This window comes from Streptomyces sp. NPDC007983 (assembly GCF_042958345.1).
Lineage (GTDB): Bacteria > Actinomycetota > Actinomycetes > Streptomycetales > Streptomycetaceae > Streptomyces.
The window spans coordinates 287,289-339,091 of record NZ_JBIBJI010000008.1 but is presented as its reverse complement, the minus strand read 5'-3'; the positions used below and the strand labels follow the sequence as shown (position 1 = coordinate 339,091).

The window sequence follows — 51,803 nt, the reverse complement described above, 5'->3', positions numbered from 1 at the left end:
GGGGGGCCCGGGCGCCCCGGGCGCCGCCACAGGCCCCCCGCGCCCCCCCCCCCGGGGGGGGGGCGGGGGGGGCCGGGGGGGGGGGGGGGGGGGGGGCCCCCCCCCCCCCCCCACCGCTGTCAGCCCCGGGCCGCCGCGCGGCGGCCTGCGCGGGTGATCAGCACCGCGCCGATGACCATCAGCAGGCCCACGCCCGCCGCGCCGAGACCGATCGTCACCAGATCCGTCTCCAGGGGCGGATGCTGGGTCTTCGGCGTACCGTCCGGGGTGGCCAGGTGCTCCTTGCCCGTGTACTTCACCGGGACCGTCCCGTCAGCGGGCGGCTTCGCGGCGGCCTGGACGGCGGCCGCCGCGTCGATCGGCCCGTACCCGACCAGCGCGTCGCGCCCGCCGGCCGGATGGTGTGCCGTCTTCGTGAGCAGGGTGCGCACCTGGGCCGGGGTCAGCTTGTCGTTGTGCGACAGCATCAGGGCCACCACGCCCGAGGTGAGCGCCGCCGCGGGCGAGGTGCCGTTGACCGGCTCGTAGCCGCCCGTGTTCTTCGCGCTCATGATGGCCACGCCGGGCGCGGCCACCGAGTTGTACGTCCGTACCGTGGAGAACTCGGCGCGGCTGCCGTTCTGCTGGGTGGCGGCCACGGCGATCACGCCCGGATAGCCCGCCGGGTACGAAGCGTCGTTGAACATGTCGCCCTCGTTGCCCGCCGAGGCGATGACCGGAACGCCCTTCTGGGCCGCCCGGGCCAGGGCGTCGACCTCGTCCTCGTCGTAGGAGTCGCCGAACATCTCGCCGCCGAGCGACATGGAGATCACATCGGCGCCGTGGTCGACCGCGTAGTCGATGCCCTGGGCGACCGGGCTGATCCCCTGCCGGATTTCCCCGCCGTGGTCCTCCTTGTCGTCGATCACCCGGACCGACAGGATGCTCGCCTTCGGGGCCACCTTGAGGACGTCCGAGGCCATCGCGGTGCCGTGGCCGCCCCAGCGCGGATCGCCGGGCCGCAGACCGTCCTTGAGGAAGTCGGGGCCGGTGGTCACCTTGCCGTGGAGCGCCACATGGTTGGTCATGACGCCGCTGTCCAGGACCGCGACCTTGACACCCTCGCCCTGCGCGGTGCGCTGCGCCGACGCCAGGCCGAGCGCCTTCGCCTCCCAGCTGGTGGGGGTGGGGCCCGCGGCGGCCGCGGGCGGTGCGGCCGCCACGCCCAGCACCGAGCCGAGGACGACCGCGGTCATGGCCGTGCCGAGGCGCGCGCCGGTGTGTCGCCGGACGCTCATGAGGTCCCCTCCGTCAGCAGATCCATGAGGTGCAGGTTCAGGGCGTCGACGAGCCCGTCGGCGGCGCCCCGCCACGGCGCGCGGTCCTGCTTGGCGTCGAGGCTGTACCTGCCCCACTCGCCCGGCAGCTCCCCCGCCTTACGGCCGTCGACCGCGCCCGCGGAGGCCACGAGCGCGTACGGGAGGTACAGGTCGGTGACCGGTCGCCCGGCCGAGCCGTTGGCCCGCGCGTCGCTCCAGCGGGCCGCGATGGTGCCGGGGACTCCGTACGCCTTCACGCCGGGCCCCGGGTTGTCCTTGTCCTTCTCGGCGTCGAAGAACGTGCTCATCTCCGTCTTCACGGAGTCGCTCTTCGGCAGGACGACCAGCGCGGCGGTCGCGACGGTGTTGCCCGTCGGGTCCACGTAGGTGGCGCGCAGCACCGCCTTGCAGCCCAGCTTCTCCGCCTCGGTCGCGGTGGCTCCGCTCAGCCCGTCCGCGCAGCCGGTCTTCTCGGATATCCCGATGCGGTGCCACTGCGCGCGCTTGCGGTCGGTGCCCTCGGACTGGCTGCCCTTGCGGGGCGCGAGGGTGTCCGGGAAGAGCTTGTCCGCGGGTTCGTTGCGCCACATCGACGCGCCGTACTCGGTGCGGTTGGCGATGTTCTGGCTGTGGTTCGAGAAGGCGTGCGCGGTCAGCGCGCCACCGCCCAGCATCGCGAGCCCGCCGACGATGCCGAGGAAGGCGCTGAGGCAGGTGCGCCCCGTGGTCTTCTTCGGCCGTGCGGGCGGGGGCGGTTGCGGTGCGGGCACGGCGCCGTACGGTGCGCCCGGCATGCCCTGCCCGGCGTACGGCGTCCCCTGCCCGCCGTACGGTGCGCCCTGCCCGCCGTACGGTGCGCCGTGGGGCGCCTGTCCGCCGTACGCCGGTGTCCCCGGGCTGCCCTGCTGGCGGCCGGGCGGCGGGGGTGGCGGCATGGGTGGTGGGGGTGGCATGGGCGGTGGGCCCTGCTGGGGTGTGTGTCCGTAGGGCCCGGTGTTGCCAGGGCCTTCAGGTGGTCTCGGGTACGACATGGGCACCCCTCCTCGGTGTCGGCGGCCGGTGAGCGGGCGCAGACAGCAGAGGAGAGGATCTCCAACGGCACACGCCCCCGCACGTGCAGAGGTGAACCCTACCGATCATGGCCGGAAACAGATCAACCGGCCCCGGTTCTCAGGTCCGCCGGTAGACGGTGATGGAGTGGCCGACCTCGTCGACCGGCCGGCTGTGCTCGATCAGCGCCGCCAGCCGCCCCCGCGCCCCGGCGGCCGAGGAGTCCGAGACCACGAGCAGCCCGTGCACCCGGCCCGGGGACACCCTGCGCGGGTCGCGGGCGTGGATGCCGTACGCGGACGGCACACCGCTGCCCTTGTAGACCAGCCACACCCGCTCGTCCCGGTAGCGCCCCCGGAGCCGGTCGGCCAGCCGCCCCAGGTCCTGCCCCCAGTCGACGTTCGAGTCGTGCAGATACACATGGGTCCTGGCCGGACCGCCGAACGCCTCATTGGCGTACGGCAGGTAGTACGGAGACGTCCGCAGCGAGCTGACCGCCACGCACACCACCAGCGCCGCCGTCACGCCGAACGCCCCTCGCCGGCGCAGCGTGACCACCCCGGCCGCGGCGACCGCCAGGAACATGGGCAGGAAGAGCGCGTACCGCACGCCGAGGTCGCGGGCTCCGTTCATGGCCACGGCCAGCAGCACGGCCGCGGGCACCAGGACGTACGGGGCGGCGGGCCGCAGCCGGGGCGCCACCACCATCGCGACGGCACCGGCGGTCCACAGCGCGAGCATCCCCAGCGGCGTCTTCACCACCAGCGCGAGGGGCAGGTAGTACCAGAGCGAGCCGTGATACTGGCGGCCGAACAGGAAGCCGCTCCACAGCTGGTTCTCGAAGCCGAACTGGACGCGCATCCCGTCGCGGAACGGCTCGGGGACCGGCAGCAGGTCGACGGCGAGCCCGCGCAGCCCGTGGACGGCGGGCACATCGCCGGGCGTGGTCCAGCGCAACCTCGGGTCCACGGCGAGATACGCGGCCCACACCACGGCGAGCGCGACCAGGGCCATGCCCACCGCGCCCGCCACACCCAGCGCCAGGACCCACGCCGTGGCGCGCCATCCGGTGCCGGGTGTGCCGCGGCGGGCGTACGCGTACGACAGCACCGCCAGGAACATCAGCACCGGGACCGCGGGCAGCGCGCTCATCTTGGTGGCCACGGCCGCGCCGAGCGCCGCCCCGGCGAGTGGCAGATGGCGTAAGGGGCGGCGGCGCGCCCGCCACAGCAGCCACACCGAGGTCAGCAGGAAGCCGCACATCGGTACGTCGAGCGTGGCGAGCGAACCGTGCGCGATGACATCGGGCGAGAACGTGTACAGGGCGAGCGCCACCACTCCGCCCACGGGACCGGTCAGATCCCTTGCGAACGCGAAGACGACCAGCCCGAACAGCAGCGTCAGCACGATCACCGGCAGCCGCGCCCACAGCATCACCTGCCAGGGGTCGTTGCCCGACTCGTACAGCAGACGCCGCCCCAGCGCCCCCTGGTCCCCGGTGAACCCGGGAGCCAGGCGGGCGTGGGCGAACAGCAGCCCGGTGCCGATGACCAGCTTGCCCAGGGGCGGGTGTTCGGGGTTGAACCGCAGGCTGTGTTCCTGCAGGTAGGTCTTCGCCACCCCGACGTACACCGGTTCGTCGATGGTCGGCGTCTGCTCCACGGCCGCGGTCACCATCGCCACGGCCATCTGCGCGAGCAGCACGGCCACGACGACCACGACGGCCGCGGCCATGCGGCGCCGCCGCCACGGCTCCCGGGTCCGCGGCTCCGCGGCCCGCGCCACCGGCCGCACGGCCACGGCCGCCCGGGTCACCCTGTCGAGGACACCTGCCACGTGCATGGCACCCGACCATAATGGTGCGCATCCGCGAACGGGCCCAGGAACGCGAACTCGGCGCGAACCGCAAAAAGCGTGCGGGGCGAAGGGGGCGGCGGGCGGCCGCTAGCGAGCGGCGCCGAAGTCCTGCGTCCAGTAGTCGCCGGGCTGGGCGAGGCCGACGCCGATCTCTTTGAAGTCGCAGTTCAGGATGTTGGCCTTGTGGCCGGAGCTGTTCATCCAGCCCTCCATCACGCTCTTGGCCGAGCTGTAGCCGTAGGCGACGTTCTCACCGTAGGTGCTCCACGAGTAGCCCGCGCGCTCGATCCGGTCGCCCGGCGACGACCCGTCGGAGCCGGTGTGCGACATGTCGCTGTGCTCGGCCATGTCCTCGCTGTGCGCCTGGGCGGCCTTGGTGAGCTTCGCGTTCACCTTCAGCGGCGAGCACCCCACCTTGGCGCGCTCGCTGTTGACCAGGTCCACGACCTGGTCCTGGGCGCTGGACGCCGCGGACGACGGGGAGGCGGCGGCCTTGGTGGTGGCGGTGGTGGCCGGGGCCTTGGACTTCACCGCCGCCGGGGCGGTGGCGGACAGGGTGGTGGCGGGGGCGGAGGTCGCGCGGGCTCTCGGCGTGGCGGAGGCCGACCGCGACGCCCGCTCCGTCTCCTTCGCCCGCTTCGGCGACGCCGATTTCTCCGCGTGGTGGCTCTTCTTCTCGTGCCACCGCTTCCCCTGCTCCTGCGCCGCGGACGCGGTGGTCTCCACACCACTGGCCTTGGTGTCCTTGTCGTCCGGCCCGTTCAGACACGCCATCGCGACGGACGGCACACCCACGGCGGCCACCGCGACGGCGGCGACGGCTATCTTCCGGTGGTGCGTCTTGGTGGTCCGGTGCTTGCTCATGCGTGTCCCTCACTCGGTAGTCACGGCACGCCCTCCCCCGTGTACGGCCGACTCTGTGCGCAGCGATGCCAGGACTGCCGAGGCGCGGTGTGGGCCGTCATTCTCAGGGCCGCGCCAAAACCACTGCAACAAACGTTCGCTACTACCGAGAGTCGTAGCGCGGTCGGCGCTTGCGAAGGAACACCCGGGTGTGCTGCGCCGCTCCGGTGAAGGAGATGTGACGGTGTCCTGCCGCCGGAATCCCTGGTGGACTTGTGGGCGGGCAGGACACCGGACCCGCGGCGAACCCGGATACGACATGTCGGCAAGAGCCGAAAAGTCTCCGATTTCGCCGAGCGGGTATCTACTATTGCGCCCCGTTCGTTCCGGGGGCCGGTGTGACTGTTGTCATGAGATGTGCCGCGGTCAGTCGGATGTGATCCGGGCGGCCACGCAGGGGTCCTCGTTGCGGTAGCCGAGGCGGGTGTAGAGCCGTTCGGCGGGGGCGTTGTCGGCGAGCTGCCACAGTGTGCAGAAACCGTGACGGCGCACCGCGTACCGGGTCAGCCACGCCGTCAGCGCCGCGCCCAGCCCCTGGCCGCGCTGGGCGGTGTCCGTGGCGACCGACGCCATCAGCGGTGCCCCGCTGTCCCGCAGGCTGCTCATGGCACCGCAGGCCACCAGCCGGCCCGACTCGTCGCGGATTCCGCACCACAGGCTCACGTCCGCCGAGCCGGGACCGGTCGAGTAGGCGGGGCTGTGTTCGCCGAGGAAGGCGAGCAGTTCGTCGTGGTGGCTCTCGTCGAGGACGACCACGCGGTCCTCGCCACGCTGCACGGGCGGTTCCTCCAGCGTCCAGCGGAACACCCACTCGACGATGTCGTCCACCGGCAGATGGCGGCCGACCAGGGACTCGGTGCCGCGCGGCCCGGTGAACTCCCGCACCTGCTCCGGGCGGCGCTGCGCCGCGCGCAGGACGAGCCCGGCGGCCGGTTCCGGTCCGCCGACGGTCCACACATGCCCGCGGACGTCGTCGAGCCACGCCGCGGCGCCATCGCCCGACCAGCTGAAACGGCCGGCCGGCCGCTGCCGGGCCGCACCGAAACGCAGGAGCGCGGCACCGGGTCGCAACTCCAGGCCCTGGTCGAACAGGTCCGTGGTCCGGGGAGTAAGAGTCGTTGCCAGCATCTCTGCTCTCAGGAAGGACGTAGTGGAGGGGACGACGACAGCCCGGACACGCGCGGGCGCGACCGGAGACTGTCCTGCTGAGGTATGGGGAGCCCATCGGCGGCTGCGCGCGCGGGCGCGCCCGGCCGAGCGGGGCGGTCCACTGTCGCATACGGCCCCCGGCCCGGAGCAAATCGGCGGTGCCGCCCACCAGGGGTTCGTCCGACCGCCGCGGAAGTGTCGCCCGGCGTTCAGCACGCCGCCGCCGTACGTCCCCCTGCCCGGGGCGGGGCCAACTGCCCGCCGGTTACGGGCGATCCGCGCCGCATCCCGGACGGTGGCCACCGGCGCGGCCGGACTCGGCGCGCCCGCCGAGGCCGCTTTCGCCTACTCCTGCCCCTTACGGGGCGGTGGCGACGCGAGGCCCGCGGCGCACGCGACACGGGACCGGCCGGGGGCGCGGCAGGCGGCGTGGCGCGCACCGCCGTGTCTCCGCGCCGCCGCGCCGGGCCCGGCGCACCGCACCGCGGCCCGGCTCACCGCTCCGGCGACGCGACGGCCGCGTCCTGCGCCTCGGACAGCCCGGCCAGCCCTTCCGGCAGTGTCCCGGTGTGCACCACGCCCAGCCGCTGGGTCGCCCGGGTCAGCGCCACGTACAGGTCGCTCGTCCCGAACTTTGCCGGTTCGGCCACGATCACCGTGTCGAACTCCAGCCCCTTGGCCTGCCGCGGGGTGAGCAGCACCACCGGGCTGGTCAGGTCCGGGGACCGGCCCGCGGACGCGTCCGGCAGCGCGGCCGCGAGGACGTCGTGGTGGGCCGGCTGGGCGATCACCGCCAGGCGCCCCTCCGTCCCCGACTCCCGCGCCACGGCGTCGGCCACCGCGCCCGGCAGGTCGGCGGTGTGCCGCGCCCACGGGCGTACGCCGGTGGCGCGGACCGAACGCGGCGGTTCGAAGCCGGGGTCCGCGGTACGGGCCACCTCCGCCGCGACCGCCATGATCTCGGCCGGGGTGCGGTAGTTGACGCCGAGCCGGGTGTGTTCCCAGCGGTCCTCGACGTACGGGGCGAGGATCGAGGACCAGGAGCCGCAGCCGCCCGGCTCCGCGGTCTGCGCGGGGTCGCCGACCAGCGTCATGGAACGGGTCGGGGAGCGGCGCATCAGCAGCCGCCACGCCATCGGGGACAGCTCCTGGGCCTCGTCGACGATGATGTGGCCGAAGGCCCAGGTGCGGTCGGCGGCGGCGCGTTCGGCGGCGCTGCGGTGGTCGGCCTCCTCGTTGCGGTCCGCCAGGCGTTCGGCGTCGATGAGGTTGTGGGCGGCCAGCACCTCCGAGTCGTCGTCCTCGCGGTCCTCGAACTCCTGGGTACGCGAGCCGTAGGAGAGGTCGAGCACGCCCTGCGCGTACTCGATGCGCTCCAGCCGGGCGCCCTCGGCGGCGGCGCGGGCCGCCGAGTCGTCCTCGCCGAGCAGTTCTGCGGCCTCGTCCAGCAGCGGCACGTCCGCCGGGGTCCACTCACCGCCGGTACGGCGGATCGCGGCGGCGTCGGCGTCGGAGACGTGGACGGGATCGCTGAGGAAGTCCTCGACGAGCTGCTCGGGGCGGAGTTCGGGCCACAGCTCGTCGATGGCGGCGTGCACCTCGGGGCTGGCCGCGATCGCCTTGCCGAGCTGGGCGATGTCGTCCGGGCCGAGGAGGTTGGGACCGCCGTACGGGTCCGCGCCGATCCGCTCGGTCAGCTGCGCGGTCAGCGCGTCGATGACCCGGAACGCGAAGTGCGGGCGGGCCAGGTTGTGCGGCAGCCGGGTCTCCCGCGCCCGGGCCCGCGCCGCGGACACGATGTCCGCGTCCAGGACCAGGTCACCGTCGTCGTGGTCGATCACGATCTCCGGGTCGGGCAGCGCCTGCCGGTCCTGTACGAAACGGGCCAGGGCGTCCGCCATCGTGGCGCGGCCCTTGGCCTCGGCGGCCTCCGGGGTGTCGGTGCCGGTGGCCGTGACCCCGGGGAACAGCTCGCCGAGCGTGGCGAGCAGCACACCGGTCTCGCCGAGCGCGGGCAGCACCTCGCCGATGTAGCCGAGGAACGCCGGGTTGGGCCCCAGGACCAGCACCGCGCGGCGGGCCAGCAGTTCACGCTGCGCGTACAGCAGATAGGCGGCGCGGTGCAGCGCGACCACGGTCTTCCCGGTGCCGGGGCCGCCCTCCACGACGAGGACACCGTGGTGCGGGGCGCGGATGATCCGGTCCTGCTCGGCCTGGATGGTCTGCACGATGTCGTGCATCCGGCCGGTACGGGCCGAGTCGAGCGCGGCGAGCAGCACGGCGTCCGCGTCGCTGTTCTCGTGCCCGGTCCGCACGGTGTCGGACAGGTCCAGGATCTCGTCGTGCAGGGCGGTGACCTGCCCGCGCTCGGTGGTGATGTGCCGCCGGCGGCGCAGCCCCATCGGGGTGTGCCCGGTCGCCAGGTAGAACGGGCGCGCCACATCGGCCCGCCAGTCGATGACCAGCGGGGTGCGTTCCGCGTCGTCGCGCCGGATGCCGATGCGCCCGATGTGGTGGTCGCGGCCGTCACGGAACGCCAGCCGCCCGAAGCACAGCCCCCTCTCCCCCGCGTCGAACGCGGCGAGCAGCCCGGACCGCTCGGCCACCAGCACATCGCGCTCCAGCCGCGCCTGGAAGTTCCGCCCCTCCATCGACAGGGCGTCACTCACCGCCTCCCCGGCCCCGGCCCGCAGTTCGGCGAGACGCGCATGGAGCAGGTCGATGAATTCCTGCTCCTGACGCAATTCCGCGTTTGACAATTCAACTCCCGCTGGATATGATGACTTCATCGAGTTTCTATGTGCCTGGATTTCGTGCAGGCACACAAATCCCCAATATACGCAGCGGAACTCCCCGGACTCAAGGCAGCCGGGGGTTTTTCTTTTTCTCCCCTGCTTTCGGGGTTCAGCCGGATCAGGACGACGCCGTACGCGACGATCAGGCCGACGAGGGCGAGCGCCAGAGAAGTCGCGTTCAGGGCGAACAGGGCGTCGTGCAGCGCCCGGAGTCCGGCGGTCGCGCCACTGTTGTCCACCGCCGTGGACGTGAGCGCCAGGCGCAGGGTGATGACACCGGCGAAAACGGCGTTCTGCAGAACCAGATCGGCCAGGCCGTTCAGCGACCACGCCTCGCCCCGACGCCCGACCCCATGCCGACGCTGTGCCCCTTGGCCCCGAAGAACGCGACGACCCAGCCGACGGTGTACGCGGCGTACGGAAACAAGACGGGCCTGGTGCGGGCGGTGGCGGACGCGGCCGATCTCTCCGCCGACGCCTCCCGCATGCTCGCCGAGCTGAGGCGCCGGGGACGGGCCCCGCCCGGCAGCTCGCCGCGATGGCCGGCTACGACCGGCGGCTGTTCGAGCGCGCGGGCGACGTGATCACGCTGATGCGGGAAGCGGCGTGCACCGAGCCCGAGTTGGCCACGGCGTACCGTGACGGCCGGAGCCGTGGCGACGAGACCCGGGTCCGGGTGTTCTCGTCCTGGCCGCCCGGCACGCTGCGCGGTGGCCTGGACATCGCGGGCGCGGTCGTCGTCACGTCGTGCGTGAAGCGGGTGGTGGTGCCGTCGGGCGCCATGATGGCGGTCCGGTTGCCGCTCTCGTCGAAGGTCTGCCGCCAGGTGGTGCACGGCGGGGGTCTACGGCTGGCCGGAGGCCTCGAGGACGTCGCGGAGTTGGGAGCGGGCCGTGACGCCGAGTTTGGGGAAGCTGCGGTAGAGGTGGGAGCCCACGGTCCGGGGGGAGAGGAAGAGGCGTTCGCCGATCTCGCGGTTGCTCAGGCCCTTCGCGGCGAGGCGGATGATGTGCTGCTGCTGGGGCGTGAGGGATGTGAGGGCGTCCGGGGCGGTGGGGGCCGCATCGACGCCGGCGGCGCGGAGTTCGGCTTGGGCGCGGTCGGTCCAGGGGTGGGCGCCGAGGCGGCGGAACGTCTCCAGGGCGGTGTGGAGGAGGGGGCGGGCGTCGGTGATGCGGTGGGCGCGGCGCAGCCATTCGGCGTGGTCCAGGAGGATCTGGGCGCGTTCGAAGGGCCATTGGCGGCCCGCCGGGTCGGCCAGGGCCGAGCTGAAGCGCGATTCCGCCCGGGACGGGTCGAGCAGGGCGTGGGCGCGGTGGATCAGCGCGCGCATCCGGGGTGAGGGGTCGTCGGCGAGCCGCTTCTCGGTGCGTTCCACGATGGCGGCGGCCTCCGCGTGGTGGCCGGTGCGTACGGCCGCGGCGGCGAGTTCGGCGATTCCGGAGTGGGAGCACGCGTAGTGGACGGGGTCGCCGTCGGCGGTGAACAGCAGGCGGAACTGTTCGTACGCGGTCGTCTGGTCGCCCTCCGCGACGGCGGCCATGCCCAGCGCCCAGCGGGCGCGGACGGCGACCGCGCGGCTGCGGTGCGGGTCGATCAGGGACAGGGCGGCCGACGCGGCCGTACGAGCCTCGGCGGTCCGCCCGGTCAGGGCCAGCGGGGCGGCTTCGAGGGACCGTACGGCGGCCTCGAGGTGGGGCAGCCCGGCGACGGAGGGGGCCGTGTTCGTGGCGGCGAGCCGGGCCTGTGCCCAGAGCCCGTGGTCCAGATACGCCCACCCCGCCGTGCAGCCGAGACCGGTGGGCAGGGCGCCGCGCAGCCGCCAGCGGTCGAGGGCGTCGTCGAAGATCCGTACCGCGAGGGCCGTCTCGTCGAGCAGCCACGCCATCGCGCCCAGCGAGTTGAGCAGCGCCGGGTCGCCGTCCGCCCGCTCCACCAGCGCGGGGAGCGCCGCGACCCGTTCGGAGCGGCGCTCGGTGGGGTCGGTCACGGTGAGCGTCCACGGATCGCCCTGTGCCCGCGCCCGTATGGAGAGCCGGTGGTCCTCGTCGCCGGAGTAGAAACCGGCCACGGACGCCAGGACGATGGCCGTCCGGCGCAGCCGGGGGTCCTCCGCCGCCCGCGTCAGCAACGTGAGCGCGGTGTCGTGCTCGGCGCTCAGCGTGAGCACCTGCCCCACCCGCAGCGACGCCTCGGCCACCAGCGCCGGGTCGTCGGTGAGGGCCCGGGCCCGGGCGGCGAGTTCGCGCACCCAGTGGGGCTGACCGGTGGCGACGGCCTCGCGGGCGGCCGCCACCAGGCGGCGGGCACGGCTCAGCGGTGCGGGGCTCAGCTCGGCGGCGCGTTCCAGCGCGGTGACGGCGGCGGTGTATCCGCCGCGTTCCCGGGCCCGGCCCGCGGACTCCTCCAGTGCGGCGGCGATCTCCTCGTCCGGGCCCTCCGCGGCGGCGGCCAGATGCCAGGCGCGGCGGTCGGGTTCCCCGGTGAGCGACGCGGCCAGGTCGCGGTGCGCCCGGCGCCGGGGGGCCAGCGGTACGGAGTGGTAGATCGCGGACCGGATCAGCGGATGCCGGAAGCGGGCCCGCGCGCTGTCGCCGCCGCCGGTGATACGGAGCAGTCCGGCGGCCTCGGCCGGGGCCAGCGCCTCGATCCGGCCCGCCACGGCTCGTTCGTCCGCGGCCACCAGGAGCAGGGCGTGGCGGGTGTCGGCCGGCAGGGCGTCGAGGTCGGCGGCGTAGAGCCGCATCAGGCGGTCGGTGGGCGGCAGGAGGTCTTCGGCGGTGGGGTCCGGGGCCTGCGGGTCGTACCCCCGCGCCAGTTCCACCAGGGCCAGCGGATTTCCGGCGGCCTGGTCGAGGATGCGGATCCGGCGGCTTCCGGTGGGCGGATACGGCTGCCGGTCCAGCAACCGCGCAGCGGCGGAGGCGTCCAGCGGGCCCAGCCTGAGCGTGGGAAACCCGGAGAACGCCGCCGGGACCGCCGCGCCCGCCGTGTCCCTGGCCCCCGCTAGTACGGCGAGGGGTTCGTCGTCGATGCGCCGAGCGGCGAACGCCAGCGCCTCCAGCGAGCCGGTGTCGATCAACGGCAGATCGTCGACCAGCACGAGCAGGGGCGAGCGCTGGGCCAGATCCGACAACAGAGCGAGCAGCGCGACCCCGAGCAGCAGGCGGTCGGGAGGGCTGGTGCCCCCGCGATCGGAGCCCGGGAGGGGGCCGGTGGCACGGGGGTCGGTGGCGCCGGGGCCCGTGGCGCCGGGGCCCGTGGCGCCGGGGCCCGTGGCGCCGGGGCCGGTCGCTGCAGGGTCGGCTCCCCCGCTGCCGGTGGCCCCGCGCTCGTCGGCTCCGGGCCCCACGCCCGCGCCCCCACCGCCGGTGGACCCGCCGCTCGGGGCCTCGGCCCCGATGGCGCCGAGCAGGGCCGCGCGCTGGTGGGCGGGTAGGCGGGCCGTGTCCTCGAGGATCGGGCGGAGCAGCTGGTGCAGGCCCGCGAACGGCAGGTTCGCCTCGCTCTCGCTGCCCGTCATCCGCAGCACCAGCCCCCGCCCCCGGTGCTGGTCGGCCGCCAGGGCGAGCAGGGTGCTCTTGCCCGCGCCCGGTTCTCCCGTCACGATCAGCACGCCGCTCGTCACACCGAGCACGGCCGCGCGCTCGCTCTCCCTCCCGACCATGGTCATCACCCGACTGTATCCGCCGGGTGCAGTCATGTGACGGATACCGCCCGCCCCGGGCGGGGAGCAGGCTGGACGCATGGACACCATGACACTTGGCGACATCGAGATCACCCGCGTGGTCGAACTGTCCCCGAGGGGCCTCCCCCGCGACATCATCTTTCCCGACGTACCCATGAAGCACTGGCGGGCGCACGAGAGCTGGCTGGCACCGGAGTTTCTGGATCTGGCCGCCGACGAGGTGCGCACGATGATCCAGACCTGGGTGCTGCGCAGCGAGGGCCGGACCATCCTCATCGACACCGGCATCGGCAATGGCCGCGAGCGGCCGCACATGCCGTTGTTCCACCAGCTGAACACCAACTTCCTCGGCGAGCTGGCCGCGGCGGGGGTGCGGCCGGAGGATGTCGACACGGTGATCTGCACACATGTGCACGGGGACCACGTCGGCTGGAACACCACGCTGGTGGACGGCGAGTGGCGGCCGACCTTTCCCAACGCGCGGTACGTGATCTCACGGGCCGACTTCGACTACTGGAACCCGGAGAACGGCCACAAGACCCGCTCGGGTTCGCGCATGGCGAACGTGTTCGAGGACAGCGTGGCCCCGGTCCACCAGGCGGGGCAGACCGTGCTGTGGGAGGGCGAGCACTACGACATCGACGCCCAGCTGCGCCTCGAACCCGCCCCCGGCCACACGCCCGGCTCCGCCGTCGTACGGCTGCGGTCGGGCACGGACCGGGCGCTGTTCGCGGGCGACCTGCTGCACAGCCCGCTGCAGTTCGTCGAGCCCGACGACTGCCCGTGCTTCGACGAGGACGAGGACCGGGCCCGGATCGCCCGGCGCCGCCTGCTGGAGTCGGCAGCGGACGAGGGCGCCCTGCTGTTCCCCGCGCACTTCCCCGGCGCGGGCGCGGCCGAAGTACGGCGCGACGGCGACCGTTTCGCGGTGAAGGAGTGGGCGGCATGGCGGTGAAGGTCTTCCGTAACATCCCGTACGCCGCCGCCCCGACCGGCGCGGCGCGGTTCGCGGCGCCGACGCCGGTGGACGGCGTACGCGGGCTCGACGGCCCCGGGCCGACCGCCCCGGCCCCGGTACGGCGGTTCCCGCTGGACCTGGGCCCGATCATGGGTCCGGGCTGGGTGCGCGGCGACGACTACCTGACGGTCAATGTCTGGGCTCCCGAGGAGCGGAAAAACGGCAACGCGCCCGTGATGGTCTTCGTGCACGGCGGCGGCTTCCTGACCGGCACCGGTCAGGCGCCGGTGTTCGACGGAACCTCCTTCGCCCGCGACGGCGTCGTCCTGGTCACGCTCAACTACCGGCTCGGCGCCCCCGGCTGGCTCGATCTGCCGGACGCGCCGCGCAACCGCGGCCTGCTGGATGTGATCGCCGCCCTGCGGTGGGTGCGCGAGCACATCGCTGAGTTCGGCGGCGACCCGGACCGGGTCACGGTGTTCGGGCAGTCGGCGGGCGGGATGATCGTCAGCGCGCTGCTGGTGACGCCCGAGGCGTCGGGACTGTTCCGGCGCGCCATCAGCCAGAGCGGCGGACTGCACACGGTGGGCGGCGCTCAGGCGGCGGAGACGACCCGGGCGCTGGCCGACCGGCTGGGCGTGCCGGCGACGGTGGCGGGGTTCGCGGAGGTCCCCGACGAACGGCTGGTGTCCGCGGTGGGCGAACTGCCCGACCTCGGGGCACGGATCACCCCGTTCGGGGTGGTGCTCGACGACGTACCCGAGGTGTCCCCGGTGGATCTGATGGTGGGCACGACCACCCAGGAGTCGCTGCTCTACCAGCGGCCACACCTCAGTGCGGCCATCGACGCGATGTTCCACGACGGGAGCGAACGGCTGGCGTCGCTGCACGGCAAGGCGTTCCGTTACGAGTTCGACTGGCGGGACGGCCCGTTCGGCGCCTGCCACACCGCGGAACTCCCGTTCGTGTTCGACAACACCGGCCTGCCCGCCCTCCGTACGCCGGAGGGGCTGCTCGGGCCGGACGTCCCGCCGTCGCTCGCCGCGGAGATGCACGGCGCGTGGGTACGCTTCGCCACGACCGGGGATCCGGGCTGGTCGGGAACGCACCGTTTCGGCTAGCGGCCGCGGTGGCTCAGTAGCCGCGGCGGACGTTGTCAACGGCTGCCGCGTCGCGCCGCCGGTCCCGCCGCTGCCGTTCGGCCGCCAGCTCCGCGAGCGCGTCGTCGAGGGCGGCGAGCACGCGCGCCACCGCGTCGTCGGACACCTCCGGGGCCTCCCCGATCCCGTCGCCGCCCTGATCGCGGATGCCGATGGCCTCCGTCAGGGCGGCCAGGACGGGCTCGTCCGACCGGTGGCGGTACGCCGCATGGCGGCGGGCGTCGGTGTCGACCAGGACCAGTTCGCGGGTCCAGAACACCTTCCAGTGGCGGTTGCGCTGCCGGACGAGCTGCCCGTCCGCCTCCAGCGCGGACAGATAGACCGCCGACAGATCGCGGCCCCTGCGCCACAGCCAGTCGCCGATGGACTCGTACGGCGCTTCCCGGACGAGCGCCGCGGCGGCCTGACGCAACAGCGGGTCGTCGGGCGCGCCCGCAGGCCCCGGCAGGATGTGCTCGCCGGAGCCGTCCAGCCCGGCTTCCTGCGCGGCCAGGAGGTCGATCAGCTCGGCTCCGGCGAGCGCGAGCGACAGATCGCCCCGCTCGACCAGGCGGCTGGGCTCCGCGTCCATGGTGACGATCAACAGGTCCCGCGCTGTGGTCATGAAAGGGCTCCCTGTCAGGATGACCGTTACGACCAGTGTCCTCCGGCGTTCGTACGGATGCATCCTTCCAGGTCGGGACTTGGCTTTCCGTATCCGAGTGATCGAGATCGTGGTCATGGACATGGAACAGGGGTCGGAGCGGGAGTACGTCGTCACGACCGGCCCCGGGGCGGTGGCCCGCGTGCGGGCCTCGTTGGGGTGCCGGTAAGAACGCTGTCACCATCCGCAAACGGCGGTGATCAGTCCTCTGACCTGGTGGGTTGGGGCAGTTCCGGCATGCTCGTCGCCTCAGCGAGTGCGAGGCGACCACCCTTGAGTTCGGGCACGTAGTTGTAGATGGTGTTGCGGGAGACGCCGAGGAGCTTTGCGATCGAGGTGACGGTGTTCTCCGGGCGGGCGAGCAGGTCGCGGGCGTGACGTACCTGTTCCTCCGTCATCGCCGGCGGGCGGCCGAGTCGGGCGCCGCGGGCGCGGGCGGCGTCCAGGCCCTCGTTGGTGCCCTGCACGATGAGTTCGCGGATGAACTCCGCCAGCGCCGCGAACACGTGGAAGACCAGGCGCCCGCCGGGCGTGGTCGTGTCGAGCGCCTCATGCAGCGAGGTGAACCCGATGCCGCGCTTGCGCAGGCCGGACACGATCGCGATGAGGTCCTGGATGGAGCGGCCGAGCCGGTCCAGCGACGGGACGACGAAGGTGTCGCCCTCGCGCAGGTAGTCGAGGGCCTTCCACAGTTCCTCGCGTTCGGCGTTCTTGCCGGACTTCTTGTCGGAGAAGATCCGGATGCACCTTGCTTCGGTGAGTGCGTGGATCTGCCGGTCGAGCAACTGTCCCTTGGTGGACACGCGTGCGTATCCCACGAGGCTGCCGGTCCGTACGGCCGGAACGGGGGCGAGGAGATCGGCGGCGTCGTCATCTTGGGGTGGCTGCACCTGCCAGATCGTACAGAAAAGGGTGCTCGTCAAGTTCTTGAGCACATCGACTTTCTGACACCGTTTTATGGGCATGATCCGGCGTCGATCCGGTCGCGCGCCGCCACTTACCGATCTTGCTCATCAATCGGTCGATAGATGAGCGCCACGCGAACGAGCCGTGTGTTCGCGAACATGCGCGACTCCTGTTGGTCACCCGTGCGCTCGTGCGACCTTCGGGTTGTCGGTCCCAGCGCTACTGATCGGCATGCCGCTGATGGTGGTCAGAGCCAGCGGCGCTCGGGGAGGACGACACGGTGTGTGGCTAAGGCGTTGCCGCCGGAGTCCGGGCCGTGGTCCCGCTGCGCTGAATCCGCGGGAGAGCTCCTGCCGGCAGCACGGCGCCTCCCAACAGCCAGGGCAGCGGGCCTGAGAACCTGATTTCGATCCCTGACTATGGGCTTCGAGAACGGGTACTCGTCACGGTACGGGGTCAGTGGCCCTGATCCGGACGGCCGTTGACCGCGCAGGTTGATGTTTTGCGGAATTGTTTGGGTGAGGAACCGACCACGCGGCGGAATGCGGTGCTGAACGCGCTTTCGGATTTGTAGCCAATCGTGAACGCGAGTTCGGAGATCGTTCGCGTGCCGCGGCTCAGGGCATCGCGGGCGAGGCTCATTCTCCACTGGATCAGATAGTCCAGCGGGGTGGTTCCAACCCGGCTCTTGAAGGATGAGGCGAACGCGGAACGTGACATGTGGCTGATACCGGCAAGCTCTTTGAGCGTCCAGGGGTGTGCCGCGTCGGTGTGCATGGCGCGAAGTGCGGCACCGATACCGTCGTCGTTGAGCGCTCCCAGCCAGCCGGTGGGCTGATCGGCCTGTTCGGCGTGGGCGCGCAGCATGTGGACGAATAGGACCTGTGCGAGGTGGTTCAGGACGAGAGAGCTGCCGGCGGCGGCGGCGGTCCTGGTCTCGGAGACCAGGAGCTCGCTGAGGTGTGCCAGGAGCTTGCCGCGGGGATCTGCGGCACGGACAAGCACGAGCAGCGGTAAGACTTGGGTCAGGGCTGGGGTGTTCGTGTCCTCGAACGAGAAGTGCCCGCCGCAGAGGTATGTGTCTTCCTCGGCCTCCGGGCCGATGCGTACGACACCGTCCTTGGCGCTTCCCCACACCGGCTTCGCGGGGCGCCATGGTGCAGTGAGTGTGCTGCCCAGGATGTAGGGCGGGGGGTTGCCCAGCAGGTAGAAGTCGCCCTCTTCCAGTAGTACGGGCTTGTGCCCGTCAAGGGTCAGCCAGCACGTGCCGCGCGCGACGACACCAAGCTTGACATGCGAGGACTGATCGAAGCGCAGGGCCCACGGTCCTGCCGCATGGAGACCGGGGTCGATCACGGTGCGAGGGTGCAGAAGACCGATGGCGTCGGCGATCGGATCGCTGGAGCCGAGCACGCCCTCCTCCTTTCTGGACGATACGTAAAGAAATAAGGACTACACATGATGCACCGTACCGGGGTGTTCCTGAAGTATGGCTATCGAAGCAGGTCAACACAGAGGGCTATGGAGGCATTCGCATGGGACAGCTTGATGGCAGGACGGCTGTGGTCACCGGCGGCAGCACCGGAATCGGTCTAGCCACCGCCGCACGTCTGGCAGACGAGGGCGCGCACGTGTTCATCACAGGCCGGCGCAAGACCGAGTTGGACGCCGCCATCGAGACCATCGGAACATCCAGGGCCACCGCGGTGGTCGGCGACATCTCCGAGGCAGCCGACCTGGACCGGCTCTACGACGCGGTCCGCGCCCGGGGACAGGGACTGGACGTGCTCGTCGCGAACGCGGCGGTCGGTGCGTTCGTCACGCTGGAGCAGACCACCGAAGACCACTTCGACCAGACCTTCGGAGTCAACGTCCGGGGCACTCTGTTCACCGTGCAGAAGGCGCTCCCGCTGCTCAATGACGGCGCCTCGGTCATCCTGACCTCCTCCACAGCCGCCGACAACGGCATGGAGGCGTTCGGTGCGTACGCGGCGTCCAAGGCCGCCGTCCGGTCGTTCGCGCGGACATGGTCCAACGAACTCAAAGGCCGGGGCGTCAGGGTCAACGCGGTGTCGCCGGGCGGGGTCGAAACTCCCGGACTCGCCAATATTTTCGGCGGCGAGGAGACACTGTCCGCCGTCAAGGAGAATGTCGCCGCGACCGTGGCCAAGGGCCGCATAGGGCGTCCTGAGGAGGTCGCCGCCGCCGTGGCGTTCCTGGCTTCCGGACAGAGCAGCTACATCGTCGGCGCGAACATCTACGTCGACGGCGGGCAGAACCAGATCTGAGAACTTGATTTCGATCCTGAGTCGTTGACCGCCCCGGCATTTCTTGCTGATCGGCGAGAAACGCCAAGCCTCTGAGCTGCTCCTTCTTCGTTCTTCACGCTCTTGACGCGCGGTGGCGGGGCTGGGAGGCAGGAAGGGTGGGGCGGGCGGGGTGGTGCCAGGGATCTGCCCGAGCTGGGTGACCTGTGAGGAACGGTGGTCGCCGATGGCTCCGAGATGATGCGCTGGTGCCGGATTGGTCGGTCGTCCACGCGTCTGATCCGCAGTTCGACGGGAAGCGGTGGCTGACCGCATGTTCGCGCGAGCACCTGGCTGACCTGGTCGAACAGTGCAAACGGCGCCCGTTCGTGGACGCCGAGCTGGTGGCCCGTGTCACCGGCACCGCGTCGGTGGCGGGTACGCGTCCGCACCTTCCTCGGCCGGCTCCTCATCGCCCGCTGTACGAGGGCTGGGCACCGTGACCGCGGTGAGGTTGAGGCGGGCGCCCATGTCGAGGTCTACCTCACCGTAGGGCCGGACGTGGGACCAGAACAGCGGGGTCAGGCCGCGCCGGTCGGCGGGCGTGAGAAGCCCGGCCCACTCCGGTTCGCCGAGGATGTCCTGGAGCATCAGGGTGTTCACGTAGACCAGGGCCGATTGCAGAATCCGCAGGCACAGAACGAACATCTCCTGCTCGTCGCGCCGGTTGGAGGCGATCTCCCCGCCCTTGCCGTACGCGATCACGCTGTTGGCGCCGTTGGAGGACTCCATCACGTTCAGGCCCTCCTCGACCTCCCGCTGAAGGTCCCGCAGCCGCAGGTAGCGGGCCACGAAGATGGTCTTCTGGGCGCGGCCGACCTCCAGCATTGCCGCGTAGGTGGGGTGGGAGGCGTTGCGGGTGAAGCGGCGAAGGATCGCCTCGGTGGACGCGGTACGGGTCCGGATCGCGGTCGCGTACTTGATCATCTGGTCGTACTGCTGGGCGATGAGTTCCCAGCGGATCGGGCGGGTCAGCGCCGGGGTCAGCTGCGGGTAGGCGTCCGGCTCGCCGGCCACCGGCCGGTACAGCTTCACCTTGTTGATCCGCTTGATACGCGGCAGCAGGTCGAAGTTCAGCAGCCTCGTGATGCCGAACCCGATTTCCGACTGGCCATGCGAGTCCGTGTAGTTCGCCTCGACGTCCATGGTGGTGCCGTGCCGCATGGCGCCCTCGATCATCGCGGCGACCTCGGAGGCGGTGCAGTTGATCAGCTGGGAGTGGATGGCTAGCGACTTCTTCTCCACGTGCCAGTAGATGAGCACCCCGCGGCCGCCGTAGCGCGAGTGCCACTCGGTGAACAGGTTCTGGTCGTAGGCGCGCACGTGCGTGGAGTCGGAGGCAACCGCGGTCGAGCCTTGGCCCCACAGCTCGGCGCTGCGGACGGCGAAGGTGGCGTTCGCGATCTGGACGGCGATGGCGCGGGCGGCCTCCGCCGACAGATACCGGCGCCGCACGTACCGCAGTTCGTCCTCAGTGTGGCCGTGGCCACCGGATGCCACGGCCTTGATCCCGGGGTTCGTGCCGTACGCGTAGATGACCAGCAGCAGCCGTTCGGCCAACACCTCCGGCGAGAGGCTGCCGCCACCGGAGACGGAGGTTACCGCTTCCAGGCATCCGGTCCGCAGCACCGCTTCCTTCAGCATGTCGACGAGCGGCACGATGCCCCAACGCCTCTGTACCTCGGCCTTGACCCTGCGCAGGTTGCGCGGCTCGGGCTGGGCCTCGGCCGCCGTCAGCCGGATCGCCCCGGACTTCCGCTCGGCGATGTCCAGCCAGGACAGCTTCGGCATCCCGTCGTTGAGCAGGGTCAGCTCGGCCGTCATCTGCTCGCGCAGCTCGTCGACGAACACCGCGGCGTCCAGCGGCTTGCGCAGCTCCCGGTAGTTCTCCGCCCGCCTCGCCTCGAAGTCCTGCGGCAGGTCCTCGTCCGGGTTGCGCCACTTGTCGGCGCCCACCACCCAGATCTCCTTGCACTTGAGCTGATCGCGCAGGGCCTGGAAGGCGACGACCTCGTAGACCATGCGCACCACCCGGCGCCGGCCCCGCTTGTCGGTGCGGTGGACGACCTCCGCCCAGTCCCCGCCCATCGCCTTGTGGACCGGCACCGTCTCGCCCAGCGGGTAGTACGTCGTGTTCCCCGCGTTCGCGTACCGCGCCACCAGCGCCAGAGCCTCGATCACTGGCCGGTGAGCATGGTTGGAGGAACGGAACTCCAGCACGTCCAGCAGCCTGATCAGCCCGCGCCGGTAGTGGTTGGTGTACGACGCCTTCAATGTGGTCTGAACCGTGCGCCGGTAGACCGGCCCGCGGGTCTTGAACTCGTGCACCAGCTCCCGCAGCGTCGCCTCGCCCCCGGACACCGCCGGGAACACGACCTGGCGGACCGTCCCCTCCGGGGCGCCGAGCGACGCCTCGGCGAGCTTGAAGAGGATGTTCTCCTTGCCCGACACCTTCTTGAACGCGTTGATGAGCTGCTCGGTGACCTTCTTCTCCGCCCGCGCCCCGATCCGGTGCACCGTGGAGATCAGCAGCTCAACCAGCGTGTCGGTGATCTCCCGCTCCCGCTCGTGCAGCAGCGCGGCCAGCAAGGTCACCCGCAGCGCCACCGGATGCGTCCGCAGATGGGAAGGCGACTCCACCGCGGCCCGCGCCCGCCAGCCAGCCACGACCTTGGGCGCGACGTCGATGAACAGATCCCGTGGCAGACCGATCGCCCGCACCGCCAGGAGCTTGTCGATCTCGGTGAGCATCGTCTCCAGGCTCACATTGCCCGGCGCTTCCTTGACCTTCGCCAGCACCGGCAGAGCGTCCTCGCCCTCCGTACCGCCACCCGCGGGTCCGGCGTCGTCCTGGTCGGCGCCGGCCACCAGCGCCACAATCCGCTCGATGCTCTCCACGGTCAGCCGCGAGGAGATCAGGGCCGTCAGAGACTCCTCGGCCGCCCGCAGAGCGGCCCCCACGATCCGGTCGCACCGGCCCGACGTGGGCGGCTCGATGCTCTCCGTGCGACAGCGCACCAGCAGTTCCACCCGGACCTGCTCGGGCCTGCGCTCCTTGTGCGCGACGTGCTCAGCCAGATACGCCGTCAGCTTCTCCGCGTCCGCGACGCTGCACTCACGGAAACCGAGGTGCTCCCGGATCTGCGCACGGTGGTACTCGACCGTACGGCCCGTCCAGTCATAGGACTCCAGCTCCAAGGCCAGAACCTGCACCTGCCGGGCGATGAATTCCACGGCCTCACCGGGCAGCTCTGTCCGGTTCCGGGGAAACCGGCCGTGCTGCGTATAGAACTTCAGCAGCACGGCGAAGCCCAGTCGCGTCGCACCACGCTTGCCGGACACGAGCGCCTGCTCGTCCTTCAACAGCGTCCAGTGCTCGACGAGTTCATCCAGGTCCAACGGTGTACGGGCCACGATCGAAATCGTCCCCGCAGAGCTTCACTCACCGCAGCCGTACAGGCCCGGACTCACCCACACGGGTGACACCCCCGGAAGATCACTGCCGTTTGCGGCTGGTGACAGCGTTCTTACCGGCACCCCTCGTTGCTGCGCAGCCTGCCGGTGCAGGCGTGGGCCGGGGTGGGTGCCTCCGTGTTCGTCGTCGCCTCCCTGGCCACGGTCCATCTCGTCTTCCTCGGCCACGGCCTCTCCTTCACCTGGCCCCCGCTGTCCCTGTGGCTGGTGCCGCTCTGGCTGTACGCATACGCGGTGGTCCCGGAAGGGCGTATCGCGGGTCCACCTCGCCGTCTTCGCCCGCCGCCAGTCCGTCTGCGAGATCGACCAGGCGCTCGGCCCCTTCTCGGGCGGACGCGTACGGGCCGGCTGACGACGGAGGGTCACACCATCCGGTTCTCCCCCGTCTTTGCGGGGTGCGCGCTCCATGGTGAACGGGGTGCGGTGAGCGGGAGCCTGCTCACCATGCGTTCACGTACCCTGCGCACCACCGTCATCGGCGCGCTCGCCACCGCGGTCGCCTTCGCCGGGCAACTCGCCATCCCCCCGGCCGCCTCCGCCGACACCGATACCGACCCCCTGCGCCCGTTCACCACCCAGCGTCCGCACTGGACGACATGTCATCACCCGGAGCTGGACCGGGCCGGGGCCCGCTGCGCCACCATCCGGGTGCCGCTGGACTACCGGAAACCGGGCGGGCGCACCCTGACCCTCGGCTTCTCCCGTATCAAGGCCACCGACACGGCGCACCGCATCGGTCTGATGATGCACAACTCCGGTGGCCCCGGCGGCATTTCGCTCGACATGCCACTGCTCGACGCGCCCGCCATGGGCAAGGAGCTGGCCGCGCGGTACGACCTGATCGGCATGGATCCGCGCGGAGTCGGCCGCAGCAGCCCGCTGCGCTGCGGTACCTCCGGGCACTGGCTGCGCTCCGCCGGGTACGACGCGGCGGGGTTCCGGGCCCAGGCGCGGTACGAGGCGGACCTGGTGCGCAGCTGCCAGCGCGCGTACGGCAAGGGCCTGTCGTATCTGCGCCACTTCACGACCCGGAACAGCGCCCGCGACATGGATGTGCTGCGCGCCGTGCTGGGTGAGCCGCGGACGTCGTACTTCGGCGTCTCGTACGGCACCTACCTGGGCGCGGTGTACGCGAAGATGTTCCCGGGCCGCACCGACCGGCTGCTGCTGGACAGCGCGCTGGACCCGGCGCGCTACCACGTACGGGCGTTCCGCGACGCGGCCGCACCCAACGAGGAGCTGCTGGACACCTGGGCGGTGTGGACGTCCCGCCGGAGCGGCACCTACGGCCTGGGCGACACGCCCGCGGAGGTGCGGGCGACGGTGGAACGCATCGCCCGGCAGGCCGCCCGCACACCCCTGCGGGTGGGCCGCTACACGGCCGACGGCCAGCAGGTGCCGCTGGTGCTGACCGCGCTGCTGGTCGACGACCGACGGTTCGCCGACGCCGCGAAGAACGTCCGGCTGCTGCACGACGCGGCCGCCGGGCGTGCCGTGGAGCCCACCGAGACGCTGGCGTCGGCGCTCGGCACACCTGATGAAGTGTCGGACGTACAGAACTCGCTCCAACTGGCCCTGTTGTGCGGGGACGCGGCGGCGCCGCGCGACCTGTCCTGGTACCGGCGCAACGTCGAGCGCAGCCGGGTCGAAGCACCGCTGTACGGGCCGATGTTCAACGGGGTGAACCCGTGCGCGTTCTGGCCGAACGCACCGGTGGAGCCGACGGTACGGAGCGGAAACGCCGCGCCCGGTCTGATCGTCCAGTCCACCGGCGATCCGCGCACCAGCTACGCCAACGGACAGGGGCTGCACCGGCGGATGCCGCACTCCCGTCTGATCACCCTGGAGGCCCGGGTGCACGGGGTGTACGGCATGTATCCGAACCGCTGTGTGTACGGGCAGGTCAACGACTATCTGCGGACCGGGAAACTGCCCGCGCGGGACACGGTCTGCCGCAAGGATCGTGCGTGAGCCGGTCTCGGAGCGCCCCCGCCAACGGCCGCCTGCTGGTGGACACTTACCCGGACCCGCGGGTAACCGGCCGCGCCGGGCGGCCTACGATCCTCGCAGGGACGCACCGCGATCGCCACGGATCGCGCCCGGAGACGGAGGAGTACGCCACGTGACCGCGCAAGGGGTAGCACCCCAGACCGGGAGTGGGCCGGAGCCCCCCAACACCCCGCTCAACCAGGGACGACCGCACAGCGCCCGGATGTACGACTACTTCCTGGGCGGCAAGGACAACTACGTCGCCGACCGACAGGCCGCCGCCAAGGTGCTCACCCTCTGGCCGGGCGTCATGGTCGCGGCGCGCACCAACCGCGCGTTCATGCAGCGCGCGGTCCGGTACCTCGCCGCCGAGCAGGGCATCCGCCAGTTCCTCGACATCGGCACCGGCATTCCCACCCGGCCCAATCTGCACGAGGTCGCCCAGTCGGTTGCCCCGGAATGCCGGGTGGTGTACGCCGACAACGACCCGATCGTGCTGGCCCATGCGCAGACGCTGCTCACCAGCCGTCCCGAGGGGCGCACGGCGTACGTCGACGCGAATGTCGCCGACCCCGACGCGATCCTCTCCTCCTCGGGCGTCACGGATGTGCTGGATCTGTCCCGGCCCGTGGCACTGAGCCTGTGCGCGCTGCTGCACTTCGTGCCGGACGCGTGGGAGCCGCACGGGATCGTGCGGAAGCTGGTCGACGCGCTCGCGCCCGGTTCGTATCTCGTCCTCAGCCACATCACCCCGGACTTCGATCCCGAGGCCACCCAGCGCACCGTGCAGATCTACCACAACGGGGGCATCGAGGGGAAAATCCGCACCAGGGACGAGGTGGAGCGGTTCTTCACCGGTCTGGAGCTGGTCGAGCCCGGCCTCGTGGTGCCGCATCGCTGGCGCACCGAGCTGGCCACCGGGGACCCGGGGGTGGAGACCGGCGATGTGACCGACGAAGAGGTGTCCTTCTGGGCGGGTGTCGCCCGTAAGCCGTAGCGCGCCTTCGGCGGCCGGTTCCGCGTTCCTGGCTCGTTGCCCGTCTCTCGAGGGGATTTACGCCAAGTCACTGTGCGTGCCTTTCCGGTTCGCTACTGTGACGGCATGAGCGCCAGGAACGTGGACCCCGCCGACGAGTGGCCGCTGCCTCCGCCCTGGATGTGGGGATGCGGCAAGTGCACCGAGCTGTACCGGGCGATGAAGCAGGCTCCCAAGCTGGTGGACGCCGCGCTGGAGGAGCTGGGGCCGGGGGTGGACTGCGATCCCCACGACTCCATCGTGTCGACCCAGATCCGGCTGGCCCGGCACATCGCCACCCGCCATGTCTCGGAGCTGCCCGAGGCCGACGAGGAGTGCGAGCGGTGCGTCTCGGACGCGTCCGGCAGCCTTCCGGCCGTGCTCGCCCTGGAGCACCGCGCCCGCCATCTGTTCGCCCCGCCCAGCATCGTCGACATGCTCTAGTCGCCCCCTCCGCGCAGCCCGCCCTGCGGCTTCCCTGAGCTGTGACATTCTGGTGGGTGGGTGCCCTGCCATTCCTGGGCGGCGCGGTCCGGCCTCGCCGGATATGGCACCCCTGCCCTCGCCGCCCGTGTTCCGGGGACCTCCACCTGCCCGTACCCGCGGCACGGAGGGGAGGCAGACGGGAACATGCCCCATAACGCCGGTCCGATGTCCCCGGCGCCGGAACCCACCGGGAGGGAGCGGGTCCTGGCGTTCGCCGGGGTGTCGCTGGCGGCCGTCTATGTGCTGGGCGAGGGGAGCGACGGCCTGCGGCTGGTCGAGACCGCGAAGGCGGCCGGGGCCACCGCGGCCCCGCATGCGCTGCCCGAGCACTACGCGCTGTCCGACCGCTCGCCCGCCGCCGACGCCCTGTGCACCGGCCGTCCCCTGTGGCTGGACTCCGCGGCGCTCACCGCGTACCAGCGGGACGGGTCGGCGGCGCGGTGGCCCGGTGCGTCGCTGGGCGCGCTGCCGCTGGGGACCGAGGGCAGCCGGCTGGGCTGTCTGCTCATCGTGGGCAGCGCCGCGGACGGCTTCGAGGCGGAGCAGCGGGGCCTGCTGCTGCGGTACGCCGACGCGATCACCACCCGGCTCCGGGGAGCCGGCGCGGCCCGTCCCGCGGCCCCCACCGGGGCGACCACGCTGCTGGGCCCCGCGCTGCGGAGCCTGCGCGTCGGGTCGTTCGTCCTGCTGCCCGGCACCGGGCTGATCGAGGCGGACGCGACCCTGCTGGACCTGGTCGGTATCCCCCCGGACGACTTCGACGGCACGGTGGACACGCTGCTCGCGCGCACCGTGCCGGAGGACCTGCCCGCGCTGCTGTCGATCGTCGAGCCGACCGCGCAGGCGGCCGGGGACCGCGAGCTGGAGTTCCGGATCCGCCGTTCGACCGGCGAGGTGCGCTGGCTCCGGCTGAGCTGCCAGGTGGGGACCGACGCGGCGGGCCGCCCGGAGCGCGTCGTGGGCGTGGTCACCAGCGCCGCCGCGCTGCGCTCGCGCGCCGACGACGTGTCCAGGGTGCAGTGGCTGACGACCGCGCTCGACAACGCGATGACGGTCCGGGACGTGAGCCGGGTGGTGATCGCCGCGCTGGGCGAGCCGCTGGGAGCGGACCGGGTGGCGCTCGCGGAGCTGCAGGCGGACCGGCTGGTGGTGGTGGGGCTCGATCCGCCGCAGGCCGACGCGTGGCCGGAGCTGTGGCGTGCGGAGTGGCATTCCGAGTGGCCCGACGCGTCCCTGCACGCCCTGCCGAGCCTGCGGGCCGCGCTGCGGGAGGGCCGTCCGCGGCTGTGGCCGGCGGGTGCGGCGCTGGAGCCGGGGCTCGCGGGCATCGGCCCGGGCGGGCTGGCCGTGCTGCCGCTCCCGGCTCATGGACAGGTGGCGGGGGTGTGCCTGATCGGCTGGGACGCCCCGCATCCGTTCGGCCCGGAGGAGCGGTCGCTGCTCACCGCGACCGCGGGGCTGGTCGGCCAGACCCTGATGCGGGCGCACACCTACGACGCCGAGCAGGAGCTGGCCACGATGCTCCAGCGCTCGCTGCTGCCGCGCAGCCTGCCGAAGCTGCCCGGTGGGGTGGCCGTCGCCCGCTATCTGCCCGCGACGCGGGGACTCCAGGTGGGTGGCGACTGGTACGACGTCATCGCGCTCTCCGAGAGCCGGGTGGCGCTGGTCATCGGCGATGTGCAGGGACACAGCGCCGCCGCCGCAACGATCATGGGCCAGATGCGGACGGCGGTCCGCGCGTACGCCGTGGAGGGGCATCCACCGGATGTGGTGATGTCCCACGCCAACCGGCTGCTGGTGGGCATGGAGACGGATCTGTTCGCCACCTGCGGCTATGTCGAGCTGGACATGGAGGAGGGCAACGCCTGGTTCGTCCGGGCCGGGCACCTGGCGCCGCTGGTGCGCCGCCCGGACGGCACCACCGAGGAGGTGGCGGTCGAGGGCGGGCTGCCGCTGGGGGTGATCGCGGACGCGGAGTTCCCCATGACGGCGGAGCCGCTGGCCCCGGGCACGGTCCTCGCGCTGCTCACCGACGGTCTGGTCGAGTCCTCGACGCTGCATCTGGACGAGGGGATGCGCCGGATGCGCGGCGCGCTGGCCGCCGCGCCCACCGATCTCGGCCGGATGGCGGACGCGCTGCTCGCCGTGGCCGACCGGCGGGACGACGACGTGGCGCTGCTGCTCCTGCGGTACGACGGCATGCGGGTCCGGCCCATCCGGGCCGGCTGGCTGGTGTGGCGGCTGCCCGACGCGGTGATGCACGCCCGCCGCTTCACCGCGCGCACGCTGCGCTCGTGGGGCCTGGCGGACCAGGCCGATGTGACGCTGCTGGTCGTCTCCGAACTGGTCACGAACGCGCTGATGCACACGCACGGCACGGTCCGTCTCGACCTCACGTACGCCGTGGACCGGCTGCGCGTCGCGGTGACCGACTCGTCCCCGCGGGCGCCCGCCAAGCCGGTGGTCACGGACTGGGAGGCGACCGGTGGCCGGGGTCTGCTGCTGGTCGAGGCGATGTCGGCGTCCTGGGGTTCGGTGCCGGTCGGCGGCGGCAAGCAGGTGTGGAGCGAGATCGTCGTACCCCGCCGCGAGCCCGATGAGGCCGAATCCGGGGACGCCGAGCCCGGTGAAGCAGAGCCCGGTGAGACCGAAGCCGGGGACGCCGGGCCCGGGCCCCGCGTCCGGCAAGGGGGTGCGTGACATGAGGATGCCCCGTACGCGAAGCGCCGTCGCCGCCGTGGCCGCGGGGCTGCTGGCCGCGTCCCTGGCGAGCTGCGGAGGAAACGGCGGGGCGCACGGGAGCGGCTTCACCGTCGGCCTGCTGCTGCCGAGCCAGCAGGTCACCCGGTACGAGAAGGCCGACCGGCCGCTGATCGAGAAGCGGGTGAAGGAGCTGTGCCCCGGCTGCACCGTGGACCACGCCAACGCCGGGGACGACGTGGCGAGCCAGCAGCGGCAGATGAACTCCATGATCACCAGAGGGGTGGGGGCGCTGATCCTCGACGCCGTCGACGCCAAGGCGCTGCGCTCCTCGGTCCAGGCCGCCCACAAGGCGGGCATCCCGGTCATCGCCTACGACCGGCTCGCCGAGGGCCCGATCTCGGGCTATGCCTCGTTCAACGGCGGACAGGTCGGCAGGCTCCAGGCCGCGGCGCTCCTGGACGCCCTGCGGGCCAAGGGGGACGGCCGCCAGATCGTCATGATGAACGGCGATCCGAGCAGCCCCAACGCGGTCTGGTTCAAGCAGGGCTCGCTGTCCGTCCTCCGGGACAAGGTGAGGATCGGCAAGTCGTACGACGTCATCGAGTACCGCCCGGACAACGCGTACGACGACATGCAAGCCGCCATCACCGCGCTCGGCCCGCACCGGATCGGCGGCGTCCTGGCGGTCAACGACAGCGTCGCCTCCGGTGCCATCTCGGCCCTCAAGGCCGCCCGGGTCAGGCCGGTGCCGCCGGTCACCGGCCAGGACGCCGACCTCGACGCCGTGCAGCGCATCGTCAGCGGCGACCAGTACATGACCGTCTACAAGCCCTTCAAGGCCGAGGCGCACGCCGCCGCCGCCATGGCCGTCGCCCTGGGGCGGGGCCAGAGCCTGCGCTCCGTCGCCCGGACGACCGTCGACAACGCCACCACTCGGAACATCCCGGCCTCCCTGCTCACCCCGGTCGCCGTAAGGGCCGCCGACATCAGGAAGACCCTGGTCAAGGACGGTGTGTACACGATCGGACAGATCTGCACGCCCAAGCTACGGCCCGCCTGCGACAAGGTCGGGCTCACCCGCTGACGGAGGTGATTCCCCGTGCCGGTTCCGCCCCTGCTGGCGCTGCGCGGCGTCTCCAAGCGCTTCGGCGGCGTCCAGGCGCTGGTCGACGTCGACCTGCAGATCCGGGCCGGTGAGGTCGTCGCCCTGGTGGGCGACAACGGCGCCGGCAAGTCCACCCTGGTCAAGGTGATCGCCGGGGCCGGCCCCGCCGACCAGGGCGTCATCGAGTGGGAGGGCCGCACCGTCCAGATCAAGCGGCCGCATGACGCGCAGGCGCTGGGCATCGCGGCCGTCTACCAGGACCTCGCGATGTGCGAGAGCCTCGACGTCGTCGGCAATCTCTTCCTCGGCCGCGAGGTCCACCGCGCCGGGATCCTCGACGAGGTGGAGATGGAGCGGCGCGCCCGTGAGCTGATGCGCACGCTGTCCATCCGCATCCCGGATGTGCGGGCGCCCGTCGCCATCCTGTCCGGCGGCCAGCGGCAGGCCGTGGCGATCTCCCGCTCGCTGCTGGGCGAGCCCAAGGTCCTCCTGCTCGACGAGCCCACCGCCGCGCTGGGCGTGGAGCAGACCAGCCAGCTGCTGGACCTCATCGAGGAGCTGCGCGACCGGGGTCTCGGTGTGCTTCTCATCAGCCACAACATGGGGGACATCAAGGCGGTCGCGGACCGGGTCGCGGTGCTGCGCCTGGGCCGTAACAACGGGCTCTTCGAGGTGCCCACCACCACCCAGGAACGCATCATCTCCTCCATCACCGGCGCCGCCGACAACGCCGTGGCCCACCGCACGACGGGTGAGGAGGGGGCATGGCCGTAGGACAGAACATCCGGGGGTACGCGGACGCGGTGCGGCACCGGCTGCGCGGCGGCGAGGCGGCCCGGCGCGGGCTGCGGGTCGGTGAGCGCGGCCCGCTGCTGGTGATCCTCGGGCTCGTCGTGATCTGGCTCGTCTTCCAGGGCCTGAACGCCAACTTCCTCTCGCCGCGCAATCTGTCCGGCCTCAGCGTGGACATCGCCGCCACCGGCCTGGTCGCGGTGGGCATCGTGTTCGTCCTGCTGATCGGCGAGATCGACCTGTCGGTGGGCTCGGTCAGCGGGCTGGCGGGGGCCGCGTTCGCCGTGCTGAACGTGGACCTCGGCATACCGGAATGGCTCGCCGTCATCGTGGCGGTGGTCGCGGGGACGGTCGTGGGCGCCGTGCACGGGTTCTTCTTCGCCCGGGTGGGGGTGCCCGCGTTCGTGGTGACCCTCGCGGGGCTGCTGGCCTGGAACGGGCTGACCCTCTACCTGCTGGGCGCGAGCGGCACGATCAACATCGATGAGAGCGGTCTGGTCGCCGCGCTGACCAGCCTCTATTTCAGTGGCGGCATCATCGCCTACGGTCTGGCCGCGGCCGGCACCGCCGGGTACTTCCTGGCCGCGCGCCGAACCCGGCGGCGGCGCAGGGCCGCCGGGGTGCCGTACCGGCCGATGGCCGAGATCGGGGTGCGCACGGGTGTCCTGGCGGTGCTCACGTTCGCCACCGCCCATGTGCTCAACCTGTTCCAGGGCGTGCCGCTCGCCTTGCTGATCTTCCTGGGCGTGGTCATCAGCTCGGATCTGGTGCTGCGCCGCACCCGCTCGGGGCGGAAGGTGTTCGCGGTGGGCGGCGGTGTGGAGGCGGCCCGCCGGGCCGGGGTGGACGTGGTGCGGGTGCGGATCGCGATGTTCATGGTGTCGGGGACGCTGGCGGCGGTCGGTGGCCTGTTCGTGGCCTCGGGGCTGACCTCGGCGAGCCCGACGACGGCCCGCGCGGCGGGCTCCGGCATGCTGCTGATCAACGCGGTCGCCGCGGCGGTCATCGGCGGTACGAGCATGTTCGGCGGGCGCGGCTCGGCCTGGTCGGCGGTGCTCGGTGCGCTGGTCATCCAGTCGATCGCCTCGGGCATGGCGCTGCTGGGCATCCAGGACGCCGTGCAGTTCATGGTCACCGGCGGGGTGCTGCTGGCCGCCGTGGTCGCGGACTCGCTCACCCGGTCCGCGCGGACGCGCGGACCCACCTGACGTTCGTCACGGCCCGGGCGTGACGCTATGCTGCACATGAGCTTCCCATTCTCGGGCAAGACGGACATCCTGCCGGGTGTTCTGGAAGGATCCGATGCGCTCACCGTGACCATCGGAGTGCGATGAAACGTCTTCTCCTCACCCGCGCGGCCACGGCGGCCGCGCTCGCCGCGGCTCTGGCGGTCTCCGGCTGCCAGGGCACCGGCGTGCGGTCTTCCCGCGAAGGGAAGGACACCATCCACGTGCTCGCCACCAAGAATCCCCAGATGGAGACCCTGAAGCAGTACACGAAGAAGTACTTCACCTCGCGGACCGGCATCACCGTCGACTACACGCTGCTTCCGGAGAACCAGGCACGGAACAGGATGAACAAGGAGTTCGCGCGGCAGGACGCGAAGTACGACGTGGCGAGCGTGAGCGCGTACGAGGTGCCGACCTACTCCAGGAACCACTGGCTCGCTCCGCTGGATTCCTACGCGAAGGCCGACAAGACCTTCGACCAGAAGGACATCTTCCCCAGCCTGCTCACGGCCGTGACCGGCGCCGACGGCAAGATCTACGCCGAGCCCTTCTACGGTGAGGGCTCGTTCCTGATGTACCGCAAGGACCTCTTCCGCAAGAGCGGGCTGACCATGCCGCGCGATCCGACCTGGAGGCAGGTCGCCTCGCTCGCGGCCAAGATCGACGGCACCGGCGGCGCGAGCGGCATCTGCCTGCGCGGACTGCCCGGCTGGGGCCAGAACCTCGCCCCCATCAACACCGTGGTCAACACTTTCGGCGGCTCCTGGTACGACATGCAGTGGAACGCCCGGCTCACCTCACCGGAGTTCACGAAGGCGATCCAGTTCTATGTCGGCCTGGTCCGCAAGTACGGCGAGCCCGGCGCCGCGCGCAGCGGCGTCCTCGACATCCTCGCCGACTTCTCCCAGGGCAAATGCGCCATGATGTACGACGCCAGTTCGCTGGCGACGTCGGTCGAGGCCGACGGCTCCTCGGTCAAGGGCAAGGTCGGCTATGTCCCCGCCCCGCACGAACTCACCCGCAGGGCGGGGTGGCTGTGGACCTGGGCCTGGGGGATCGAGAACGCCTCCAAGAAGAAGGACGCCGCCTGGAAGTTCATCTCCTGGGCCTCCTCGAAGCAGTACCAGGCGCAGATCGGCAACACCCTCGGCTGGAACGAGGCCCCGGCCGGCAGCCGGAAGTCGCTCTACGCCAACCCCAACTACCAGAAGGCGGCCGCCGCCTGGTACCGGCAGGAGTACGCGGCGGTGAAGGACTCCGCCGACCCCAGGAACCCGGGCGTCGGCCCGCGCCCCTACCAGGGCATCTCGTTCGTCGGCATCCCTCAGTTCGCCGACCTGGGGAACAAGGTGTCCGCGCAGATCAGCGCGGCCATCGCCGGCAAGAAGTCGGTGCGCACGGCCCTGCAGATCTCCCAGAAGCTCGCCCAGGACGCGGTGGCGCACTACCGCTCCCGCTGACCGCCGCATCCACCCGCCGCTATTCGGCGACGGACCAGCGGGGCATGACACCGGCGATGTGGCAGGCCAGGAAGTAGAGGGGAATCGGGGGCGTGTACGGCGAGTCGCCCTCGGGCCGGTGGATGAGGCGGAGGTTACGGGGCGTCCTGGCGGTGCGCGGACCGCTCGGCGGGCCCACGTACGCCCCGACCGAGTAGCTGGTGACGCTCGGCCACACCAGTCCGATGTGCGACCCGGCGGGCACGATCCACCACCAGTGCTCGTCGCAGGCGAAGACGCAGCCGACGCGGGGCAGCCGGTCCATGACCCGCTTCCCGTGCTCCGCGGACATCCCGACCGCGTCGTAGCCCAGCCCGGCGGACAGGTCTGCGGGGAGGGTCAGCCGTCCACGGCGCGCGCCGCACGGAAGCCCCGGCGGGCCGCTCGTGGGATGCGCGGACTTCTTCCGCGGCATGTGGGCCGAAGGCAGGGGGAGGGTGGGGGGAACCACGATCGGTCGCCTTTCGTCTGCCTGCGCACTGTGGGCAGCGCCGGTCCTGCACTGCCCGGTGCCTACCGACGTACACACGCGAACGTTCCGCCGTCGCCGGGGCTCGAATCGGTCCGACCCGTCCGACGTTTCCCCCGGCACCGCGGGTCAACTCCCGCGGAGTCACACAGTCGGTGACGGCTTGTCCACTGTGTCATCTGCTATGAACGAGTTGCAAGAGGTAACTTGAAATTTGCAAGTCGTTGGATGCAGGTGCGGCGACGATGGATGATCGTGACAGACTGCGACCGTGGAACGCGGCGTGAGGAGGCAGGGAGTGGCGGCGGAATCCGCATGGGGCGGCGCTCCCTCCGTCCTCCGCATGATCCTCGGCAAGCAGCTCGAGGAACTGCGGACCCGGACCGGGCTCAGCTACGACGAGGCGGGCGCGGCGATCGGCGTCAGCCACTCGACGATCCGCAGGATGGAAGCCGCGAAGGTCGCCCGGCTGCGGCTCGCGGACGTCGAGAAGCTGCTCCAGACGTACGGCGTCACGGACCAGCACGAGATCGACACCTTTCTGAAGTCGGTCCGCGAGGCCAACAAGCGCGGCTGGTGGCACGTCTACCGCGATGTGATGCCGGACTGGTTCGCCGCGTATCTGAGCCTGGAACAGGCGGCGCTGCAGATCCGCGCGTACGAGCCGCAGTTCGTCCATGGCCTGCTGCAGACCGAGGACTACGCCCGCGCCCTGCTGGCCTCGGGCAATCCGCACGTCCCCGCCGGGGCCACCGAGCGCAGGATCGCCCTGCGCATGCGGCGCCAGGAGCTGCTGTCCCGCGAGTCCCCGCCCCGGCTGTGGGTGGTGATGGACGAGACCGTGCTGCGCCGGCCGGTCGGCGGCGCGGCCGTGATGCGCGCCCAGATCGACCATCTGATCGCGGTGAACGCGCTGCCGCATGTGACCCTGCAGATCATGCCGTTCAGCAACGGACCGCATCCGGCGATGCCGGCCGGCGCGTTCCACGTCTTCCGGTTCCGGGCCGCCGAGTTGCCTGACATCGTCTACCTGGGCGGGCTGATCGGCGCGGTCTACCTGGACAAGGCGGACGACGTGGTGGTGTACCGCGAGGCTCTGGACCGGGTGAGCGCCCAGTCGGCGCCCGCCCAGAAGACCGAGGCCCTGCTCAGTGAGATCCGCGAGGAGCTGTGACGGGCCCTGGACATGTGACCGACGTTTCGATGGGAGGGGCGGGCGTTGCGCGACAACGGATGGCCGGCCGAACGGATTGACACCGAGAGCGCACATTCGGCGCGGATCTACGACTACATCATCGGTGGCAAGGACTACTACCCCGCCGACAAGGAGGCGGGCGACGCCATGGCACGGGAGTGGCCCGCCCTGCCGATCCACATGCGGGCCAATCGCGACTTCATGAACCGGGCCGTGCGCTATCTGGCGGAGGAGGCGGGCATCCGGCAGTTCCTCGACATCGGGACCGGCATCCCCACCTCCCCCAACCTGCATGAGATAGCCCAGGCGGTCGCCCCGGACTCCCGGGTCGTGTACGTGGACAACGACCCGATCGTCCTCACCCTGTCCCAGGGCCTGCTCTCCAGCACGCCCGAGGGGAAGACCACCTACGTCGAGGCGGACATGCGCGACCCCGCCGCCATCTTGAGCGCGCCGGAGCTGCGCGACACCCTCGACCTCGGCAAGCCGGTCGCCCTGACGGTGATCGCCATCGTGCACTTCGTCCTCGACGAGGACGACGCCTACGGGATCGTCAACCGCCTTCTGGAACCGCTGCCTTCGGGCAGCTATCTGGCGATGTCCGTCGGCACCGCGGACTTCGCCCCGGAGGAGGTGGGCCGCGTCGCCCGCGAGTACGCGGCGCGCGACATGCCCATGCGGCTGCGCACCGAGGCCGAGGCCGCGCGGTTCTTCGACGGGCTCGAGCTGGTCGAGCCCGGGGTCGCCCAGGTGCACAAGTGGCATCCGGACGCCAAGAGCACCGAGGGCATCAAGGACGAGGACATCGCCATGTACGGGGCGGTCGCCCGCAAGCCGTAGCCGGGCCGTCGTGGAGTTCGGCCCTCGGCGTCGCTCAGTCCTCGGCGTCGTGGACGAGCAGCGCGATCTGGACGCGGTTGTTGAGGTCGAGCCGCGTCAGGATCCGTGACACGTGCGCTTTCACCGTCGGCAGCGCGAGATGCAGTTCGCGTGCGATCTCCGCGTTGGAGCGGCCGCGTCCGACCGCCCGGGCCACGTCCCGCTCCCGCTCGCCCAGGAGCGCCAGCCGGGCCCGCGCGGTGGCCGCCCGGGCCTCCTGCCCGCCGTCACCCGTCACCTGCTCGATGAGGCGGCGGGTGACGGCGGGTGAGAGCACCGGGTCCCCGGCGGCCACGGTCCGGATGGCCGTGACGATGTCCCGCGGCGGGGTGTCCTTGAGGAGGAACCCGGCCGCTCCGGCGCGCAGCGCCCGCAGCACATGGGCATCGGTGTGAAAGGTGGTCAGCACCAGGACCTCCGGGGCGCCGGGCCGGGCCCGCAGGGCCCGGGTGGCGGTGAGCCCGTCGACGCCCGGCATCCGGATGTCCATCAGCACCAGGTCGGGCCCGTACGACGCGACCAGCGCGGGCACCTCGGCCCCGTCGGCGGCCTCCGCCACGACCTCGATGTCCGGGGCGCCGCCCAGCATCAGGCGCAGCCCGGCCCGTACGATCGCGTCGTCGTCGACGAGCAGGACGCGGATCACCAGCACGCCCCTCCTCTCCTACCCCTGACCGGTGGCGGCCACGGCGTCCGCCGCGGGCCAGGGTAGCCAGGCGCGGACCCGGAAGCCGCCTCGGGCGGGCCCGGCGGTCAGCTCGCCGCCCGCCAGCCGGGCCCGTTCCGCCAGCCCGACCAGCCCCTGTCCGCCGCCCGGGCCACCGTGCGGGTCCGGGGCGGGCCCGGGCGGGGGCGTGTTGTGGACCTCGACCGTCAGCCGGTCCGCCGGGGTCCCGGCCACGCGTATCGTGACGGCCGCGCCGGGCGCGTGCTTGCGCGCGTTGGTCAGGCACTCCTGCACGATCCGGTACGCGGTGCGGGCCACCACCGGTGGCGGCGCCGGGCCGTCCGGCGGCCCGGTCAGCTCGATCCGGCCGCCCGCCGCGCGCGCCTCGGCCACCAGCCGCTCCAGGTCGGCCAGTTCGGGCTGGGGCCGCTCGCCCTCGGCACCGGCGCGCAGCACCCCGATGACCTCACGCAGGTCTCCCAGGGCCAGATGGGCGCTCTCCCGGATCACCGCGGCGGCCCGCGCGATCTCGGTCCGCGGCGCGCTCGTGTGGAACTCCAGCGCCCCGGCGTGGACGCTCAGCAGGGTCAGCCGGTGGCCGAGCGCGTCGTGCATCTCGCGGGCGATTTCCTCCCGCGCCTCCCGCCGGGCCTTCTCGGCGCGCAACTCCGCGTCGGCCTCGGCCAGTTCGGCGCGTTCCCGCAGCGAGGCGATGAGCTGTCGGCGGGACCGCCGGAACAGCCCCCAGCCGATGGCACCGGCGATGAGCGCGAAGTACGTCACGGCGGAGCCCGCCCGGTCCTCGGGCAGTTCCGGCAGCTGCCACAGGAACGCGGGGAGCGGCGCGAAGGCCAGCGCCGCCACCCAGGCCGTGGCCCGCCAGGGCCGGGTGGCGGCCACCGTGAACACCGCCACCATCGCGGGACCGGTCATGTAGTGCGACAGTTCGCTGCCCGCCAGCAGCAGCGCCACCGCCAGCCATACGGGCCACCTGCGCCGCAGCAGCACCGCCGCGCAGCCCAGCCCGCCGGCCACCTGTTCGGCGGCCCGCCACGCGGGGCCCATGTCCTCCGGGACCGGCACGGACGGCGAGCTGACGACGGCGAAGCAGGCGGCGAAGAGGAACAGCCCCAGGTCGGCGGCCCAGTCCCGGCGGGTGCGGTGGATACGGCGCATATCCCGGCAATGTACGCGGGCCCGGCCCGCGACCGGGCCCGCCGTGCGCCGACCGGATACTTAAGTACGACACCGGGGCGGCTCACGGCCGACTTCGGTCACCGCCCGGCCGACCTCGGCCCGATCCCGCGCCGCCGGGCGCCCGCCTACGGTCGGGCCATGACCTCCACTCCCCCGAAGCCGCCGCCGGCGGCCGTGACGGATCTGCTCTGCTTCGTCCTCGTCGTCGGCGGCGGCAGCGGCCTGCTGCACGAATGGCTCGGCTGGACGATCCACATCCTGGGCTTCCTGCGGTTCCTCGCCCCCGACGGCTACGAGATCTACGCGTACATCGTGATGATCGCCCTCGGGGTCCTGGTGGGCGCGGCCGGTGACGCGGTCTTCCGGCGCGGCCGAGGCTGATCCCCCGGGCTAGTTCAGCTGGCGCCGCACCAACTCATGCAGTTTTCCGCCTTGTTGGGCCATCAGCTCGGCTGGGGCGCCCTGTTCGACGACCCGGCCCTCCTCCATGACGAGCACACGGTCGGCGTCCATGACGGTCGACAGCCGGTGGGCGATCACCAGTCGGCTGGCGTTGAGACGACGGGTGCTGTCGATGACGATGCGCTGGGTCTCGTTGTCGAGGGCGCTGGTGGCCTCGTCGAAGAACAGGACGCGCGGCCGGCGGATGAGCGCCTGGGCGATCATCAGGCGCTGGCGCTGGCCGCCGGAGATGGCGCCGCTGCCGGAGATCATCGTGTGGAGCCCCATGGGCATCTGGCGGATGTCCTCGGCCAGGCCCGCGAGTTCGGCGGCCGCCATGGCCTCCTCCGGGGTGAACGGCTCGGCGCCGCGGATGCAGTCGAGCACGGTGCCGCCCAGCGGCTGCGCGTTCTGGAGCACGACCCCGCACTGGCGGCGCACCGCGGCCTGGTCGAGGGCCGCGAGGTCCTGGCCGTCGTAGAGCACACTGCCGGACACCGGCCGCTCGAAGCCGATGAGGAGCCGCAGCAGCGTGGACTTGCCGCAGCCGCTGGGGCCGACGACGGCCACGAACTCGCCCGGCCGGATCTCCAGGGACACATCGTCGAGGACCAGCGGGCCGTCGGTGCCGTACCGGAAGGTGAGGTTCCTGGCCTGGAGGGCGCCGGAGAGGGGGCCGGGCTGGGCGCTGCCGCCGCGCACCTCGGGCGGCTCGTCCAGGATCGGCTTGACCTCCTCGAACATGGGCAGCACGGCGACCACGGACACCAGGGAGTTGGTGAGCTGGGTGACGGACGTCAGCAGCATGGTGACGGAGGTGTTGAACGTCAGGAAGCCGCCCGCCGACATGCTGCCCCGGGCCGGACCGGCCAGCAGCAGGAACACGATGAGCGAGCACAGTGGAAGATAGACCGCGTCGAGGACCTGGGTGAGGTTCTTGATGCGCCCGGTGCGCTGGTGCAGGTCGCGGGAGCGGGCGAAGCCGCGGGCCCAGGCCGCGTAGGCGTAGTTCTCGGCCGCGGCGACCCGCAGCTTGGGCAGTCCGCGCAGGGTCTGGAACGCCTGGTTGTTGAGCTTGTTCTCGGTCTCCACCAGCCGCCGCTGCCAGCGCACCTGCCACAGGCCCATGGCGAGGAAGATGCCGCAGATGACCAGCAGCATGGCCAGCACGACGAGCGCGAGTCGCACGCTGAAGAACAGCAGCAGGGCGAAGTTCATCGCGCCGACGGTGCCCGCCTGGAGGACCACCGGGGCGGTGCCGGACAGCACCCGGCGCATGGTGCTGATGCCCATGGCGGCGCTGGCCAGTTCGCCGGTGGAGCGCTCGGCGAAGAACGTGGTGGGCAGCCGCAGCAGCCGGTCCCAGACGGCTGGCTGGAGCGTGCTCTCCAGCCGCCCCTCCAACCGCAGCAGGGTCAGGTTCTGGAGCAGCAGGAAGGACGCGGCGACGACACTGGAGACGATCAGTGCCAGGGCGATCTGGACGATGGGGTCCTTCTCGGCGCGGGGCACGAACGTACCGAGCACCTGGCCGGTGGCGACCGGCACCAGCGCGCCGAGCGCCACCGTCACCAGCCCGGCGGCGCACAGACCGCGCAGGTCCGGGGCGGAGCCCCGGGCGGTGAAGCGCAGCAGCCGCCACATCGTCATCGGCCGCTCGGGCAGCGGGCGGTAGAACATCACGGCGCGCGGCTCGAACTCCTCCGCGGTGCCGCGGCCGATGCGTATCCGCAGGCCCGAGGCCGGGTTGACGGCCTCGTACCGGCCGCGCCGCCACAGCAGCGCCACCGGCGCCCCGGACAGGGCGCGATAGCCCACCAGGGGGCCCGCGTCCTCGCGCCACCAGCGGCCCTCCAGCCGGACGGCCCGGGTGCGGACGCGCGCGTGGGCCGCGATGCGCTCCACCGGGTCCGTACGGTCGTCGGCGACGGGGCCCTTCTGCGGTTCGGCGAGGGTGATCCCGGCAGCGTCCGCCACGGCCCGGCAGACGGCGTACACGGCGTCGTCGGTGCTGTCGTCGGCGGCCCCGGCCGAGTTCCGGGGGCCTCCGATGGACGCGATCAGCGCCTCGTCGGCCCGTGAGCGGACGGCCTCACCGGCCCGGATCCCGGCGGCCGTGCGGTCCGCGTGGGCCCGCTCCAGGGTGTCGATCCAGCGGTCCACGGCGGTGCCCAGCCGGTACTGCTGGTTGACCATCCGCTGCCACAGCGCGCCGTCGATCAGCAGGTCACCGGCGGCCTGGGCGCTGTACTCGGCGCCGTAGCGCACGCTGCCGGGCGGCACCGGGAGCCACAGCAGGTCTTCGTCGGCCGCCTCCTCGCCGGGCGGCGCTCCCCCGTCCAGCGGGGCCTGGAACAGCACGCCGAGGCTGCGGCTGATGCCGAGTGCCACGGCGTGTTCCAGCGGCGTCGGCGCCACGTTGTCGTACGTGGTGTCGTACGCGGTGTCGTAAGTGGTGTCCTCGGGGGCGCCGTACGCGTCGTACCGCTCCGGCCGGTACAGCTCGCGCAGCGGGATGCGGCGCACCGCGCAGTCCTGCGAGGGCCGCCCCACCAGGGTGTGGCGCGGGCCCTCGACGGGGCCGGGCAGCGCGGCGCCCGTCTCCAGGCGGCCGAGGAAGTGCCACTGCCCCTCCTCGGCGGCGTCGACCGCGAAGAGGTCCAGGGCGCCTTCGACGACGAGCCAGAGCACCTGAGGGCCCTCCAGCGGGAGGCTGCGCAGTCCGGCGCCGTCGACGGGGGCGCCGAGGGCGCCCAGCGCTCGCACGACCGCGTCGCCGCCGTCGGCGTCCGTGGCCTCGGCCGCCGGCGGGTGTACGGACGCCATGTCAGTGCTCCTTCATCAGCTCGGCGTACGGGCCTCCGGCGACCGCGAGGTCCTCGTGCCGTCCGCGCTCCACGACCGTGCCGCGGTCCAGGACGAGGATCTCGTCGCTGTCCCGGACGGTGCTGAGCCGGTGGGCGATCACGACGCAGGCACAGCCGCGGCGGCGCAGGCTGTCCATGACGGTCTGCTCGGTCTGCGCGTCCAGGGCGCTGGTCACCTCGTCCAGGACCAGCACACTGGGGCGGCGGACCAGGGCCCGGGCGATCTCCAGCCGCTGCCGCTGTCCGCCCGAGAAGTTGCGGCCGTCCTGCTCGACCCGGCAGTGGATGCCGCCGGGGCGGCGGGCGATGACGTCGTCGTAGAGCGCGGCGTCCCGCAGGGCGGCCACCACCGCGTCGTCCGGGATCGACGGATCCCACAGCGCCACGTTGTCCCGCACCGTCCCCTCGAACAGGAAGACGTCCTGGTCGACGAAGGACACGGAGGCGGCGAGCCGGCCGCGGGGGATGTCCTCCAGCCGCTGCCCGTCGATGCGGATGGCCCCCTCCCACGGGCTGTAGAGGCCGGAGACCAGCCGGGACACGGTGGACTTGCCGCTCCCGGAGCCGCCGACCAGCGCCACCTGGCGGCCGGGGCCGACGGACAGCGAGAAGCCGCGCAGCAGCGGTTCGTCCAGCGGGTTGTAGCCGAAGGTGATGTTCTCCAGCGTCACATGGCCGGTGAGGCGGCGGGCGCCGTCGGCGTCCGGCTGCCCCTCGTCGCGGGTGTGGAGGGTGTCCGCGGGGAAGCGCTCCACGTCCTTGAGCCGGGCCACGTCCGCGGAGAAGTCCTGGATGCGCCCCGCCACGCCGTTCAGCCGGGTGATGGGCGCGGTGAAGCGAGTGACCAGCGCCTGGAAGGCCACCAGCAGCCCGATCGAGAGATGGCCCTCGACGGCCCGCAGCCCGCCGATCCACAGGATGAGCGCACTGTTGAGGGTGGCGAGGGTGGGCGCCACGACGGCAAGGGCCGCGCTCGGTACGCCGAGGCGCTGCTGTTCCTCCAGGGTGATGGCGTGCTGACCGGCCCAGCGGCGGAAGTAGCCGCTCTCGCCGCCGGTGGCCTTCATCGTCTCGATGAGCTGGAGCCCGGTGTACGCGGTGGTGGTCAGCCGCGCGGTGTCGGCGCGCAGCTTCTGGGTCCTGGTGGCGCGCAGCCGTATCACGACGCGCATCGCGAGCACGTTGAGCAGCGCGAGCCCGACTCCCACCATGGTGAGCTGGGGGTCGTAGGTCCACAGCAGCACGGCGTACAGGACCACCACGATCCCGTCGACCGCCGCCGCGGCCAGGTCGCGGGCGAGGGTTTCGGCGACGGTGTCGTTGGACCGCAGGCGCTGCACCAGGTCGGCGGGGCTGCGCTGGGCGAAGAACGTGACGGGCAGCCGCAGCAGATGGCGCAGGAACCGGGCGCTGCCGAGGGTGGAGGAGATGATGCGTCCGCGCAGCAGGTTCGCCTGCTGCACGCCGGTCAGCACCGCGGTCAGCACCACCGCCACGGCCATGGACGCGAACAGCGGTGGCAGCATCGAGGTCTGGCCGCCGACGATGAAGGTGTCGATGAAGGTGCGGCTGAGCGCGGGCACCGTGGCGCCCACGACCACCAGCAGCAGGCTGGCCAGCAGCGAGGCCAGCAGGGTGCCGCCGGTGCCGCGCAGCCGCGCGGGCAGCGCGTCCAGGACACCGGGGCGGCGTCCGCCGCGGCGGAAGTCGGCCTCGGGTTCGAAGACCAGGCAGACCCCGGTGAAGCTCGAGCCGAACTCCTCGGTGGTGACGAAGCGGCGCCCCTTGTCGGGGTCGTTGATGTGGACGCCGCGCTTGCCGAAGCGCCGTCCCATGCCGTCGTAGACGACGTAGTGGTTGAACTCCCAGAACAGGATCGCCGGGGCCTGGACCTCCGCCAGCGCCTCCGGTTCCATCTGCATGCCCTTGGCGCGCAGCCCGTAGCTGCGGGCGGCCTTCAGCAGGTTGCTGGCCCGGGACCCGTCGCGGGAGACGCCGCAGGCGATCCGCAGTTCCTCCAGCGGGACGTGGCGGCCGTAGTGGGCGAGCACCATGGCGAGCGACGCGGCGCCGCACTCCAGCGCCTCCATCTGGAGGACGGTGGGGGTGCGTACGGTCCGCCGCCCCGGCTTCTTCGGGCCGCTCCCCCGGCGCGGGGCGCGCCGTCGTCCACGGGCCGGTTCGGGGCGGCGGCGCCCGCTGGTCCCGGCGGGTGCGGGGCGGGGCGGCCCGCCGCTCTCGTTCGCCGGGTTCGCCGGGTTCGTCGTGGTCACGGGAGCAGCCAATCGACGGGGTGACGGGCGGCCAGGTGGATGGTGCCGTCGGTCAGGGTCATGGAGCCGAGGGCGAACGGCGGGCCTTTCGGCGAGGACCAGCGGTAGCCGGAGCGGGTGGCCGACGAGCGGTCGAGGCGTACCGCCACCGCGACCGGCGGGCCGTCCTTCGAGAACTCCTCGCCGAGCTGTGCGCTGCCGAGGAAGGCGCCGATCTGCTGGCGCGACTGGGCGGTCCGGCCGACCGCCTGCACCTGGCCGCGCAGTACGCCGTACGTCCGGGAGGGCGCCGACTGCACGCTGAGGTCGACGTCCGCGCCCGCGGGCACCGAGGCCGCCCGCTCCGCCGGGACGTACAGGGTCGCGGTCAGCGGGTCGCGGGAGTGGCGGACGCGCTCCACGGAGGCGACGTCCGCGCCGGTGTTCAGGACCGAACCGATCGATGCGGAGAGGGTGGTGAGGCGGCCCCCGGCGAGGGCGCGCACGACCGTGCTGCCGCCGTCGGGCTTACGGACCTTCACCAGCGGCGCGCCCGCGCGCACCGTGCCGCCCTCCTCGGCGAGCACGGCGGTGACCTGTCCCCTGACCGGGCTCTGCAGCACATAGCTGCCCTGGCCGTGGGTGAGGATACCGGAGGCGTTCAGGGTGTCCGCCACGCTGCCGGTCACGGCCCAGACGGCGGCCGCGGCCATGACGACGAGGGTGACCGTCAGCGCGAGCCAGCCCTGGGGGCGGGCGTAGCGGACCGGCAGGTCGATGTCGTCTGCCGACTGGAGCTTGGAAAGGGCCTGCTGGCGGAACTGCACGGGAGTCTTTCCTCAACCGGCCGGGGCGCGGGGGAACGGGTCGGGGGTGTGCGGTCCGGGAGCGGCGGGTGCCGGGGACCGCGCATGCCCCGGACCAGTCAGGCCCGGGGCATGGGGTGACGCGGTGGCCTCAGAGACCGGCGACCGTGCCGACGATGCCGGACGTGTTCAGGCCGGTCACGCCGTCGACGGTGCCGGTGACGGTGCCCACGGCGCCGGTGACCGGGCCGGTGACGGGACCGGTGACGGACTGCACGGTGCCCAGGGCGTCGCCCACAGCACCGAGACCGCCGGCCACGTTGTCCAGCTCAGCGTCGGAGATCTCCTGGGTCGCGACCTTGGGTGCGTTGTTCATTACTGCGTCTCCCTTGGATACGTATCTCTAAACGAGCTTCTACGGCCGGTGGTCGCCGCCACGCGTGCGGCTCCGCCACCGGCCACCGCGGCACGTTCCCACCCTGCTGGATGCCGGGCTCCGGGAACGTCTCGGCGCGGAAGGATGTAACCACGCGTGTCGGCCACCTTCGAATCGCGGCGCATCCGGAACTACGCATTCCGCCAACTTTCCGATCACATGGCGTGCACACGTGCCCACATGACCGGCACCGGCCAGGCACACGAACGTCACAACTGGCGCCGCACCGCCGCTCCGCCTCCGCGCGGAAACCGCGCATACCCGGGCGGAGCCGCCGCACCCCGGGGCCGCTCGGTGCCGACAGCATGCCGTACACACGACTTCTGTGGAATGGATGTGCCGATCACTTGAAGAACTGCCGACCTCCGGTCGCATTTCGCGGCGGACGGCGACTCGCTGACGGATCACGTGTGGCGGGCGGTCCTGCGGGTACCCGTCGGCAAACCTCCGTGCTCACGCACACGCCGAACCGTGGAGTCGCCGACCGAGGAGTCGCTGTGAAGATTGGCGTATCGACCTTCGTGACCGACCAGGGCATCGCGCCCGCGGCCCTGGGGCGCGCCCTCGACGAGCGGGGATTCGACTCGCTCTTCATCGCCGAGCACAGCCACATCCCGGTGGAACGCCGCTCGCCCTATCCGGGCGGTGGCGAACTGCCGGAGATCTACTACCGGACCCTCGATCCGTTCGTCACGCTGAGCGCCATCGCCTCGGTCACCACGCGGCTGCTGCTGGGGACCGGCGTCGCCCTGGTGGCGCAGCGGGACCCCATCATCACGGCGCAGGAGGTGGCCTCCCTCGACCTGGTCTCCGGCGGGCGGGCCGTGTTCGGCGTGGGCATCGGATGGAACCGCGAGGAGATGGAGAACCACGGGACCGACCCGTCCACCCGCGGCCGTCTGGTGGACGAGCGGCTGGCGGCGATCCGGGAGCTGTGGACGAAGGAGAAGGCGGAGTACCACGGCGAGTTCGTGGACTTCGACCCCGTCTACCAGTGGCCCAAGCCCGTACAGCGTCCGCATCCGCCGGTCTACGTGGGCGGCGGCGAGCGCGCGTTCCCCCGGATCGCCGCCCATGGGGACGCGTGGCTGGCCAACAGCGTGCCGCCCGAGAAGCTGGCCCCGCAGATCGAGCGGCTGCGGAAGGTCGCGGGCCGGGACGTGCCGGTGACGGTGTACGCGGTGCCGGACACCGCCGAGGCGCTGGAGGGGTACCAACGGCTCGGGGTGGACCGGGTGCTGCTGTACCTGCCGACGAAACCGGAGGGCGAAACGCTCGCCCACCTCGACACCATGGCCGCTCTCGCCGAACGGTTCCGCTGAGGCCCGGGCGGGTCAGGGATGCCCGGGGCGGCCACGTGCCGCGGTGTTCGCGGAGGTGGACACGGCGGCGAGGACGCCCAGCAGTACCAGGACGACCACGACGATGCCCAGGACGAGGGCGACGGACGCCGGAGTGGGGTGGTTCCACAGCACCAGGGCGAGCGCACCGCCGGTGATCACGACGCCGGTGGTCCAGGCACGGTACGTGTCCAGCCGGCGGCCGAAGCCACCGGTGCGGGCACCGGCGCGGGCCAGGGCCCGGCCGATGGCGCCGATGCCACGTGCCGCCCCGGAGCGTACGGCCCGGGCACCGCGCCCGGGCCCGTACAGATAGGCGGCGAGCGCGGTGATGACCGCCACCACGAGGAGGGTGCGGGTGCTCTCGCGCAGGAAGCGTACGAGCGTGTCGAAGATGTCTGCCGCCGCGTCGCGGGGCAGCGCCGAGGGCGGCACGGAGTCCAGGTAGACGCCGCGCAGCACGGCCAGCCCGACCAGCAGCGCGATCATCATCACCGCCGTGCCGATCCCGGCCGCCATCAGCATGGCCCGGTGCGCGGGTGAGGCCCATACGGCGAACGCGGCGAGGACGATCGTCACGACGGGCAGCCAGGGGCCGACGACGTCCAGCACACGCATCGCGGCCTGCGCCTTGTCGAGCTTGTCCGTCCGCAACAGGACGATCTGGCGGTCGATATGGGGGATCTTGGCGGCGTTGCCGTAGCCCGCCCGGACGAGGCGCTGCTTCACGTTGTCGACGACCGTGCCGATGTCCAGGACGATCGTGTCGCCCCGGGGCTGGACGGCGCTGTTGCCCTCGCCGGTGAGCACCTTGACCACGGCGGCGTGGGCGCGGCGGTTGGCGGCGTCCCACACCACCGGGAACCGCTCGCTGGTGATCACTTTGTGCACGGTGCGGTGGACGGCGTCGCCGAGGACGGTTTCCAGCGGTCCGGTGAGGACCCGGATGCCGTTCACGACGACGGGCGGGGCCCCTGACGTGTCCAGGTTGCGGGAAAGCCGGGCCGTGATGGCGGGTACGTCCACCTGATGGACCACGCGATGGGTGAGGCGATTGGTCACAGCGGTCTGGACGGAGGGCTCCCTGGCGATCGGGGCGACGGTCTCCACATACCGCTGGGCGTCGGTGACCTCCTCGTGCAGCCAGGTGGCGACGACTGCGAGCGGGGCGAGCAGGAGCGCCAGGACGAGCAGTACGCACGCGCCCGCGTGGCGCAGGCGCCGGTGGCGTACGGCCGCCGCCGCGCGCAGCCGGGCGTACTCCTGGCGCTCGCGCGCGCTCAGCGGCTGTGGCTCGGCGGCGCCGGAGGCATCGGACGGATCCATGAGATCCTCCCTCGCACGAGTTGCCGGGCCGGGACACAGCGCCCGATGGCGCCCCGTACGCCCACACGGCCCTCTCGTTCGCCCGAACCGGTGATTCCATCGTTACCCGCGTCCGCCACTGATCGCCACGCGGGGGCCTCACCGGGGTCCCGGAGGACGCCCGCCGCGTGGAGTTCCGCGGCAGCGCCGCCCGCCCCGGCTCGGACCGTACGACCGCGACGGCGAGCGGTGCCAGCTCGATGGCCCCGTCCGTCTTCGTCCCGGAGACCAGGTCGATCCCGTCCGCGGTGAGGGGGACGCGGGCGGTCTCGGTCCCGGAGTGGTTGAGGAGGAACAGGAACTCCGCGTCCTCGCCGACCCGTCGGGTGGCCTCCACGTGGGCCGGGGCCCGGTCGAGGAGCGGTGGGACGCCCGCGGCGGGCACTTTGATCAGCCAGGCGATGTGCCAGTCGCTCGCCCCGTCGATGCGGGCGGCCTCGAACATCTCGCGGTCGATCGCCTGGAGCGCCGCATAGACAATGATCATGTTGTAGCCGGTCCACTGCCAGGTCGAGACGTTCGCGATGGACCACAGGACGGTGCCCTGGGAGAGGAAGTCGACATGGGCGCCGATCCCGTCGAGGAGGTCCCCGGTGCCGCGCTCCTCGGGGTACGCGCTCACGGTGAGCCATGCCGAGGGTGACACGGGCTGGCTCGACACCCTGCTCGCCCGCCGTCCGAGCGGTGTCGTGCTCGTCCTCTCGCCCGTCCCGCCGGTCGTCACCGAACGGCTGGCGCGTGCCCGTATCCCGGTGGTCGTGCTCGACACCATCGGCGACGCGCCCTCCGGGATGAACGCCATCGGGGCGACCCAGTGGCGGGGCGGGGCGATGGCCGCCCGTCATCTCACCGAACTCGGCCACGAGCGGATCGCCCTGGTCTCCGGGCCCATGGAACTGACCTGCTGCCGGGCGCGCTTCGGCGGCTACCTTGCCGCGCTCCGGGACGCGGGGATCGGCCCGGACCGCGAGCTGATCCGGGCGGTGCCGTTCCAGACCGAGCCCGCCCGGCGCGCCGCCCACGCCCTCCTCGACCTGTGGCATCCGCCGACGGCCTTCGTCACCGGCAACGACCTCCAGGGGCTCGGCGTCATCGAGGCGTGTGCCGAACGCGGGCTGCGCGTCCCCGGGGACGTCTCGGTCGTCGGGTTCGACGACATCGACGCCGCCGGGTCCGCCGCGCCCGCGCTGACCACGGTGCGTCAGCCCTTCGAGGCCATGGCGGCCGAGACCATCCGGGTGCTCGGCGCCGTCACCGGTGAGCCGGACCGGGCCCCGATACGGCTCGACATGTCGGTCGACCTCGTCATCCGCAAGTCCACGGGCCCGGCCCGCCAGGGCTGACGCGCTCCCCCGGGCCCGCTACCGCGCCGGGGTGCCGCCGGGTCCGGAGCCGGACTTCACGACCGACGGCACCTTGGCGGCGGGGTCGAGGGTGTAGGCGTAGTACGCCTTGGGGTCGAAGGCCGTGCCGCCGCTCTCGTTGCGGCCGCTGGTGTTCACGAAGGTGTTGCCCCGCTGCACGATCGAGGCGGTGGCGTCCTTGATGACGGGGTTCTTCATCCCCTCGAAGTAGCTGTTCTCCAGCACCATCTTGGTGTTGCCGCGCGAGTAGTTGCCGTAGGAGGAGGCGATGTCCGTGCCAGGGAGGTCCTGCAGGTAGTTGTTGTACAGGTGCGCGTGCGCGATGTTGTCGGCGGACGGGTTGCGCTGCTCCGTGTCCCGGAACCAGTTGTGGTGGATGGTGACGTCGGCCGTGGTGTTCTCCGTCCAGCCGATGCCGAACGCCTTGTTGTGCGTCTCCAGCCGGTTCCAGGAGACCGTGAGATACGTGGTGTCCTTGCGGCTGTCGATCAGGCCGTCGGCCATGTGCTTCAGATCGTTGTGATCGATCCACACATGGTGGGCGCCGTCCATCTGGATGCCGTCGTAGTCGTGCTCCTTGTCGTTCCACGTGCCCATGTACGAGTCGCGGATCGTCAGATTGCGGATGATGACGTTGTGCACGCCCTGCCCGAGGAAGAAGCCGCCGCCGACGATCTCGCCCGAGGCCCCCTGGCCCACGATCGTCTTGTCCGAGGCGACCTTGATCTCCTTGCCCTTGGGGTCCATGGTGATCGCCCCGGCCACCACGATGACGTACGGCTCGGCGGCCGTCGCGTACTTCTCGAGGTCGGCCAGTGTCCGCACCGTCACGGTCTTGCCGTCGCGGCCTCCGTACGTGCCGTTCTGGCCGAGCGCGTTGACCGACGCGAACCCGTCGGCGACGCCGTCGGCCCAGGCCGAGGCCGCCACTTCGCTCCGTGCCGCGCCCGTCTCGGCGCCGTGCCCCTGCGGGGCGAGGCCGACCGTCAGGGCCAGGGCGAGGGGCACCCCCCAGACCGCCACGCCCGGTCCGCGCCCGCCGTTGTCTCGTATGCGCCGCCTCTGGGCCGCCATGACCACACCACTCCTCAGCTCGGTGGAACCGTCCATGCGACTGTCGCCGCCGAGCGGGCAATGGTTGCCGGTGGACCGTGGTGTGTTCACTACTCGGTGCGGCGAGGAGTCCCCGTCGCGGTCAGCGGCGACCTGTGCAGCGGCATCGTGCGCCAGCGCGCGGTGAAGGTCCGGTCGGCCCGCGAACAGGTCACCTCGAAGTGGTGCGGGGTCTCCAGGAAGGCGATGTCGGCCACGAACGTGTCCGGATCCGTCCAGCCGCCGCTCGCCGCCGTCGGGACCCGCCCGTCCGTACCGTCCTCGACCGTCCATCCCGGGGCGCCGAGCCGCACATCGAGCCGGGACGCGCCCTCCGCCAGGGAGACGGTCCACACACCGTCACCATCGGCGGCGACCGTCACCTCCGTCAGCCTGGGCTGGTCCGCGCAGGTACCGCCGGCCGGGGTGAAGGTGGTGGGCCCGCTCCCGGCGCCCGCCGGTGACGTGAACTTCTCGTCCCGAGCGGGGAGTTCGAGTCCGTCGAGCCGCCGCCGCAGGGCCGCGTCGTCGTCCTGGCGGTGGTCGAGGGGCGCGGGGCCGAACGCCGGGAGCAGATGCCGCCAGGCCCTGTCCAGCACCGCCTGCATGTTCTCGGTGTCCGTGGTCATCGCGACCACCGCGTCGTGTTCGGGCAGCACCAGGCAGAACTGGCCGTAGGCCCCGTCGCCCCGGTAGCCGTGGCGGGACCGCCAGAACTGGAACCCGTATCCCTGCTGCCAGTCGGACGCCGCACCTTCCGCGGTGCCGTCCGAGTTGCTGATCTGCGCCCGGGTCGCCTCGGCCACCCAGGCGGCGGGCAGCAGTCGGCGCCCCTCCCAGACCCCGTTGCCCAGGTACAGCAGGCCCAGCCGGGCGAGGGCGTCCGTGGTGGCGTACATGCCGCTGAAGCCGAGATCCCGGCCGGGCGGGCGCTGGATCCAGGCCGTCTCACCGATGCCCAGCGGATCGAACAGCCGTGGCCGCAGATAGTCGGTGAGCGACTGCCCGGTCACGCGCTGGACGATCGCGGCGAGGCTGTACGTGGCGGCGTTGTTGTAGGCGAAGACGGTACCGGGGTCGCGGTCGGGCGGGGTCAGCAGGAACCCGCGCACGGGCTCGGCCGGGTCGCGGGTGAACGCCTGCTCCCGGGCGTCGGTCAGATGCCCGCTGGACATGGCCGCGACGTGCCGGACGAGCATGGCCCGGCTGCGGGGATCGGTGATGTCGCCGTCGAACTCCGGGAAGTAGGAGATCACCGGGTCGTCGAGGCTCATCAGCCCCTCGGCCACCGCGAATCCGGCCGCCGTGGAGGTGAAGCTCTTGCTGATGGAGTAGAGCAGATGCGGCCGGTCCGCGGTGTACGGCGCCCACCAGCCGGAGGCGACCACATGTCCGTGGCGCACGATCATCAGGCTGTGCGGCTCGAGGCCGGGCGCCGACTCCAGCGCGTCGAGGAACGCGCCGACGCCCCGGGCGTCCACTCCCTTCGCGGCGGGTGCGCTCTCGGGCAGGGGGCGAGCACTCCGAGCACTCATCGCGTCTCGATCCTCCGTATACGGTGAGTCGTGCACGGCCGGTGGGCTTTCGATCATCGGCGAAAGGAGCAGCGCTGCGCCAGGGGTTTTCCGGGCAGCGGGTGCTCAGACCGGTGGGGCCGTGGGCGCCGCGTCGGCCGGTCCCGTCCTGAGGTGCGCGGCGCCCGAGCGCACCGCCCACGCGAACACGCCGAACGCGAGGGCGCCCACCGCGATCGTGTCGTACGGCGCCGGAAGGCGGCCGGAACCGCCGAAGGTGCCCAGCCACGACAGCAGGGTCAGCGCGGCCAGGTGGAAGACCAGCCAGGCGCCGTGCCGCAGCTCGCCGAGGGCGGGAAGCCCGTCGGTGCCACGCCGCTGGAGCAGGAACAGCGGCACCGCGGCCAGGACGAGGGGCAGGGCGAGCCGCAGGTCGTGCCAGCCGGACCAGAACACGAACTCGCTGGCCACGACGAAGCTGAGGGGCGCGATCCAGCGCACCCCCGGCACCTGCCCGTCCGCCCGGGACACTCCCCGCTCCCGGTCGTGTGCCCGGAACACCGCGACGGCCACCGCCGAGGCGGCGTAGATGAGCAGATACATGTCGCCCATCACGCTCACGATGTCCTGCCAGCCACCGAACGGCAGCATGAAGATGACGATGACCGCGAGGTTGAGCAGCAACGCCCGGCGTGCCGTGCCCGAGCGGGGGTCGATGCGCATGAAGAAGCGCGGCAGCAGGCCGTTCTTGGCCAGGGCGTAGGTGTGCCGGGCGTTGATCGCCACCCCGACGTAGGCGGAACCGCCCGGGGAGATCACGGCGTCCGCGTACAGCAGCGTGGCCAGCCAGTGCAGATTGAGGATGAGGGCGAGCTGGCCGAACGGCGACTCGAAGTTGACCCCCTGCCAGCCGT

The 51,803-nt window shown here is 72.0% G+C and carries 40 protein-coding genes and 3 pseudogenes (1 of these 43 only partly in view); 18 read left to right on the top strand and 25 right to left on the bottom strand.

Features of this window, described 5'->3' with window-relative positions:
* Window positions 1-119: 119 nt before the first annotated feature.
* From ACFZCY_RS26025 to ACFZCY_RS25995, 7 genes are all read right to left on the bottom strand, one after another.
* Window positions 120-1,277: a S8 family serine peptidase gene (locus ACFZCY_RS26025; protein ID WP_391177897.1), complete on the bottom strand. Its 1,158-nt coding sequence runs from the start codon at window positions 1,275-1,277 to the stop codon at window positions 120-122.
* Window positions 1,274-2,233 (bottom strand): hypothetical protein, encoded by a 960-nt coding sequence (locus tag ACFZCY_RS26020; RefSeq protein WP_391177894.1) that lies wholly within the window; start codon window positions 2,231-2,233, stop codon window positions 1,274-1,276. The genes ACFZCY_RS26025 and ACFZCY_RS26020 overlap by 4 nt, the downstream gene beginning before the upstream one ends.
* 235 nt (window positions 2,234-2,468) lie before the next feature.
* Window positions 2,469-4,190: a phospholipid carrier-dependent glycosyltransferase gene (locus ACFZCY_RS26015; protein ID WP_391177891.1), complete on the bottom strand. Its 1,722-nt coding sequence runs from the start codon at window positions 4,188-4,190 to the stop codon at window positions 2,469-2,471.
* Window positions 4,191-4,292: 102 nt separating this feature from the next.
* Window positions 4,293-5,069, bottom strand: coding sequence for a CAP domain-containing protein (locus ACFZCY_RS26010; protein ID WP_391177875.1), 777 nt, complete (start codon window positions 5,067-5,069; stop codon window positions 4,293-4,295).
* Between the two features lie 405 nt (window positions 5,070-5,474).
* A complete protein-coding gene (locus ACFZCY_RS26005; protein ID WP_391177872.1) occupies window positions 5,475-6,236 on the bottom strand; it encodes a GNAT family N-acetyltransferase in 762 nt (253 codons plus the stop codon).
* A 515-nt stretch (window positions 6,237-6,751) separates the two neighbouring features.
* Window positions 6,752-9,001 (bottom strand): ATP-binding domain-containing protein, encoded by a 2,250-nt coding sequence (locus ACFZCY_RS26000; RefSeq protein ID WP_391178318.1) that lies wholly within the window; start codon window positions 8,999-9,001, stop codon window positions 6,752-6,754.
* A gap of 41 nt (window positions 9,002-9,042) precedes the next feature.
* Window positions 9,043-9,291 carry a hypothetical protein gene (locus ACFZCY_RS25995; RefSeq protein ID WP_391177869.1) on the bottom strand — a complete coding sequence of 83 codons (249 nt, stop codon included), beginning with the start codon at window positions 9,289-9,291 and terminating at the stop codon, window positions 9,043-9,045.
* Between the two features lie 132 nt (window positions 9,292-9,423).
* Here ACFZCY_RS25995 and ACFZCY_RS25990 point away from each other — a divergent pair, with 132 nt between their 5' ends.
* A complete protein-coding gene (locus ACFZCY_RS25990; RefSeq protein WP_391177866.1) occupies window positions 9,424-9,636 on the top strand; it encodes a hypothetical protein in 213 nt (70 codons plus the stop codon).
* Here ACFZCY_RS25990 and ACFZCY_RS25985 read toward each other — a convergent pair.
* Window positions 9,599-9,847 (bottom strand): annotated as a pseudogene (locus ACFZCY_RS25985) (hypothetical protein); the annotation flags it as partial. The gene ACFZCY_RS25990 and the pseudogene ACFZCY_RS25985 sit on opposite strands and share 38 nt — an antisense overlap.
* A 49-nt stretch (window positions 9,848-9,896) precedes the next feature.
* Window positions 9,897-12,725 carry an AAA family ATPase gene (locus ACFZCY_RS25980; RefSeq protein WP_391177863.1) on the bottom strand — a complete coding sequence of 943 codons (2,829 nt, stop codon included), beginning with the start codon at window positions 12,723-12,725 and terminating at the stop codon, window positions 9,897-9,899.
* 73 nt (window positions 12,726-12,798) lie between these two features.
* On the opposite strand from ACFZCY_RS25980, the gene ACFZCY_RS25975 reads away from it, so the two are divergent.
* Together ACFZCY_RS25975 and ACFZCY_RS25970 are read left to right on the top strand one after the other, a co-directional pair.
* Entirely contained in the window at window positions 12,799-13,695 is an 897-nt protein-coding gene (locus ACFZCY_RS25975; RefSeq protein WP_391177860.1) for an MBL fold metallo-hydrolase, read from the top strand.
* Complete coding sequence (locus tag ACFZCY_RS25970) at window positions 13,686-14,819, top strand: carboxylesterase family protein (protein WP_391177857.1); 1,134 nt, start codon at window positions 13,686-13,688, stop codon at window positions 14,817-14,819. The genes ACFZCY_RS25975 and ACFZCY_RS25970 overlap by 10 nt, the downstream gene beginning before the upstream one ends.
* Before the next feature lie 13 nt (window positions 14,820-14,832).
* On the opposite strand, the gene ACFZCY_RS25965 is transcribed toward ACFZCY_RS25970, so the two are convergent.
* Entirely contained in the window at window positions 14,833-15,462 is a 630-nt protein-coding gene (locus ACFZCY_RS25965) for a GPP34 family phosphoprotein (protein ID WP_391177855.1), read from the bottom strand.
* A gap of 79 nt (window positions 15,463-15,541) precedes the next feature.
* Here ACFZCY_RS25965 and ACFZCY_RS25960 point away from each other — a divergent pair, with 79 nt between their 5' ends.
* Window positions 15,542-15,670 carry a hypothetical protein gene (locus ACFZCY_RS25960; protein WP_391177852.1) on the top strand — a complete coding sequence of 43 codons (129 nt, stop codon included), beginning with the start codon at window positions 15,542-15,544 and terminating at the stop codon, window positions 15,668-15,670.
* A gap of 31 nt (window positions 15,671-15,701) precedes the next feature.
* On the opposite strand, the gene ACFZCY_RS25955 is transcribed toward ACFZCY_RS25960, so the two are convergent.
* The gene (locus ACFZCY_RS25955) at window positions 15,702-16,391 is read right to left on the bottom strand and encodes a recombinase family protein (protein ID WP_391177848.1); all 690 of its coding nucleotides are present in this window, start codon (window positions 16,389-16,391) and stop codon (window positions 15,702-15,704) included.
* 472 nt (window positions 16,392-16,863) lie between these two features.
* Window positions 16,864-17,820, bottom strand: a complete 957-nt coding sequence (locus tag ACFZCY_RS25950; protein WP_391177845.1) for a cupin domain-containing protein — start codon at window positions 17,818-17,820, stop codon at window positions 16,864-16,866.
* A 122-nt stretch (window positions 17,821-17,942) separates the two neighbouring features.
* Between ACFZCY_RS25950 and ACFZCY_RS25945 the strand changes: the two genes are divergently transcribed.
* Window positions 17,943-18,695, top strand: coding sequence for an SDR family oxidoreductase (locus ACFZCY_RS25945; protein WP_391177842.1), 753 nt, complete (start codon window positions 17,943-17,945; stop codon window positions 18,693-18,695).
* 372 nt (window positions 18,696-19,067) lie between these two features.
* On the opposite strand, the gene ACFZCY_RS25940 is transcribed toward ACFZCY_RS25945, so the two are convergent.
* Window positions 19,068-22,127 carry a Tn3 family transposase gene (locus tag ACFZCY_RS25940; protein WP_391177840.1) on the bottom strand — a complete coding sequence of 1,020 codons (3,060 nt, stop codon included), beginning with the start codon at window positions 22,125-22,127 and terminating at the stop codon, window positions 19,068-19,070.
* A 504-nt stretch (window positions 22,128-22,631) separates the two neighbouring features.
* Here ACFZCY_RS25940 and ACFZCY_RS25935 point away from each other — a divergent pair.
* From ACFZCY_RS25935 to ACFZCY_RS25900, 8 genes are all read left to right on the top strand, one after another.
* Complete coding sequence (locus ACFZCY_RS25935; RefSeq protein ID WP_391177838.1) at window positions 22,632-24,158, top strand: alpha/beta fold hydrolase; 1,527 nt, start codon at window positions 22,632-22,634, stop codon at window positions 24,156-24,158.
* 151 nt (window positions 24,159-24,309) lie between these two features.
* A complete protein-coding gene (locus tag ACFZCY_RS25930) occupies window positions 24,310-25,173 on the top strand; it encodes an SAM-dependent methyltransferase (protein ID WP_391177835.1) in 864 nt (287 codons plus the stop codon).
* 105 nt (window positions 25,174-25,278) lie between these two features.
* On the top strand, window positions 25,279-25,635 hold the full coding sequence (locus ACFZCY_RS25925; RefSeq protein ID WP_391177833.1) for a hypothetical protein: 357 nt from the start codon (window positions 25,279-25,281) through the stop codon (window positions 25,633-25,635).
* 186 nt (window positions 25,636-25,821) lie between these two features.
* A complete protein-coding gene (locus ACFZCY_RS25920; RefSeq protein WP_391177830.1) occupies window positions 25,822-28,377 on the top strand; it encodes a SpoIIE family protein phosphatase in 2,556 nt (851 codons plus the stop codon).
* Between the two features lies 1 nt (window position 28,378).
* Complete coding sequence (locus ACFZCY_RS25915; RefSeq protein WP_391177827.1) at window positions 28,379-29,464, top strand: substrate-binding domain-containing protein; 1,086 nt, start codon at window positions 28,379-28,381, stop codon at window positions 29,462-29,464.
* Window positions 29,465-29,479: 15 nt separating this feature from the next.
* Window positions 29,480-30,259 carry an ATP-binding cassette domain-containing protein gene (locus ACFZCY_RS25910; protein WP_391177824.1) on the top strand — a complete coding sequence of 260 codons (780 nt, stop codon included), beginning with the start codon at window positions 29,480-29,482 and terminating at the stop codon, window positions 30,257-30,259.
* A complete protein-coding gene (locus tag ACFZCY_RS25905; protein WP_391177822.1) occupies window positions 30,250-31,485 on the top strand; it encodes a sugar ABC transporter permease in 1,236 nt (411 codons plus the stop codon). The genes ACFZCY_RS25910 and ACFZCY_RS25905 overlap by 10 nt, the downstream gene beginning before the upstream one ends.
* A gap of 122 nt (window positions 31,486-31,607) precedes the next feature.
* A complete protein-coding gene (locus ACFZCY_RS25900; RefSeq protein WP_391177819.1) occupies window positions 31,608-32,966 on the top strand; it encodes an extracellular solute-binding protein in 1,359 nt (452 codons plus the stop codon).
* A 19-nt stretch (window positions 32,967-32,985) separates the two neighbouring features.
* Here ACFZCY_RS25900 and ACFZCY_RS25895 read toward each other — a convergent pair whose 3' ends face one another.
* On the bottom strand, window positions 32,986-33,420 hold the full coding sequence (locus ACFZCY_RS25895; RefSeq protein WP_391177816.1) for a hypothetical protein: 435 nt from the start codon (window positions 33,418-33,420) through the stop codon (window positions 32,986-32,988).
* A gap of 352 nt (window positions 33,421-33,772) precedes the next feature.
* On the opposite strand from ACFZCY_RS25895, the gene ACFZCY_RS25890 reads away from it, so the two are divergent.
* The gene (locus tag ACFZCY_RS25890) at window positions 33,773-34,648 is read left to right on the top strand and encodes a Scr1 family TA system antitoxin-like transcriptional regulator (RefSeq protein WP_391177813.1); all 876 of its coding nucleotides are present in this window, start codon (window positions 33,773-33,775) and stop codon (window positions 34,646-34,648) included.
* Window positions 34,649-34,693: 45 nt separating this feature from the next.
* On the top strand, window positions 34,694-35,509 hold the full coding sequence (locus tag ACFZCY_RS25885; protein ID WP_391177810.1) for an SAM-dependent methyltransferase: 816 nt from the start codon (window positions 34,694-34,696) through the stop codon (window positions 35,507-35,509).
* A gap of 34 nt (window positions 35,510-35,543) precedes the next feature.
* Here the strand turns inward: ACFZCY_RS25885 and ACFZCY_RS25880 are convergent, their stop codons facing one another.
* Together ACFZCY_RS25880 and ACFZCY_RS25875 are read right to left on the bottom strand one after the other, a co-directional pair.
* On the bottom strand, window positions 35,544-36,200 hold the full coding sequence (locus ACFZCY_RS25880; protein WP_391177806.1) for a response regulator: 657 nt from the start codon (window positions 36,198-36,200) through the stop codon (window positions 35,544-35,546).
* Window positions 36,201-36,212: 12 nt separating this feature from the next.
* Window positions 36,213-37,391, bottom strand: a complete 1,179-nt coding sequence (locus ACFZCY_RS25875) for a histidine kinase (RefSeq protein ID WP_391177804.1) — start codon at window positions 37,389-37,391, stop codon at window positions 36,213-36,215.
* 159 nt (window positions 37,392-37,550) lie between these two features.
* Here ACFZCY_RS25875 and ACFZCY_RS25870 point away from each other — a divergent pair, with 159 nt between their 5' ends.
* The gene (locus ACFZCY_RS25870; RefSeq protein WP_391177801.1) at window positions 37,551-37,793 is read left to right on the top strand and encodes a hypothetical protein; all 243 of its coding nucleotides are present in this window, start codon (window positions 37,551-37,553) and stop codon (window positions 37,791-37,793) included.
* A 9-nt stretch (window positions 37,794-37,802) separates the two neighbouring features.
* Here the strand turns inward: ACFZCY_RS25870 and ACFZCY_RS25865 are convergent, their stop codons facing one another.
* From ACFZCY_RS25865 to ACFZCY_RS25850, 4 genes are all read right to left on the bottom strand, one after another.
* Entirely contained in the window at window positions 37,803-40,679 is a 2,877-nt protein-coding gene (locus ACFZCY_RS25865; protein WP_391177798.1) for an NHLP bacteriocin export ABC transporter permease/ATPase subunit, read from the bottom strand.
* Window position 40,680: 1 nt separating this feature from the next.
* The gene (locus ACFZCY_RS25860) at window positions 40,681-42,993 is read right to left on the bottom strand and encodes an NHLP family bacteriocin export ABC transporter peptidase/permease/ATPase subunit (protein WP_391177795.1); all 2,313 of its coding nucleotides are present in this window, start codon (window positions 42,991-42,993) and stop codon (window positions 40,681-40,683) included.
* Window positions 42,990-43,799, bottom strand: a complete 810-nt coding sequence (locus ACFZCY_RS25855) for an HlyD family efflux transporter periplasmic adaptor subunit (protein ID WP_391177791.1) — start codon at window positions 43,797-43,799, stop codon at window positions 42,990-42,992. Before ACFZCY_RS25855 ends, ACFZCY_RS25860 begins: the two co-directional genes overlap by 4 nt.
* Window positions 43,800-43,929: 130 nt before the next feature.
* A complete protein-coding gene (locus ACFZCY_RS25850; RefSeq protein ID WP_391177788.1) occupies window positions 43,930-44,154 on the bottom strand; it encodes a type A2 lantipeptide in 225 nt (74 codons plus the stop codon).
* 557 nt (window positions 44,155-44,711) lie between these two features.
* Here ACFZCY_RS25850 and ACFZCY_RS25845 point away from each other — a divergent pair.
* Entirely contained in the window at window positions 44,712-45,536 is an 825-nt protein-coding gene (locus ACFZCY_RS25845; protein WP_391177785.1) for a TIGR03619 family F420-dependent LLM class oxidoreductase, read from the top strand.
* Between the two features lie 12 nt (window positions 45,537-45,548).
* On the opposite strand, the gene ACFZCY_RS25840 is transcribed toward ACFZCY_RS25845, so the two are convergent.
* Window positions 45,549-46,880: a hypothetical protein gene (locus tag ACFZCY_RS25840; RefSeq protein WP_391177782.1), complete on the bottom strand. Its 1,332-nt coding sequence runs from the start codon at window positions 46,878-46,880 to the stop codon at window positions 45,549-45,551.
* A 217-nt stretch (window positions 46,881-47,097) separates the two neighbouring features.
* A pseudogene (locus tag ACFZCY_RS25835) lies at window positions 47,098-47,541 on the bottom strand (ABC transporter permease subunit); the annotation flags it as partial.
* Here ACFZCY_RS25835 and ACFZCY_RS25830 point away from each other — a divergent pair.
* Window positions 47,513-48,262 (top strand): substrate-binding domain-containing protein, encoded by a 750-nt coding sequence (locus ACFZCY_RS25830; protein WP_391177779.1) that lies wholly within the window; start codon window positions 47,513-47,515, stop codon window positions 48,260-48,262. The pseudogene ACFZCY_RS25835 and the gene ACFZCY_RS25830 sit on opposite strands and share 29 nt — an antisense overlap.
* A 39-nt stretch (window positions 48,263-48,301) precedes the next feature.
* Here the strand turns inward: ACFZCY_RS25830 and ACFZCY_RS25825 are convergent.
* The 3 genes and pseudogenes from ACFZCY_RS25825 to ACFZCY_RS25815 form a co-directional block, all read right to left on the bottom strand.
* Window positions 48,302-49,357, bottom strand: a pseudogene (locus tag ACFZCY_RS25825) (polysaccharide lyase family 1 protein); the annotation flags it as partial.
* Window positions 49,358-49,446: 89 nt separating this feature from the next.
* Entirely contained in the window at window positions 49,447-50,910 is a 1,464-nt protein-coding gene (locus ACFZCY_RS25820) for a serine hydrolase (protein ID WP_391177776.1), read from the bottom strand.
* Between the two features lie 105 nt (window positions 50,911-51,015).
* Window positions 51,016-51,803, bottom strand: partial view of an amino acid permease gene (locus ACFZCY_RS25815; RefSeq protein ID WP_391177773.1) — the final stretch only. 835 nt of this gene lie beyond the right edge of the window; the window shows 788 of its 1,623 coding nt (coding positions 836-1,623); its start codon lies off the right edge, out of view; its stop codon occupies window positions 51,016-51,018.

Coding starts and splice junctions, on each gene's coding strand:
- ACFZCY_RS25925 (WP_391177833.1), top strand. CDS start 25,279: ATGAGCGCCAGGAACGTGGACCCCGCCGACGAGTGGCCGCTGCCTCCG.
- ACFZCY_RS26005 (WP_391177872.1), bottom strand. CDS start 6,236: ATGCTGGCAACGACTCTTACTCCCCGGACCACGGACCTGTTCGACCAG.
- ACFZCY_RS25980 (WP_391177863.1), bottom strand. CDS start 12,725: ATGACCATGGTCGGGAGGGAGAGCGAGCGCGCGGCCGTGCTCGGTGTG.
- ACFZCY_RS25935 (WP_391177838.1), top strand. CDS start 22,632: ATGCGTTCACGTACCCTGCGCACCACCGTCATCGGCGCGCTCGCCACC.
- ACFZCY_RS25865 (WP_391177798.1), bottom strand. CDS start 40,679: ATGGCGTCCGTACACCCGCCGGCGGCCGAGGCCACGGACGCCGACGGC.
- ACFZCY_RS25965 (WP_391177855.1), bottom strand. CDS start 15,462: ATGACCACAGCGCGGGACCTGTTGATCGTCACCATGGACGCGGAGCCC.
- ACFZCY_RS26015 (WP_391177891.1), bottom strand. CDS start 4,190: ATGCACGTGGCAGGTGTCCTCGACAGGGTGACCCGGGCGGCCGTGGCC.
- ACFZCY_RS25920 (WP_391177830.1), top strand. CDS start 25,822: ATGCCCCATAACGCCGGTCCGATGTCCCCGGCGCCGGAACCCACCGGG.
- ACFZCY_RS25900 (WP_391177819.1), top strand. CDS start 31,608: ATGAAACGTCTTCTCCTCACCCGCGCGGCCACGGCGGCCGCGCTCGCC.
- ACFZCY_RS25945 (WP_391177842.1), top strand. CDS start 17,943: ATGGGACAGCTTGATGGCAGGACGGCTGTGGTCACCGGCGGCAGCACC.
- ACFZCY_RS25895 (WP_391177816.1), bottom strand. CDS start 33,420: ATGCCGCGGAAGAAGTCCGCGCATCCCACGAGCGGCCCGCCGGGGCTT.
- ACFZCY_RS25970 (WP_391177857.1), top strand. CDS start 13,686: ATGGCGGTGAAGGTCTTCCGTAACATCCCGTACGCCGCCGCCCCGACC.
- ACFZCY_RS25875 (WP_391177804.1), bottom strand. CDS start 37,391: ATGCGCCGTATCCACCGCACCCGCCGGGACTGGGCCGCCGACCTGGGG.
- ACFZCY_RS25870 (WP_391177801.1), top strand. CDS start 37,551: ATGACCTCCACTCCCCCGAAGCCGCCGCCGGCGGCCGTGACGGATCTG.
- ACFZCY_RS26020 (WP_391177894.1), bottom strand. CDS start 2,233: ATGCCGCCACCCCCGCCGCCCGGCCGCCAGCAGGGCAGCCCGGGGACA.
- ACFZCY_RS25840 (WP_391177782.1), bottom strand. CDS start 46,880: ATGGATCCGTCCGATGCCTCCGGCGCCGCCGAGCCACAGCCGCTGAGC.
- ACFZCY_RS26025 (WP_391177897.1), bottom strand. CDS start 1,277: ATGAGCGTCCGGCGACACACCGGCGCGCGCCTCGGCACGGCCATGACC.
- ACFZCY_RS26010 (WP_391177875.1), bottom strand. CDS start 5,069: ATGAGCAAGCACCGGACCACCAAGACGCACCACCGGAAGATAGCCGTC.
- ACFZCY_RS25820 (WP_391177776.1), bottom strand. CDS start 50,910: ATGAGTGCTCGGAGTGCTCGCCCCCTGCCCGAGAGCGCACCCGCCGCG.
- ACFZCY_RS25850 (WP_391177788.1), bottom strand. CDS start 44,154: ATGAACAACGCACCCAAGGTCGCGACCCAGGAGATCTCCGACGCTGAG.
- ACFZCY_RS25975 (WP_391177860.1), top strand. CDS start 12,799: ATGGACACCATGACACTTGGCGACATCGAGATCACCCGCGTGGTCGAA.
- ACFZCY_RS25905 (WP_391177822.1), top strand. CDS start 30,250: ATGGCCGTAGGACAGAACATCCGGGGGTACGCGGACGCGGTGCGGCAC.
- ACFZCY_RS25915 (WP_391177827.1), top strand. CDS start 28,379: ATGAGGATGCCCCGTACGCGAAGCGCCGTCGCCGCCGTGGCCGCGGGG.